Annotated in this window: 59 protein-coding genes and 1 pseudogene (2 of these 60 only partly in view); 24 read left to right on the top strand and 36 right to left on the bottom strand. The window is 71.7% G+C overall.

Going from position 1 to position 53,616, the window contains the following annotated elements; translation table 11 throughout:
- From shc to ACQEUU_RS29445, 6 genes are all read right to left on the bottom strand, one after another.
- Nucleotides 1–144, bottom strand: partial view of a squalene--hopene cyclase gene (gene shc, locus ACQEUU_RS29470; RefSeq protein WP_433072357.1) — the 5' end (the start) only. Its footprint begins 1,746 nt before the window's first position; the window shows 144 of its 1,890 coding nt (coding positions 1–144); its start codon is at nt 142–144; the stop codon falls past the left edge of the window.
- A 2-nt stretch (nt 145–146) separates the two neighbouring features.
- On the bottom strand, nt 147–1,160 hold the full coding sequence (locus ACQEUU_RS29465) for a polyprenyl synthetase family protein (protein ID WP_433072356.1): 1,014 nt from the start codon (nt 1,158–1,160) through the stop codon (nt 147–149).
- On the bottom strand, nt 1,157–2,494 hold the full coding sequence (gene hpnE, locus ACQEUU_RS29460) for a hydroxysqualene dehydroxylase HpnE (RefSeq protein WP_433072355.1): 1,338 nt from the start codon (nt 2,492–2,494) through the stop codon (nt 1,157–1,159). Before hpnE ends, ACQEUU_RS29465 begins: the two co-directional genes overlap by 4 nt.
- A complete protein-coding gene (gene hpnD / locus ACQEUU_RS29455; RefSeq protein ID WP_433072354.1) occupies nt 2,491–3,348 on the bottom strand; it encodes a presqualene diphosphate synthase HpnD in 858 nt (285 codons plus the stop codon). The genes hpnE and hpnD overlap by 4 nt, the downstream gene beginning before the upstream one ends.
- 8 nt (nt 3,349–3,356) lie before the next feature.
- Nucleotides 3,357–4,166, bottom strand: a complete 810-nt coding sequence (gene hpnC / locus ACQEUU_RS29450) for a squalene synthase HpnC (RefSeq protein ID WP_433072352.1) — start codon at nt 4,164–4,166, stop codon at nt 3,357–3,359.
- 262 nt (nt 4,167–4,428) lie between these two features.
- On the bottom strand, nt 4,429–5,169 hold the full coding sequence (locus tag ACQEUU_RS29445; protein ID WP_433072350.1) for a polysaccharide deacetylase family protein: 741 nt from the start codon (nt 5,167–5,169) through the stop codon (nt 4,429–4,431).
- Between the two features lie 23 nt (nt 5,170–5,192).
- Here ACQEUU_RS29445 and ACQEUU_RS29440 point away from each other — a divergent pair, with 23 nt between their 5' ends.
- The gene (locus tag ACQEUU_RS29440; RefSeq protein ID WP_433072348.1) at nt 5,193–6,299 is read left to right on the top strand and encodes an MGDG synthase family glycosyltransferase; all 1,107 of its coding nucleotides are present in this window, start codon (nt 5,193–5,195) and stop codon (nt 6,297–6,299) included.
- Here the strand turns inward: ACQEUU_RS29440 and ACQEUU_RS29435 are convergent.
- From ACQEUU_RS29435 to ACQEUU_RS29410, 6 genes are all read right to left on the bottom strand, one after another.
- A complete protein-coding gene (locus ACQEUU_RS29435) occupies nt 6,288–7,142 on the bottom strand; it encodes a DMT family transporter (RefSeq protein ID WP_433072346.1) in 855 nt (284 codons plus the stop codon). The two genes, ACQEUU_RS29440 and ACQEUU_RS29435, sit on opposite strands and share 12 nt — an antisense overlap.
- A gap of 137 nt (nt 7,143–7,279) precedes the next feature.
- Complete coding sequence (locus tag ACQEUU_RS29430; protein ID WP_433072344.1) at nt 7,280–8,326, bottom strand: vWA domain-containing protein; 1,047 nt, start codon at nt 8,324–8,326, stop codon at nt 7,280–7,282.
- Nucleotides 8,327–9,277: a VWA domain-containing protein gene (locus tag ACQEUU_RS29425; RefSeq protein ID WP_433072342.1), complete on the bottom strand. Its 951-nt coding sequence runs from the start codon at nt 9,275–9,277 to the stop codon at nt 8,327–8,329.
- Between the two features lie 31 nt (nt 9,278–9,308).
- A complete protein-coding gene (locus ACQEUU_RS29420; RefSeq protein WP_433072340.1) occupies nt 9,309–10,193 on the bottom strand; it encodes a DUF58 domain-containing protein in 885 nt (294 codons plus the stop codon).
- Nucleotides 10,194–10,196: 3 nt separating this feature from the next.
- On the bottom strand, nt 10,197–11,186 hold the full coding sequence (locus tag ACQEUU_RS29415; RefSeq protein WP_433072338.1) for an AAA family ATPase: 990 nt from the start codon (nt 11,184–11,186) through the stop codon (nt 10,197–10,199).
- 14 nt (nt 11,187–11,200) lie between these two features.
- Entirely contained in the window at nt 11,201–11,983 is a 783-nt protein-coding gene (locus ACQEUU_RS29410; RefSeq protein WP_433072336.1) for a S1C family serine protease, read from the bottom strand.
- Between the two features lie 169 nt (nt 11,984–12,152).
- Here ACQEUU_RS29410 and ACQEUU_RS29405 point away from each other — a divergent pair, with 169 nt between their 5' ends.
- Both ACQEUU_RS29405 and ACQEUU_RS29400 read left to right on the top strand, forming a co-directional pair.
- Nucleotides 12,153–13,091, top strand: coding sequence for a sigma-70 family RNA polymerase sigma factor (locus ACQEUU_RS29405; protein ID WP_433072334.1), 939 nt, complete (start codon nt 12,153–12,155; stop codon nt 13,089–13,091).
- A gap of 93 nt (nt 13,092–13,184) precedes the next feature.
- A complete protein-coding gene (locus ACQEUU_RS29400) occupies nt 13,185–14,372 on the top strand; it encodes an NAD(P)/FAD-dependent oxidoreductase (protein WP_433072332.1) in 1,188 nt (395 codons plus the stop codon).
- 33 nt (nt 14,373–14,405) lie between these two features.
- Here the strand turns inward: ACQEUU_RS29400 and ACQEUU_RS29395 are convergent, their stop codons facing one another.
- Nucleotides 14,406–15,068 carry a response regulator gene (locus ACQEUU_RS29395; protein WP_433072330.1) on the bottom strand — a complete coding sequence of 221 codons (663 nt, stop codon included), beginning with the start codon at nt 15,066–15,068 and terminating at the stop codon, nt 14,406–14,408.
- The gene (locus tag ACQEUU_RS29390; protein WP_433072328.1) at nt 15,065–16,180 is read right to left on the bottom strand and encodes a sensor histidine kinase; all 1,116 of its coding nucleotides are present in this window, start codon (nt 16,178–16,180) and stop codon (nt 15,065–15,067) included. Before ACQEUU_RS29390 ends, ACQEUU_RS29395 begins: the two co-directional genes overlap by 4 nt.
- 216 nt (nt 16,181–16,396) lie before the next feature.
- Between ACQEUU_RS29390 and ACQEUU_RS29385 the strand changes: the two genes are divergently transcribed.
- Together ACQEUU_RS29385 and ACQEUU_RS29380 are read left to right on the top strand one after the other, a co-directional pair.
- Nucleotides 16,397–16,909, top strand: coding sequence for a DUF6223 family protein (locus ACQEUU_RS29385; protein WP_433072326.1), 513 nt, complete (start codon nt 16,397–16,399; stop codon nt 16,907–16,909).
- A gap of 130 nt (nt 16,910–17,039) precedes the next feature.
- On the top strand, nt 17,040–17,999 hold the full coding sequence (locus tag ACQEUU_RS29380) for a TAXI family TRAP transporter solute-binding subunit (RefSeq protein WP_433072324.1): 960 nt from the start codon (nt 17,040–17,042) through the stop codon (nt 17,997–17,999).
- Between the two features lie 5 nt (nt 18,000–18,004).
- Here ACQEUU_RS29380 and ACQEUU_RS29375 read toward each other — a convergent pair whose 3' ends face one another.
- Both ACQEUU_RS29375 and ACQEUU_RS29370 read right to left on the bottom strand, forming a co-directional pair.
- Nucleotides 18,005–19,414, bottom strand: coding sequence for an ATP-binding protein (locus ACQEUU_RS29375; RefSeq protein ID WP_433072322.1), 1,410 nt, complete (start codon nt 19,412–19,414; stop codon nt 18,005–18,007).
- Nucleotides 19,415–19,420: 6 nt separating this feature from the next.
- Entirely contained in the window at nt 19,421–20,104 is a 684-nt protein-coding gene (locus ACQEUU_RS29370) for a response regulator transcription factor (protein ID WP_433072320.1), read from the bottom strand.
- A gap of 173 nt (nt 20,105–20,277) precedes the next feature.
- Here ACQEUU_RS29370 and ACQEUU_RS29365 point away from each other — a divergent pair, with 173 nt between their 5' ends.
- Genes ACQEUU_RS29365 through ACQEUU_RS29355 form a run of 3 tightly spaced genes read left to right on the top strand, consistent with a single transcriptional unit; the run spans nt 20,278 to nt 23,301 of the window.
- A complete protein-coding gene (locus ACQEUU_RS29365) occupies nt 20,278–21,312 on the top strand; it encodes a tripartite tricarboxylate transporter substrate-binding protein (protein WP_433072318.1) in 1,035 nt (344 codons plus the stop codon).
- Nucleotide 21,313: 1 nt separating this feature from the next.
- A complete protein-coding gene (locus tag ACQEUU_RS29360; RefSeq protein WP_433072316.1) occupies nt 21,314–21,775 on the top strand; it encodes a tripartite tricarboxylate transporter TctB family protein in 462 nt (153 codons plus the stop codon).
- A gap of 20 nt (nt 21,776–21,795) precedes the next feature.
- Nucleotides 21,796–23,301: a tripartite tricarboxylate transporter permease gene (locus tag ACQEUU_RS29355; RefSeq protein WP_433072314.1), complete on the top strand. Its 1,506-nt coding sequence runs from the start codon at nt 21,796–21,798 to the stop codon at nt 23,299–23,301.
- 48 nt (nt 23,302–23,349) lie between these two features.
- Here the strand turns inward: ACQEUU_RS29355 and ACQEUU_RS29350 are convergent, their stop codons facing one another.
- From ACQEUU_RS29350 to ACQEUU_RS29330, 5 genes are all read right to left on the bottom strand, one after another.
- Nucleotides 23,350–24,558 (bottom strand): RNA polymerase sigma factor, encoded by a 1,209-nt coding sequence (locus ACQEUU_RS29350; RefSeq protein ID WP_433072312.1) that lies wholly within the window; start codon nt 24,556–24,558, stop codon nt 23,350–23,352.
- Nucleotides 24,555–24,893, bottom strand: a complete 339-nt coding sequence (locus tag ACQEUU_RS29345) for a YciI family protein (protein WP_433072310.1) — start codon at nt 24,891–24,893, stop codon at nt 24,555–24,557. The genes ACQEUU_RS29350 and ACQEUU_RS29345 overlap by 4 nt, the downstream gene beginning before the upstream one ends.
- Before the next feature lie 123 nt (nt 24,894–25,016).
- The gene (locus tag ACQEUU_RS29340) at nt 25,017–25,436 is read right to left on the bottom strand and encodes a DoxX family protein (protein ID WP_433072308.1); all 420 of its coding nucleotides are present in this window, start codon (nt 25,434–25,436) and stop codon (nt 25,017–25,019) included.
- A gap of 376 nt (nt 25,437–25,812) precedes the next feature.
- Nucleotides 25,813–27,231, bottom strand: coding sequence for an ATP-binding protein (locus ACQEUU_RS29335; RefSeq protein ID WP_433072306.1), 1,419 nt, complete (start codon nt 27,229–27,231; stop codon nt 25,813–25,815).
- A 305-nt stretch (nt 27,232–27,536) separates the two neighbouring features.
- Nucleotides 27,537–30,065, bottom strand: a complete 2,529-nt coding sequence (locus ACQEUU_RS29330; protein ID WP_433072304.1) for a polysaccharide lyase family 8 super-sandwich domain-containing protein — start codon at nt 30,063–30,065, stop codon at nt 27,537–27,539.
- A gap of 216 nt (nt 30,066–30,281) precedes the next feature.
- Between ACQEUU_RS29330 and ACQEUU_RS29325 the strand changes: the two genes are divergently transcribed.
- From ACQEUU_RS29325 to ACQEUU_RS29310, 4 genes are read left to right on the top strand one after another with little or no spacing between them, the layout of a single operon-like run.
- Nucleotides 30,282–31,667 (top strand): AAA family ATPase, encoded by a 1,386-nt coding sequence (locus tag ACQEUU_RS29325; RefSeq protein ID WP_433072302.1) that lies wholly within the window; start codon nt 30,282–30,284, stop codon nt 31,665–31,667.
- Between the two features lie 57 nt (nt 31,668–31,724).
- Nucleotides 31,725–32,606 carry an LLM class flavin-dependent oxidoreductase gene (locus tag ACQEUU_RS29320; RefSeq protein ID WP_433072300.1) on the top strand — a complete coding sequence of 294 codons (882 nt, stop codon included), beginning with the start codon at nt 31,725–31,727 and terminating at the stop codon, nt 32,604–32,606.
- 47 nt (nt 32,607–32,653) lie between these two features.
- The gene (locus tag ACQEUU_RS29315) at nt 32,654–33,940 is read left to right on the top strand and encodes a cytochrome P450 (RefSeq protein WP_433072298.1); all 1,287 of its coding nucleotides are present in this window, start codon (nt 32,654–32,656) and stop codon (nt 33,938–33,940) included.
- A complete protein-coding gene (locus ACQEUU_RS29310; RefSeq protein WP_433072296.1) occupies nt 33,937–34,542 on the top strand; it encodes a TetR/AcrR family transcriptional regulator in 606 nt (201 codons plus the stop codon). The genes ACQEUU_RS29315 and ACQEUU_RS29310 overlap by 4 nt, the downstream gene beginning before the upstream one ends.
- Here ACQEUU_RS29310 and ACQEUU_RS29305 read toward each other — a convergent pair.
- The gene (locus tag ACQEUU_RS29305) at nt 34,491–35,411 is read right to left on the bottom strand and encodes a LysR family transcriptional regulator (protein WP_433072294.1); all 921 of its coding nucleotides are present in this window, start codon (nt 35,409–35,411) and stop codon (nt 34,491–34,493) included. The two genes, ACQEUU_RS29310 and ACQEUU_RS29305, sit on opposite strands and share 52 nt — an antisense overlap.
- Before the next feature lie 71 nt (nt 35,412–35,482).
- On the opposite strand from ACQEUU_RS29305, the gene ACQEUU_RS29300 reads away from it, so the two are divergent.
- Together ACQEUU_RS29300 and ACQEUU_RS29295 are read left to right on the top strand one after the other, a co-directional pair.
- Nucleotides 35,483–35,848: a YybH family protein gene (locus tag ACQEUU_RS29300; protein ID WP_433072292.1), complete on the top strand. Its 366-nt coding sequence runs from the start codon at nt 35,483–35,485 to the stop codon at nt 35,846–35,848.
- Between the two features lie 85 nt (nt 35,849–35,933).
- Nucleotides 35,934–36,551, top strand: coding sequence for a dihydrofolate reductase family protein (locus tag ACQEUU_RS29295; protein ID WP_433072290.1), 618 nt, complete (start codon nt 35,934–35,936; stop codon nt 36,549–36,551).
- A 13-nt stretch (nt 36,552–36,564) separates the two neighbouring features.
- Here the strand turns inward: ACQEUU_RS29295 and ACQEUU_RS29290 are convergent, their stop codons facing one another.
- The 4 genes from ACQEUU_RS29290 to ACQEUU_RS29275 all read right to left on the bottom strand — a co-directional run bounded on the left by ACQEUU_RS29290 (nt 36,565) and on the right by ACQEUU_RS29275 (nt 39,142).
- Complete coding sequence (locus tag ACQEUU_RS29290) at nt 36,565–36,972, bottom strand: cupin domain-containing protein (protein WP_433072288.1); 408 nt, start codon at nt 36,970–36,972, stop codon at nt 36,565–36,567.
- A 5-nt stretch (nt 36,973–36,977) separates the two neighbouring features.
- Nucleotides 36,978–37,712, bottom strand: a complete 735-nt coding sequence (locus tag ACQEUU_RS29285; RefSeq protein ID WP_433072286.1) for an SDR family oxidoreductase — start codon at nt 37,710–37,712, stop codon at nt 36,978–36,980.
- A gap of 186 nt (nt 37,713–37,898) precedes the next feature.
- Nucleotides 37,899–38,120: a hypothetical protein gene (locus ACQEUU_RS29280; protein WP_433072284.1), complete on the bottom strand. Its 222-nt coding sequence runs from the start codon at nt 38,118–38,120 to the stop codon at nt 37,899–37,901.
- Nucleotides 38,121–38,239: 119 nt separating this feature from the next.
- Complete coding sequence (locus ACQEUU_RS29275) at nt 38,240–39,142, bottom strand: hypothetical protein (RefSeq protein WP_433072282.1); 903 nt, start codon at nt 39,140–39,142, stop codon at nt 38,240–38,242.
- 410 nt (nt 39,143–39,552) lie between these two features.
- Here ACQEUU_RS29275 and ACQEUU_RS29270 point away from each other — a divergent pair, with 410 nt between their 5' ends.
- Nucleotides 39,553–39,729, top strand: coding sequence for a hypothetical protein (locus tag ACQEUU_RS29270; RefSeq protein ID WP_433074512.1), 177 nt, complete (start codon nt 39,553–39,555; stop codon nt 39,727–39,729).
- 63 nt (nt 39,730–39,792) lie between these two features.
- Here the strand turns inward: ACQEUU_RS29270 and ACQEUU_RS29265 are convergent.
- Nucleotides 39,793–40,234 (bottom strand): annotated as a pseudogene (locus ACQEUU_RS29265) (transposase); the annotation flags it as partial.
- Nucleotides 40,216–40,563 (bottom strand): hypothetical protein, encoded by a 348-nt coding sequence (locus ACQEUU_RS29260; RefSeq protein ID WP_433074509.1) that lies wholly within the window; start codon nt 40,561–40,563, stop codon nt 40,216–40,218. The gene ACQEUU_RS29260 and the pseudogene ACQEUU_RS29265, both read right to left, overlap by 19 nt.
- Before the next feature lie 135 nt (nt 40,564–40,698).
- Between ACQEUU_RS29260 and ACQEUU_RS29255 the strand changes: the two genes are divergently transcribed.
- The gene (locus ACQEUU_RS29255) at nt 40,699–41,358 is read left to right on the top strand and encodes a hypothetical protein (RefSeq protein ID WP_433072280.1); all 660 of its coding nucleotides are present in this window, start codon (nt 40,699–40,701) and stop codon (nt 41,356–41,358) included.
- 133 nt (nt 41,359–41,491) lie between these two features.
- Here ACQEUU_RS29255 and ACQEUU_RS29250 read toward each other — a convergent pair whose 3' ends face one another.
- Nucleotides 41,492–42,379, bottom strand: coding sequence for a phosphorothioated DNA-binding restriction endonuclease (locus ACQEUU_RS29250; RefSeq protein WP_433072278.1), 888 nt, complete (start codon nt 42,377–42,379; stop codon nt 41,492–41,494).
- A 115-nt stretch (nt 42,380–42,494) separates the two neighbouring features.
- Here ACQEUU_RS29250 and ACQEUU_RS29245 point away from each other — a divergent pair, with 115 nt between their 5' ends.
- From ACQEUU_RS29245 to ACQEUU_RS29225, 5 genes are all read left to right on the top strand, one after another.
- On the top strand, nt 42,495–42,926 hold the full coding sequence (locus tag ACQEUU_RS29245) for a hypothetical protein (protein WP_433072276.1): 432 nt from the start codon (nt 42,495–42,497) through the stop codon (nt 42,924–42,926).
- A gap of 185 nt (nt 42,927–43,111) precedes the next feature.
- The gene (locus ACQEUU_RS29240; protein WP_433072274.1) at nt 43,112–43,921 is read left to right on the top strand and encodes a hypothetical protein; all 810 of its coding nucleotides are present in this window, start codon (nt 43,112–43,114) and stop codon (nt 43,919–43,921) included.
- 140 nt (nt 43,922–44,061) lie between these two features.
- Nucleotides 44,062–44,589, top strand: coding sequence for a hypothetical protein (locus ACQEUU_RS29235; protein WP_433072272.1), 528 nt, complete (start codon nt 44,062–44,064; stop codon nt 44,587–44,589).
- The gene (locus tag ACQEUU_RS29230; RefSeq protein WP_433072270.1) at nt 44,583–44,801 is read left to right on the top strand and encodes a hypothetical protein; all 219 of its coding nucleotides are present in this window, start codon (nt 44,583–44,585) and stop codon (nt 44,799–44,801) included. Before ACQEUU_RS29235 ends, ACQEUU_RS29230 begins: the two co-directional genes overlap by 7 nt.
- 118 nt (nt 44,802–44,919) lie before the next feature.
- The gene (locus tag ACQEUU_RS29225) at nt 44,920–45,207 is read left to right on the top strand and encodes a hypothetical protein (RefSeq protein ID WP_433072268.1); all 288 of its coding nucleotides are present in this window, start codon (nt 44,920–44,922) and stop codon (nt 45,205–45,207) included.
- A 65-nt stretch (nt 45,208–45,272) separates the two neighbouring features.
- Here the strand turns inward: ACQEUU_RS29225 and ACQEUU_RS29220 are convergent, their stop codons facing one another.
- The 3 genes from ACQEUU_RS29220 to ACQEUU_RS29210 form a co-directional block, all read right to left on the bottom strand.
- A complete protein-coding gene (locus ACQEUU_RS29220) occupies nt 45,273–45,686 on the bottom strand; it encodes a hypothetical protein (protein ID WP_433072267.1) in 414 nt (137 codons plus the stop codon).
- 1 nt (nt 45,687) lies between these two features.
- Nucleotides 45,688–48,231 (bottom strand): NucA/NucB deoxyribonuclease domain-containing protein, encoded by a 2,544-nt coding sequence (locus ACQEUU_RS29215; protein WP_433072265.1) that lies wholly within the window; start codon nt 48,229–48,231, stop codon nt 45,688–45,690.
- A 569-nt stretch (nt 48,232–48,800) separates the two neighbouring features.
- Nucleotides 48,801–49,433 carry a TetR/AcrR family transcriptional regulator gene (locus ACQEUU_RS29210; protein ID WP_433072263.1) on the bottom strand — a complete coding sequence of 211 codons (633 nt, stop codon included), beginning with the start codon at nt 49,431–49,433 and terminating at the stop codon, nt 48,801–48,803.
- A gap of 91 nt (nt 49,434–49,524) precedes the next feature.
- Between ACQEUU_RS29210 and ACQEUU_RS29205 the strand changes: the two genes are divergently transcribed.
- Complete coding sequence (locus ACQEUU_RS29205; RefSeq protein ID WP_433072261.1) at nt 49,525–50,217, top strand: NAD(P)-dependent oxidoreductase; 693 nt, start codon at nt 49,525–49,527, stop codon at nt 50,215–50,217.
- A 125-nt stretch (nt 50,218–50,342) separates the two neighbouring features.
- On the opposite strand, the gene ACQEUU_RS29200 is transcribed toward ACQEUU_RS29205, so the two are convergent.
- Nucleotides 50,343–50,522, bottom strand: coding sequence for a hypothetical protein (locus tag ACQEUU_RS29200; RefSeq protein ID WP_433072259.1), 180 nt, complete (start codon nt 50,520–50,522; stop codon nt 50,343–50,345).
- A gap of 57 nt (nt 50,523–50,579) precedes the next feature.
- A complete protein-coding gene (locus tag ACQEUU_RS29195) occupies nt 50,580–51,092 on the bottom strand; it encodes a hypothetical protein (RefSeq protein WP_433072257.1) in 513 nt (170 codons plus the stop codon).
- A 113-nt stretch (nt 51,093–51,205) separates the two neighbouring features.
- Between ACQEUU_RS29195 and ACQEUU_RS29190 the strand changes: the two genes are divergently transcribed.
- Nucleotides 51,206–51,643, top strand: coding sequence for a DUF1772 domain-containing protein (locus ACQEUU_RS29190; protein ID WP_433072255.1), 438 nt, complete (start codon nt 51,206–51,208; stop codon nt 51,641–51,643).
- Here ACQEUU_RS29190 and ACQEUU_RS29185 read toward each other — a convergent pair.
- Together ACQEUU_RS29185 and ACQEUU_RS29180 are read right to left on the bottom strand one after the other, a co-directional pair.
- Nucleotides 51,634–52,344: a ThuA domain-containing protein gene (locus ACQEUU_RS29185; protein WP_433072253.1), complete on the bottom strand. Its 711-nt coding sequence runs from the start codon at nt 52,342–52,344 to the stop codon at nt 51,634–51,636. The genes ACQEUU_RS29190 and ACQEUU_RS29185 overlap by 10 nt on opposite strands.
- Before the next feature lie 59 nt (nt 52,345–52,403).
- On the bottom strand, nt 52,404–52,820 hold the full coding sequence (locus ACQEUU_RS29180) for a hypothetical protein (protein ID WP_433072251.1): 417 nt from the start codon (nt 52,818–52,820) through the stop codon (nt 52,404–52,406).
- A 309-nt stretch (nt 52,821–53,129) separates the two neighbouring features.
- On the opposite strand from ACQEUU_RS29180, the gene ACQEUU_RS29175 reads away from it, so the two are divergent.
- On the top strand, nt 53,130–53,616 hold the start of the coding sequence (locus ACQEUU_RS29175) for a DUF6745 domain-containing protein (protein ID WP_433072249.1). 596 nt of this gene lie beyond the right edge of the window; the window shows 487 of its 1,083 coding nt (coding positions 1–487); the start codon lies at nt 53,130–53,132; its stop codon lies beyond the right edge, outside the window.

Below are 53,616 nucleotides of genomic sequence, written 5' to 3'. Positions count from 1 at the left end.
GGTCACGTTGGTCTGCAGTTCGCCCTTCCACCAGCCCTGCGGCGATCGCAGCCCGATCAGGTGGTCGCGGGCGGCGTCGAGGGCCCGCCGCGCGCCGGACGGCGGGACGCCGGGCGCGGCTCGGAGCGTGTCGGCCGTTTTCATGATCAGTAGTCCCGGGTGGTGATGAAGCGGGCGATGTCCAGCAGCTGCTCCCGCACGTCCGTGGCGACGCGGGCGTCGGCGAGCCGGCGGCCGGCGCTGTCGAGCAGGTGCTTGGCCTGCGTCTCGGCCCAGGACCGGCCTCCGGCCTCCTCCACGAGCCGGGCCGCCGTGCGCAGGTCGTGGTCCGTCAGCGGTCCCGGCTGTGCCAGCAGCCGGGCCAGGCGTTCGCCCGCCGCGGTCCCGCTGGTGAGGGCCGCGACGACGGGCAGGCTCTTCTTGCGGGAGCGCAGGTCGGACCCGACGGGCTTGCCGGTCGTCTCCGGGCGGCCCCAGATGCCGAGCAGGTCGTCGGTCAGCTGGAAGGCGAGCCCCGTCTCGGCGCCGAACGCCGCCAGCCCGGCGACGAGCTCGGCGGGCCCGCCCGCGGCGGCCGCGCCGATCGAGCAGGCGCACGCGAACAGGTCGCCGGTCTTGTGCGCGGACATCTGCCGGCACTCGTCCAGGCTGACGTCCCGGCGGCGCTCGAACTCCAGGTCCAGGCCCTGGCCCCGGATGAGGCCGCGGGTGGCCGCGCTCAGCGAGCGGGCCGCGGCCGACCGGCCGGGGGCGTCGTGTTCCAGGAGCAGTTCGAAGGCCAGCGCCAGCAGGGCGTCTCCGGCCAGGATGGCGGCGGGCTCGCCGAAGACCCGCCACGCGGAGGGGCGGCGCCGGCGCGTCTCGTCGCCGTCCATGATGTCGTCGTGGACGAGCGAGAACGCGTGCACGAGCTCCACCGCGGCGGCGGCCGGCGCGCACTCCCCGACGTCGCCTCCCGCCGCCCGCGCCGAGAGCAGGACCAGCGCCGGCCGCAACGCCTTGCCCGGGGCGGCCGAGGGCAGGCCGGAGGCGTCGGTCCAGCCGAGGTGGTAGGCGCTCACCCGGGCCGTGAGCGGGTCCAGCCGGTCGACCGCCGCGCGCAGGACGGGCTCGACCAGCTCCCGCGCCTGCGCCACCACGGGCGGGAGGAGCGCGGTCATGACGCCGCTCCGCTGATCAGGTGCCGCCGGACCAGACCGGCCGCGTGCAGTCCGCTGCGCACCGCGCCCTCCATCGTGTCGGGCCAGCCCGTGTCCGTCCACGCGCCGGCGAGATACAGCCCCGGCCACCGGGTCCGCGCGCCGGGCCGGCGCGCGCCGCTGCCCGGCCCCTGGAAGAAGGTGGCCCGGCGTTCCCTGGTGACGAAGAAGTCGGTGACCCGCGCCCGCCGCGCGGCGGGGAAGAGGCGTTCGAGTGCGGGCACGAACTCGGCCCGGATCGCCGCTGTCGGCAGGTCGATCCACGGCTGCGCGGCCGACACCGAGACCGCGAGGTACTGTCCCCCGCTCAGCCCCGCCACGCCGGTCTTGTCGAAGACCCACTGGACCGGCGAGCCCACCGCCGCCGCGGCCGGCAGCCCGGTCACCCGGCGGTCGTAGACGACGTGCACGTTGACGATCGGGCTCGCGCCCAGGTCGTGCCAGCCGTCCCGGCCGGGCGCCGCCGCCACGGGCACGAGCCTGGCCGCCTGCTCGTGCGGCACGGCCACGATCACCGCGCTCGCGCGGGCCGGGACGCCGTCCACGACGACCGCCGGGCCTTCGGCGATCCCCGTGACCTTGGCCGACAGCCGCACCTCGCCGCCGTGCCGCTTGACGGCGTCGTGGGCGGCGGTGCCGTGCAGTTCGCCGAGCGGCGCGTCCGGGACGCCGATGTCGGCGGCGCCGGACCGGCCGAGCAGGGCGGTCCTGAACACCTTCACCGCGGGCCCGAGCGCCGCCTGGCCGGCGCCGGCGTTCAGCGCCGCCTTCGCGAACAGGTCCCAGAGCGCCTCGCGGGCGGGTCCGGTCTGGCCGTGCGCCGCCAGCCAGCTCTCCAGGGTGAGCCGGTCGAGCGCGGGGTCGGCTGGGTCCAGCCGGGCCAGCTCCAGCGCGGCCCGTACGGCGCGCAGCCGGTCCGGCGGGCTCAGGAGGGAGTACGTCGCCAGCGCGGGCAGCAGGTGCAGCGGGCCGGGCAGCGCGGTGCGGCGCAGCCGCCCGCGGCGGCCCCCGGGCGTGAGGACGTGGACGTCGAACCGGTCCTGCAGCCGGACCCGGTCCGCGACGCCCATCCGGTCGAGCAGGCCCAGGTAGGCGGTGCAGCAGCGGAGGAAGACGTGCTGGCCGTTGTCCACGGCCAGCCCGTCCCGGTCGAACGAGTGCGTGGCGCCGCCCAGTCTGGGGCGGGCCTCGTACAGCGTCACCGCGTGGCCCGCCTCACCCAGGGCGACGGCGGCGGCGATGCCGGCCAGCCCGCCGCCCACGATCGCGACCGGCGCCGCCGGTGGGCCGCTCATCGGCGTGCCCCGGCGACCGCGCGGGCCGCTATGGCCGTCTTGCGCCAGGTGGGCAGCGATGACCGGGCCGCCAGCGCGCTCGCCGGGTCGGCGGCGATCCGATCGAGCAGGGACCGGTAGATGCCGGCCATCGCCATCGTGCACGCCGCGCTGCGGCGGTCGAGCAGCCGCACCAGGCGGGTCCCTTCCTCGTACCAGTCGCGGGCGCGGGCCGCCTCGTGCCGGACGAGCGCGGCGAGCCGCTCCGGCGGGTCGGTGAAGTCGCCCCCGGCGTCGACGGCCAGGGTGCAGCCGAAGCGTTCGAGATCTTCGGCGGGCAGGTAGACGCGTCCGGCGAGCCGGTCCTCGCGCACGTCGCGCAGGATGTTCGTGAGCTGCAGGGCGACCCCCAGGGCGTCGGCCAGGGGCTCGGCCTCGCGGTGGTCCTCGGCGCCGAAGACGCCCAGGGACAACCGCCCGATGGACCCGGCGACGCACCGGCAGTAGCCGAGCAGTTCGTCGAAGCTCTGGTACATGGTGCCGCGCACGTCGGCCGCGCACCCGTCGATCAGTTCTTCGAAGGCCCGCAGCGGGATGGGATAGCGGCGGGCCGCGTCGTCCAGGGCGAGCAGGACGAGGTTCGTCTGGCCGGGGCCGATGCGGCGGAGATCTTCACGGATGTCCGACAGCTCGTCGAGCCGCCGCTCGGCGGGGCCGTCCGTGTCGCCGATGTCGTCGATCCTGCGGGCGAGCGCGTAGACCGCGCTGAGCGCCTGGCGCTTCGGCACGGGGAGCAGCCGGATGCCGTAGGAGAAGTTCCTCGCCCGGGTGCGGACGATCTGTTCGCAGAGCCGGTACGCGTGGGACGGGGTCATCCGGTTCCTCACCTCCAGGTGGCCAGGACGCGCAGCCAGGCGGCCAGCCGGTGGTCACGACGGGGGCGGACGGGGCGGCCCAGGACGTCATGGGCCGCCCGTTCGAGCGCGGTGACGGTGGCCAGCCCGCCGGCGACGTATCCGGCGACCGCCAGCCGGGCGTGCCCGGACAGGGAGGCGACGAGCGGGCGGCCCTCGCGCAGCATCTCCGCGGCCCGCGCGGTCTGCAGGGCCACGACGCGGCGCAGCCTCTCCGGGGTCGACGGCGCGGCCAGGTCGCTCTCGGCGCAGCCGAACCGCCGCAGGTCCTGCTCCGGCAGGTAGATCCGGCCGCGCGCGTGGTCCTCGCCGACGTCCTGGCAGTGTTCGAGGATCTGCAACGCCGAACAGATCTGGTCGGACCAGGTCAGCCGCGCCGGCTCGGCGGCGCCGAACACGCGCAGGACGATGTGCCCGACGGGGTTCGCCGAGAGCGCGCAGTAGTCGAGGAGGTCGTCGAACGTGCGGTAGCGGGTGACCGTCTGGTCACGCCGGTTGGCCTCCAGCAGGCGGCGGAAAGGCTCGGCCGGGATAGAGCATTCCCGCACCGTACGGGCGAGCGCGCGCACCACCGGCAGGCGCGGGACCGATCCGTCGTAGAGGCGGTCCAGGTCGGTCTCGACGTCGTCGAGCAGCCGCGACCGGTCGCCCGGCTCCGCCTCGTCGCCCAGGTCGTCGACGTGACGGGCGAACGCGTACACGGCCATCAGGTGGTTCCGGTAACCGGCCGGCAGCATTCTCAGAGCTACCGGAAAATTCTCCTGGCCGGCTTTCGACATGAATGCCTGAGTACCGGTCCCGTACGACGCCATTGCCGACGAATGCCCGCCGTGCGACGCCCAAAACAGGCTGCGGTCAGGTACGGGGCACTTATGGGATCACCAGGGCCTCCCTTTTGCCTCGCCGTTCTTTTCTTTCGTGTCGAACCAGGAAGAAGCGCTCTTTTTGTAAAGTATGTGAAATTACAGTTTTGCGGGTCCGAGTAGCGGAAAACGGTATTTATCCGCACTTATAGCGAGGAGATACGCCGTGTACGACCCGTCACGACATCCACAGCTCGCCGCTTCCGCTCCCCACCTCGTGCTCCCGCAGCGGTCCCACCAGCAGGCCCGCCTCACGGCAACGGCCGACCACCTCTGGCAGCGCGCCGAGCGCCGACCGCCAGCACCCGGCGGCGGAGGTGTGGTCGGAGTCGTGCAGCACCACGGTCGCACCGCCCTGCAGCCCAGGCAGCAGTCTCGCCATGACCGACTCCGGCGTGGCCGAAGCGGTCCAGTCCTTGCCCCACACGGTGCACAGCACCGGACGCAGCCGGTGCGCTCGGGCCGCGACCAGCGCCTCGGCGCTCAGCACCCCGTACGGGGGCCGGTACCAGACGGGCCGCTCCCCGGTGACCGACCCGACGAGCGCGGCCGCGCGGCCCATCTCCGCGGTGACCGCCCCCGGACGGGCGAGGAGGGCGTTGGTGTGCCGCCAGCCGTGCACCGCCAGCTCGTGCCCCTCGGCCGCGATCCGTCGCCCCACCTCGGGATGGCGTTCGAGCATCTCACCGAGGACGAAGAACGTGGCCCGGCAGTCGAGGCGGCCGAGCTCGTCCAGGAACCTCGGCGTGGAGCGCGGGTCGGGACCGTCGTCGAAGGTCAGCGCGACATGGTCGTCGCGGCCCGCCCCCGCCAGCCGGGGCAGCCGGCGTCGCACCGCGGCCAGCCAGGTGGCGCCCGGGCCCGCGTGGACGAGCGCCAGGCCCGCCAGCGCCGCCGCCACCGCGGCCCGACGGGTCATCCCGCCCTCCGGCCGGTCGGCCGATGAACGCCGAGGGCCGACGGCTGCTGATCATCAGCGCCGGCATGGGCGCCGGTCACGACGCCGTGGCCGCGGAACTGGCCCGCCGCCTCGCCCGCCTGGGCGCCGACGTGCAGGTGGTCGACGTGCTTCATCTGCTCCCCCTCCGCCTGGGCCGTCTGCTGCGCGGGTCGTACCACTGGATGATCAGACGCGCCCCCTGGCTGTACGAGGTCATCTACCGGGTCTTCTTCGTGGCCAAACGCGCCCCTACGGTCTCCCCGCTGACGGCTCTGGCCGGGAGCCGGCTGCTGCGGCTGGTCGCGCGCCGCCCGCCGGACGAGGTGATCTCGACCTTCCACGTCGCGGCCCAGGTGGCCGGGGCGCTGCGGCGGCGTGGCCGGCTGGCGGCGACGAGCACGGTGCTCGTGACCGACTTCGCCGTGCACCGGCTGTGGCTGCATCCGGGCAACGACCGGTACCTGTGCCCGAACCCGGCGACGGTGCCGCGCATCGCCGCGCTGACAGGCCGGCCCGTGTCGGCGCACGCCCCGGTGGTCCGGCCGGCGTTCCTCGGCCACGGCGGGCGGACGGGCGGGCGGACGGGCGCCGAGGTACGGGCCCGGATCGGCGCGGCGCCGGAGGATCGGCTGGTGCTGATCTCCTCCGGATCGTGGGGCGTGGGGGACATCGCGGAAACCGCGAGGATCGTCGCGCGTTCCGGGCGGTACGTGCCGGTCGTCCTGTGCGGGCGCAACGCCGGCCTGCGCCGCCGTCTCACCGGCGTCCCGGCGGGGCTGGTGCTCGGCTGGCAGGAGGACATGCCCGCGCTCATGGCGCAGGCCCACGCCCTGGTCGACAACGGTGCGGGGCTGACCTGCGAGGAGGCCTTCGCCGCGGGCCTGCCCGTCGTCTCCTACCGGCCCATCCCGGGACACGGCCGTGACGGGGCGCTGGCCATGGCCCGCGCGGAGGTGACCGTGCACGCGCCCGACGCCGCGGCGCTCGTGCGCGCGCTCGACCAGCTGGGGGACGTGCGCCGCCGCGAGCGCCTGGTCGGCCGGGCCTCGGCCCTCTTCCACGCCGAGCCCGCCGAGGCGGTGCTGCTGTCAGCGCCCCTACCGCGGTGACGTGAGCTCCTTGAGCAGGGGCGCCCTGGCGAGCATCACGCTGCCCAGGAAGATCGCGCCCATCCCGGCCACCTCGAGAACGATCCACGCCCCCGCGCGGACGTCCTCCCCGAACATCAGGGTGCCGTACAGGATGCTGGCGACCGGATCGCTGGTGGTCAGCGCCGGCTGCGCGACCACCAGCGGTCCGCTCTTGAACGTGATCTGCAGGAGGAACAGGCTGCACAGCCCCGCGACCACCATCGCGTACGGCTGCCACGAGGTCGCCAGGGACCCCGGGTCGCTCTCCAGGGTGGCGAGGGTCTCCTTCATGAGCGCGGCGGTGAAGGCGAACCCGAAGCCCGTCGCCACCCCGAACAGCGCGGGCCGGCCACGGCCGCCGAAGAGGCGCGCCACCGCGCAGAGCCCGAGGATCGTCCCGATCGTCGCGGTCGCCGCCAGGGCCCACACCTCCATGCTCGGCCGGTCGTGGCCGACGCCGGGCCGCGCGCTCAGCAGGAAGACCACCAGCCCGCCGGTCATCGTCGCGACCGCCAGCCACAGCCTCCGCCCCACGTGCCCGCCCAGCACGATCGGGATCAGGAGCAGGGTGAAGGGCAGCTCCGTGACCAGGACCGGCTGGACGAGCGCCAGCGGGCCCGTCGCCAGCGCCGAGGCCTGGAAGACGAAGCCGCCGATGAGCGCGGCGATCCCGGCCAGCCAGACCGGCCGCCGGATCAGCGTCAGGAGCTCCCCGAGCCCGAACCCCTCGTCCGTGGGCAGGGACCGCGCCGCCTGACGCTGGAGGTTGGAGGCCGCGGCGTTGCAGGCCGCGGCCAGCAGCGCCAGAACTACCGAGATCAACACCCCTCGCCTTCGATGCCGTACAGCCGTCCAGGGAGGGGGACACCCGGCTCTGACCGGGACTCTTACCACGTGCCACGCGGCGGAAACGGCGCTTTACGAACTCCGCGCCCCGGCCTGGGACTCCACGACCGCCGTCAGCGGGCCGGGACCCGGGGGCGGTTCCACCAGAGGGAGAGGCCCAGGGCGGCGGCGACGAGGACGGCCCCGCCGACGGCGAAGGCGGCCGCCGTGTCGACCTTCTGGCGGATGACGGTGAAGCTGCCCGGCAGGGAGTCGAGCGCGCTCTGGAGCTGGTCGGCGTTCTCGGCGCGGTGGTAGGAGCCGCCGGTGGTCTGGGCGATCCGCTTGAGCGCGGGCTCGTCGACGATGCGCGGGTTGCGGCCGCCCCGGTCGAACCCGCCCCGGCCGCCGCCCCAGCCGAAGCCGCGGCCGTCGAACTGGGAGCCGGCGCAGACCATCGGGGCCGGGTTCGTGGTGCCGAAGCCGATGGTGAAGACGCGGACGCGGCGCAGGGCGGCCTCCTGGGCGGCGGTCTGCGGGTCGACGCCCTGGGTGTTCGCGCCGTCGGTCAGCACGACGATCGCGGCCCCGGCGTGCCCCTCCCCTGCGCCGGGGTCCGCGCCGGTGGGGGCGACCGCCGGGTCGACCTCGGCGATCGCGTCGATCGAGGTGAGCATGGCCTGGCCGATCGCGGTGCCGCGGGCCACGCCGAGCCCGTCCAGCGCCTCGATCAGCGCGTCGGTGTCGTCGGTGGGGGGCACCAGCAGGCCGGCCGTTCCCGCGAAGGTGACCAGGCCGATGCGCGGCCCGCCGCGCTGCGACTCGATGAACTCGGCGGCGGCCTCCCTCGCGGCGGTCAGCCGGTTGGGCTCGACGTCCGTGGAGCACATGGAGCCGGAGGTGTCGAGCGCGAGCAGGATCGTCGCCGACGTCTGCGGCACCGGCACCGACGCCTGCGGCCGCGCGGCCCCGGCCGCCAGCAGCGCGAGCCCGGCCACGAGCAGCACCGGAGGGATCTTGCGTGTCCAGCGGGTGCGGCCGGGCAGGGCGTCGCGTACCAGCGCGAGAGAGGTGACGCGCACGGCGGCGCGCCGGCGGCGGCGCAGCGCCCACCAGCGGATGGCGAAGATCAGCGGGATGACCAGGACTGACAGCAGCGCCCACGGCCACGACAACGACATTCAGATCACCCGTCCAGACCGGAGCACGGTGAGCGCCGCTCCCCCGGTGAGCAGCGCGAGGGCCAGCCCGATCAACGCGCCGGCGAGGGGCAGCGGCTCGTCGGAGACGGTGAGCCGCAGGTCGATCGTGTCGGCGATCGAGTCGAGCCGCGCGGCGTCGGAGGCGGGGTGGTAGTCGCCGCCGGTGGTCCGCGCGATGAGGGTGAGGGTCTCCTCGTCGAGCGAGGTCTGCAGGTGGAAGCCGTCCACCCGCACCGCCGCCCCGGCCGTGGTGCCGACCCCGACCGTGTGGATGTGGACGCCCGCCCGCTGCGCGACCGCCGCGGCCTGTTCCACGTCCCCGCCCTGATTCTGGCCGTCGGTGAACATCACGATCGTCGCGGACGGCCAGTAGCCGATGTCGGGGGCCTCGCCGTCGCGGCCGAGCGCCACCTGCTTGCCGGTGATCGCCGACAGTGACCCGGTGATGGCCGTGCCGAGCGAGGTGCCGCCGGTGAGCTTCAGCCGGTCGATGGCCTTGAGCGCGACGGAATGGTCGGCGTCGGGCCGTGCCGTGGTGAGGGCGCCGCGCTCGAACGCGACGACCCCGATGTCGACGCTGTCGGGCTGCGCCTCGACGAACGCGCGGGCGGCCCGCTGCGCCGCCGCCAGCCGGGTGGGCGCGACGTCGTCGGCGCCCATGCTGTTGGAGACGTCGACCGCGAGGACGACGGTCCCCGCGGTGCGCGGGACCGGCACCATGGCCGCCGGTCCCGCGCCGGCGAACGCCAGCACGCCGACGCCGGCGATCGTCAGACCGGCTCCGAGGTACGTCCCGCGCCCGCCCCGCACGACGACCCCGGCCGCGGCGAGCGCGGCCGCCCGCCGGCGCGCCGAGACGACGACCGCCCAGGCGAGCGCCGCCGTGACGAGCAGTCCGACGGCCAGCAGCAGCGGGGAGGACAGCGTCATGAGTCCTCCCGCGCCGGCCTCGCGGACCCGGTCATGGCGTCCGGTTCCTGGTCCTGGCGACGACCTCGACGAGCGACTCGGCCAGGTCGCGGCCGGTGTCGACGCGGTGGACGGGCACCCCGGCGCGGCGCATGCCCGCCGCCAGCCGGGCGTCGCGGGCGTCGACGGCCTCGCGGAACCGTACCCGCAGCAGCGGGTCGGCGGAGTCGACGACGAGCTGCTCGCCGGTCTCGGCGTCCTCGACGACGATCAGCCCGGCCTCGGGCAGCACGTCGTCGGCGGTGTCCACGATCCGCAGCGCGGCCACCTCGTGCCGCCGGGCCAGCCGCTGGAGCGAGCGTTCCCAGTCGCCGTCGCCGATGAAGTCGGACAGCACGAGGACGAGGGCGCGGCGGCGGGCGAGCCGTCCGGCCGCGTCGAGCATCTCCGCCAGGTCGGTGGTGGCGCCGCCGCGCCCCGCGGCGGTGCGCTCCAGTTCGGCGGCGATCCGCAGCGCGTGCCGCCGGGAGGTGCCTGGCGGCACGACGCGCAGCATCCCGGTGTCGAAGAGCAGCGCGCCGACGCGGTTGCCGCCCCTGCCGAACAGCCGGGCCAGGACGAGCGCGAGCTCGGCCAGCACGTCGTGCTTGCCGCGCCCCGGCCGGCCTGCCGCCATCGACGCCGACCGGTCGAGCACCAGCCACACCGTCAGCTCGCGGTCCTCGGTGAACACCCGCAGGTGCGGCTCGTCCAGCCGCGCGGTCACGTTCCAGTCGATGTGCCGGGCGTCGTCGCCGTCCCCGTACGGGCGCAGCCCGGTGAAGTCGATCCCGGAGCCGCGGTACGCGGTGCGGTGGTCGCCCTGGAGCCGGCCGTCGAGCCTGCGGACGACCTTCCACTCCAGGCGGAGCAGGAGCTTCTCGGGGGCGGTGGCCATGGCTCAGCGGCTCTGCAGGACGACGTCGGGCGCCCGGACTGCCCCGAGCACCCTGGTGACGATCGTGTCGGCGTCGACCTCGTCCGCGAGCGCCTCGTACGACAGGACGAGGCGGTGGCGCAGCACGTCGAGCGCGAGCTCCGCCAGATCGTGCGGCAGCACGTAGTCCCGGCCGCGCAGGAACGCCAGCGCGCGGGCGCCGGTGACCAGGGCGATGGACGCCCGCGGGCTCGCCCCGTGCGTGACGTACCGTTCCAGCTCGCCGAGCCCGGCCGTCGCGGGGGACCGCGTGACGGCGACGAGCCGTACCGCGTAGTCGACGATCGCCGGATCGACGTACACCTGCCGGGCGCGGACCCGCATCGCCATCAGGTCGTCGGCCGTCACCATCGGCTGCGGCGGCTCGGGCGGGCGCAGCGCCCGGCTGACGATCGCCTGCTCCTCGGCCTGCGTCGGATAGTCGACGACCACCTTCATCATGAACCGGTCGACCTGGGCCTCGGGCAACGGGTAGGTGCCCTCCGACTCGATCGGGTTCTCGGTCGCCATGACCAGGAACGGCTCCGGCACCCGGAACGTCTCCCTGCCGATCGTCACCTGGTGCTCCTGCATCACCTCCAGCAGGGCGCTCTGCACCTTGGCGGGGGCGCGGTTGATCTCGTCGGCCAGCAGCAGGTTCGTGAAGACGGGGCCGAGCTCGGTGCGGAACTCGCCGGAGTGCTGGTGGTAGACCCGGGTGCCCACGAGGTCGGCGGGCACCAGGTCGGGGGTGAACTGGACGCGCTGGAAGCTCCCGGCGATCGCGGCGGCCAGCGACCGCACCGCGAGCGTCTTGGCCAGGCCCGGCACGCCCTCCACCAGCAGGTGCCCGTCGGCGACGAGCGCGACGGCCATCCGCTCCAGCAGCACGTCCTGGCCCACGATCGTGCGCTTGACCTCGAACAGCACGTGTTCGAGCGGATGCGCGGACTCCGGGGGCTTGGTCGAGGTCATCGTGTCCCTTCTCGTCAGATCTGGGGTCCGTCGCCGGGCGGGCCGTCGCCTTCGACGCCCAGGGCCGCCCCGATCGGCACCGCGAACGCGATGCCGGCGAACGCCTCGTCGCCTCCCGGGTCGGCGATCGAGACGACGATCCCGACGACCAGGCCGCGGGCGTCCAGGAGGGGACCGCCGGAGCTGCCCGGGTTGGCGGCGGCGTCGAACTGGATGAGTCCGCTCAGGCCCTTCTGGGTGGTCCGGTCCAGGCCGGACACGACGCCGGTCGAGACGCTGTGGGTGAGGCCGAGCGGGTTGCCGATGGCCACGACGGGCGCGCCGACGGTGACGCCGCCGCCGAGCGTCGCCGGGACGACGATCTCCGGCAGCTCCGCCGGCCTGAGCATCGCGATGTCGCGCCCGGGGTCGGCCGACGCGACGGCGGCCTTGGCCCTGGTGCCGTCGGCGTAGGTCAGGGTGACCTCGCCGGCGCCCTTGACGACGTGGTGGGCCGTCAGGATCGTGCCGTCCTCGGCCGCGATCACCCCGGTGCCGAGAGACCGCCCGGCCCGGATGACCACCACCGACGGCCCGGCCCGCTGGAAGACCTCGGCCGTGGTGAGCGTCGCGGTCGGGGTCGGGGTCGGGCTGGGCGCGGGCGCCGCCTCCTCGCCGCTCCCGCTGCCGGTCCCGAGCCAGTACGCCAGCACGGCGACGAGGACGAGCACGGCACCGCCGCCGGCGACGAGCCGGGTCCTCCCGGCCACGGCCGGCCGAGCCTCGGCCGCACCGTTGTCCTGCGGCACGCGCTCCATCGCCCCATATTCGTAAATCTCAGACAAAAGCGCCATAAACTCCGCCTGAGAACTCCATGAGAACCGCCATTGTCACCGACGCGATCGAACGAGCTCCCCCGCCGCGGTGCTTCTCGGCGTACGAGCGGTAGGGAGGCTCGGGGCGGCGAGGCGTGATTAGGATCGGGCCATGGCCCTGTCCGTCAGCGACGTCGACCGGTTCGAGGCCGCCAGGCCCCGGCTGGAGGCCATCGCCTACCGCTTGCTCGGCTCCGCCGGGGAGGCCGAGGACGCCGTGCAGGAGACGTTCCTGCGCTGGCAGGCCGCCGACGCCGAGCGCATCGAGGTGCTCGAAGCCTGGCTGACGAAGGTCCTCACCAACCTGTGCCTCAACCAGCTCGCCTCCGCGCGGGCGCGCCGCGAGACCTACGTGGGCCGCTGGCTGCCGGAGCCGCTGCTCGCCGGTGACCCGATGCTCGGCCCCGCCGACACCGCCGAGCAGCGCGAGTCGCTCTCGTACGCGGTGCTCACCCTGATGGAGCGGCTCACCCCCAACGAGCGGGCGGTGTACGTGCTGCGGGCGGCCTTCGACTACCCGCACCGCGAGATCGCCGCGATCCTCGGCCTCACCGAGGCCGCCAGCCAGCAGATCTTCCACCGCGCCAAGAAGCACGTCGCCGACGGCAGGACCCGCGCCGAGGTCGACGGGGCCGCGGCCCGGCGAATCGTCGAGGAGTTCCTGACGGCGGCCGGGAACGGCGAGACCGAGGCCCTCGTGCGCCTGCTCACCGAGGACGCCTTCGGGATCGGTGACGGCGGCGGGAAGATCCCGACCCGGGAGTTCGTGGGCGCCATCGCGGTCGCGACGTTCCTGCGGGGGCTGTTCAGTCCGGGCAAGGCCAAGCGCGACCTCGTCGGCGGCAGGCCGGGGATCCACCTGTCCACCGCCAACGGCGGCCCCGCCGTCGTCGCCGTCGTCGACGGCCGGGTCATCGGCGTCATGTGCCTGGAGGTCACCGCCGAGGGCATCGCCGCGTTCCGCAACCAGGTCAACCCGAGCAAGCTCGAACGCGCGACCGCGCGGTGGGCGGCCGGCGACCACGGGGAGCCGCTGTTCACCGCCTTCTGATCACGCTGTGAGGTGATTCACACCGCGTTCCTGTCAGCAAACGGCGGGCCGCCCGGTTCAAGGGGCAAACCCGTGGAAGGCAGGAGCCAGGAAATGCAGCACCGCATCATCGTCCTCGGAGCCGGGTACGCCGGAGCGATCGCGGCCGGCCGCCTCGCCAAGCGGCTGCGCCGCGAGGACGTCGCCATCACCTTGGTCAACGCCGAGCCCGACTTCGTGGAGCGCGTCCGCATGCACCAGCTGGCCGTCGGCCAGGACCTCAGGCCGCGGCCGTTCCGCGAGATGTTCGCGGGCACCGGCGTACGGCTGGAGCAGGGCCGGGTCACCGGCGTGGACGTCGTCCGCAGGACCGTCACCCTCGCCGACGCCGCCGAACTCGGCTACGACACGCTGGTCTACGCCCTCGGCAGCGGCTGGAGCACCCAGGGCGTGCCCGGGGTCGCCGAGCACGCCCACGAGATCGCCAGTCGTCCCGGAGCCCTCCGGCTGCGCGAGCGCCTGGCCGGCCTCGACGCGGGGCGGCGCGTGGTCGTCGTCGGCGGCGGCCTCACCGGGCTGGAGGCGGCGACCGAGATCGCCGAGGCCCGTCCCGACCTCGGCGTCGCCCTCGTCGCCCGCGACGGCCTCGGCGGCTGGCTCTCCCCCGGGGGCCGCGCCCACCTGCGGCGGGTCTTCGGCAGGCTCGGCATCACCGTGTACGAGCACGCCGAGGTGACCGGCGTGGAGCCCGACCGCGTCGTCACCGCGGCCGGTGACGGCATCCCGGCCGCGGTCACCGTGTGGACCACCGGCTTCGCCGTCCACCCGATCGCGCGGGCGACCGCGCTGGAGGTCAGCGAAACCGGCCGGATCGTGGTGGACCGGACCATGCGCTCGGTCTCGCACCCGGACGTGTACGCCGTCGGCGACGCCGCCCTGGCCATGGGCCCCGGCGGCAAGCCGCTGCGGATGTCGTGCGCCTCGGGAGGCCCGACCGCGTGGCAGGCCGCCGACGCGATCGCGGCGCGCCTGACCGGCGGGAAGCCGCCGAAGGTCCTGATCCGCTACTTCAACCAGTGCGTCTCGCTGGGCCGCAAGGAAGGCCTGATCCAGTTCGTGACGGCCGACGACCGCGCCGTGCGGCCGATCCTGACCGGCCGGGTCGCCGCCGTCTACAAGGAACTGGTCTGCAGGGGCGCCGCCTGGGCCGTCGCCAGACCGACCCTGGGCCTCCCGGCCCGCCGCCGCCCGCTGACACGGCGGCCCGCCACGACCGGCTCTCCCGTCGAGACGCCGGCCTAGCACGGGGACGGCGGGTGAGGACGGCGCGGCCGGTCAGGGGCCGCCGGGGACGACCAGGCCGGATTCGTAGGCGAGGACCACGAGCTGGGCGCGGTCGCGGGCGCGGAGCTTGGCCATGGCGCGGTTGACGTGGGTCTTCGCCGTCATCGGGCTGATCACCAGGCGGGCCGCGATCTCGTCGTTGGACAGGCCGCGGGCGACCAGGGCGACGGTCTCGCGTTCGCGGTTGGTCAGTTCGCTCAGCGCCGCGCCGGCGCCGGGGGGGAGCGGCTGGGTGACGTACCGGTGGATGAGCTGGCGGGTGATCGACGGGGCGAGCAGCGCGTCACCCCGTGCGGCCACCCGCACGGCGTGCAGGAAATCCTCGGGCACGATGTCCTTGACCAGGAAGCCGGCCGCGCCGGCCCGCAGCGCGTCGAAGACGTGCTCCTCCAGGCCGTAGTTGGTCAGGATGACGACGTGCACCCCGGCCAGGGCGGGGTCCGCGGCGATGCGCCGGGTCGCCTCGATGCCGTCGACGACCGGCATCTGGATGTCGACGAGGGCGATGTCCGGCAGGTGCTGCCTGGCCAGGGCGACGCCCGCCGCCCCGTCGCCGGCCTCGGCCACCACCTCGATGTCGTCCTCGAGGTCGAGCAGCGCGCGGAATCCGCTGCGGATGAGCGGCTGGTCGTCGACCAGCAGGACGCGGATCATGACGCCGGGTCCACGGGAAGCTCGGCCCGCACGGTGAAGCCGCCCTCGCCGCGCGGGCCCGCGCTCAGCCGGCCGCCGAGCGCGGTGACGCGCTCGCGCATGCCGAGCAGCCCGACGCCGGGCGCCGGCGCGGCGTCCGGGGTGGCCTGGCCGTCGTCGTCGACGCGGACCGCGAGGAGGTCAGGGCGGCAGTCGATCCGGACCGACGCGGTGGCGGAGGCGGCGTGCCGGGAGACGTTGGTGAGGGACTCCTGGACGATCCGGTAGGCGGTCCGGCTCACCGCGGCCGGCACGTCGTGGCGCTGTCCCTCGATCGTCAGCGTCGTGTCCAGGCCCATCGCCCGGGCCCGTTCCACCAGCTCGGGGACGTGGTCGAGGTCGCGCGGCGGGGTGGTGGCGTCGTCGCGCAGCGCCCGCAGGGTCGCGCGCAGCTCGCGGGCCGCCTCCCGGCCGGCTTCCTGGATCGCCAGCAGCGCCTCCGGCACCGGCTCGCCGCGTCTGCGGGCCACGTGGACGGCGACCTCGGCCTGCAGCTTGATGATGGAGATCTGGTGGGTGAGCGAGTCGTGCAGCTCCCGCGCGAGGTGCAGCCGCTCCTCGTCGGCGCGGCGGCGCGCGGTCTCCTCCCGGGTGCGCTCGGCCTCCTCGGCCCGCCGCTCGGCCTGCCGCAGCGCCTCGCCCGCCGCCCCGGCCGCGACCAGCCAGGCGATCTCCAGCACGCCGCGGGCCTGCGCGAACGCCTCGCCCGTGTCGTACGGGCCGGACATCAGCGCCGCGACGGGAAGCGCTACCAGCAGCGCCACGCTCGCCGCCACGGTGACGACGCGGTGCCCGGCCCGTACGGCGGCGTAGACGGCGAACAGGAAGGCGACGGCGGGCACGTCGAAACCGGCCGCCTGATAGCCGGCCGCGCACACCCCGGTGACGACCAGGACGGCGACGGGGGCCCGGCGGCGCGCGGCCAGCGCCAGCCCGCCGGCCGCGAGCAGGGCGCCGCCGAGCAGGCCGGCGGCCGTGGCCGGGCGCGTCCCGGACAGCCCCGTGACCAGCAGCGCCGCCGTCACGCTGACGGCGATCGCCCAGTCGGCGGCGACGGACCGGCTCACCCTCATGCGCGCACCTTAGCCCGATGTCCGCGCGGGCGACTCCTGCGCGCGGATGAGGGCGCCCCTACCGCGCCCGCGGTACCCGCGCGCGGACCACACCGCGGCGGCGGTACCCGGCTGCGGCGCGGGCGGCAGTGCGAAGTGCCCGCGTGGGCGGGACGACCGCGGCCGGGTCCGGCGGTCACCATCGGTGAACACGTCCCGTCGTCGGAGGAGAGACTCATGCCAGCCAGATTCACGCTCGTGGCGGGGGCCGCGCTGCTCACGGTCCTGGGACTCGCCGCACCGGCGGTCGCGCACGCCATGCTCCCGGAGCCGCCCGGCGCGTACGCGCTCGCCGCGCCGGTGATCCAGCACGCTGTGGACGCCGCGCCGCCCGGCGCGTACGCACTCGCCGCCCCGGCGGAGCCGACCGGGGCGTACGAGCTGACCCCCGGGCGGTTCTGGTCCCTGGTGGGGCTGGGGCTGGGGCTGGCCGGCGGGGTCTCCGGCGCGCTCGCCCTGGCCCGTTCGGCCCGCCGCGCCGGCGCCGGGAGAAAGGGAGCCGTGACGGCCCTGGCGACGGGGCTGGCGGGCGCCGCCGCCGGCGGTCTGGTCGTGGCCGCCGCCGAGGGCGGTCCCGGCACCGGCTACGGCATCGTGGGCGGTTACCTCTCCGTGGTGGTGGGGCTGGTCGCGACGGCACTCGGCGGGCTGGCACTCACCCGCGCCCGCCGCGTCCACCGCGCCGGCTGATCCACCGGCCGTGCAGCCTGCGGGCTCGCCCACACCCGGCCGTACGAGCCGGCTCGCCCACACCCGCCGCCCCGCGCCGGTCGTTCGGCCGGGCCGGTGAGCCGGGCGGGGTCGTCCGTATCATCGCGGCATGGTGCTGAACCGGAAGCCGCCGCTCAGCCGCCGGGCGGTGCTCCTGGCCGCCGGGGGGCTGCTGGCCGGCTGTTCCCGGGAGCGCGAGGCCGGCCGGGTCCATCTGCGGCTGGCCACCGGTCCGGCCGGGGCGGTGTACCGGCGCATCGGCGGCTCGGTGGCCGAGCACATAGCCGAGCAGGTCCCCGGCGTCACGGTGAGCACGGTGCCGAGCGGGGCGTCCACCGACAACATCCGGATGCTGACGGCCGGGGAGGTGCAGCTCGGGCTCACGAGCCTGGACGCGCTGATCCTGACCGACGGCAGCGCGCCCGAGGGTCTCTCGGCGGTGTGCCGGCTGTACGACAGTCATCTGCATCTGGTGGTCATGGCCGGGTCGCCGGTCGAGGAGTTCGGCGACCTGCGGGGCAGGCGCGTCTCCCTGGGGGCCCGCGACTCGGGCACGGAGTTCACCGCGCTGCGGATGCTGGAGCTGGCGAAGATGGACGTCGACGGCCGCTACCTGAGCCAGGCCGCGTCGGCGGCGGCGCTGCGCGACGGGGAGATCGACGCGATGTTCTCGCTGACCGGCGTCCCGACCCCGGCGATCACGGAGCTGGCGATGGCGCGCCCGGTCCGGCTGATCCCGCTGGACACGCAGGCGGGCGAGCTCTTCACCGCGTACCCGGGCCCCTACGCCCCGGCCACGATCCCGGCGACCGCCTACGCGGGCGTCCTGGCCACCCGCACCGTCGCGGTGCCGAACGTGCTCCTGGTCAGGGCCGACCTGCCCGCCGACCTCGTGTACGCCATCACCGACACGATCTTCACGCACACCGGGACGATCACCTCCGCCGGCCGGGACGACGCCGAGGCCGTGCCCGAGGCGTGGCACATCAACGTGCGCACCGGGATCTCGACGGCGTCGGTCCCGCTCCACCCGGGAGCGGCCGCCTGGTTCCGCGATCACAAGCGCTGAGGTCGTCAGCCCGGCGGGACCAGCGGCAGCGTGACCACCGCGGCGAACCCGTGGCCGGACCCGCTGGGACGCGGCAGGCCGTCCTCCAGCCGCAGTTCGCCTCCGGCCGCGCCGACCAGGTCGGCACAGATGGCCAGCCCCAGGCCGGTCCCGGTGACGTTCTGGTGCCGGGGCGCGCGCCAGAACCGGCGCAGCGCCTGGTCGCGCTCGGCCGCGTCGATGCCCTGGCCGTCGTCCCGCACGGCGATCACGACCGCGTCGCCGGCGTCCGTCACCCGGGCGGTCACCTCCACCAGCCGCGCGCCCGACAGCCGCAACGCGTTGCTGATCAGCTCGTCCAGGATGCTGCCCAGCCCGCCCGTCGGCTCCAGCAGCCGCAGTCCGGGCGGCACGTCCACCGCCAGCGTCTGTCCCGCGGTCGCCGTCAGCGCCCGCCATCGCTCCACCCGGGTCGCCAGCACCGCGTCCAGCTCCACCGGCGACGCGGTCCTGATGCTCTCCATCCGGGCGCTGGCCTGCAGCGAGTTCAGCAGCCGCTGCATCGCCTTCAGCTCGTCCACGGCGATGTCGTACACCTGCCGTCCGCTGTCGGCCGCGCGCAGGTGGGGCTCCAGGCTCTCCACGGCGAGCCGGAGGCTGGTGAGGGGGTTGCGTAACTGGTGCGAGGCGTCGGACACGAACGCCCGCTGCCGCTGCACGGCGTTCTCCACCGCGTCCATCATGGTGTTGAACGACTCGGCCAGCCGCCGCAGCTCCGCCGGACCCGCCTCGGCGTCGGCCCTGATGGTGAGGTCTCCCTGGGAGATGCGCGAGCTCGCCGCGTCGAGTTCGCGCACCGGCCGCAGCACCCACGCCGACACCGGCCAGGCGACGGCCACGAGGGCGACCAGGGGCAGCAGCCCGAGCCCGGCGAGCTGGACCCAGCGGACGAGGATGCGGTGGCGGGTCTTCGACAGGTCGGAGATCGTCACGACGGCGCCGACGACCTCGCTGTCGCGGCCCACCGGCTCGGCGACCACGAGCGCGGAGTCGTCCCACGGCGCCCACTCCCCCGAGGGCTCGGGCCTCGCGCCTGCCAGCGCCGCGGTCATGATCCGGGGCAGCGCGGGCTCGTCCCGCGCGGCCTCCTGGTAGGCGTCCGCCGGCCCGAGCAGCACCGTGCCCGAGGAGTCGATCACCGCGACCGGAATGCCGTAGAGGTCGTGGTAGCGCGCCAGCTCCCGCTGCAGCGCCTCGCTGCGGCCGCTCGACAGCGCGGTCTCGGCCAGGGAGGCGAACCGGCCGACGTCGTTGAGCCGGTCGACGTACGTCTCCTGCATCTCCCGTTCGGCCACGGTGACGCTGAGCGGCACCCCGAGCGCCGTGACGAGCAGGACCGCGAGGGGGACGAGGACGATCAGCAGTCGGCGGTGCACGGCACGTCAGCCGATCGGCTCCGGCCGGTCGGCCAGCAGGCGGTAGCCGACCCCGTGGACGGTGCGGATGACCGCGGCCGGCCCGATCTTCTGCCGCAACGCGGCGATGTGGGTGTCGAGGGTGCGGCTCGACGACTCCCAGGTGGCGCCCCAGATCTGGTCGAGGATGACGTCGCGGCTCACCACGTCCGGCGCCCGCCGGGCCAGCAGCAGGAGCAGCTCGTACTCCTTGCGGGTGAGGGTCACGGGCGTGTCGTCGACGGTGACCTCGCGGGTGCCCGCGCAGATCCGGATCGGGCCCGCGAGCACGGGCTCGTCGCGGAGGGTCAGCGCGCGGGCCACACGGGTGCGCCGCAGCACGGCGTCGATCCGGGCCAGCAGCTCGGGGATGCCGAACGGTTTGACGATGTAGTCGTCGGCCCCGGCGCGCAGGCCGCGGACCCGCTCGTGCTCCTCCGAACGGGCCGTCACGGCGATGACGGCGGTCTCCGGGCGGTCGCGCAGCTTGCGGATCACGTCGAGCCCGTCGCCGTCGGGCAGGCCGAGGTCGACCAGGACGACGTCGGACGGCGCCGCGCGCACGGCCTCGGCGGCGGTGGCCAGCCGGTGGACCTCGAAGCCCGCCTGCGCCAGCACGGTGACCAGCCCGCGGGCCACGCGGTCGTCATCTTCGATGATGGTGATCCGCATACCGGATTGTACGACCCGGCCTGACTTCTGTGTTGGCCCAGTTTCTTGGGATTTCTCTGACATCTGACGCATTCCTTGGGATTCCTCTGACACCATCCGCGCCTCCGCCGCCCCAAACTGAGGCCGCGCACTCGCCGCAGAACGCGAATGTGATGAACGAGGAGGCCCCCCACATGAGAACGTCCCCCAGATACCGGGCCGCCGCGCGGATGATCGCGGCCATCGGCGTCGTCTCGCTGGCGGCCGCCTGTGCCGGCGCCGGCACAGGCGGCACCGGCGGCACCGCCGGCGGCGAGACCGGAGGCTACCCCGGCCAGAACATCACGTTCGTCGTGCCGTTCAGCGCGGGCGGCCCGACGGACACCGTCACCCGCATGATCGCCGAGCCGATGGCGGCCAAGCTCGGCGGCAAGGTCGTCGTGCAGAACGTCGAGGGCGCGGGCGGCACGGTCGGCGCCGGCGAGGTCGCGCGGGCCGAGCCCGACGGCTACACCGTGCTCATGCACCACATCGGCATGTCGACGGCCCCCGCCCTCTACCAGAACCTCGGCTACCAGCCGCTGGAGAGCTTCGAGATGGTCGGCCTCGTCACCGAGGTGCCGATGACGATCATCGCCCGCAAGGACTTCGCCCCCGCCACGCTGCAGGACCTCGTGACCCACGTCAAGGCGAACGCCGACAAGGTCACGCTGGCCAACGCCGGCATCGGCGCCGCGTCCCACCTGTGCGGCCTGCTGTTCCAGACCGCCACGGGCGTCAAGGTGCAGGAGGTGCCGTACGAGGGCACCGGTCCCGCGCTGACGGACCTCGTCGGCGGCCAGGTCGACTTCATGTGCGACCAGACGACCAACACCAGCGGCCAGATCTCCGCGGGTGAGGTGAAGGCGTACGCGGTCACCACGCCGGAGCGGGTCAAGAGCCTGCCCGACCTGCCCACCACGGCCGAGGCCGGGCTGCCCGCGCTCGAGGTCAGCGTCTGGCACGGCCTCTACGTGCCGAAGGGCACGCCGCAGGACGTCGTGCAGAAGCTGTCCGAGGCGCTGAAGACGGCGCTGGCCGACCAGAAGGTCGTCGACCAGATGGCCAAGCTCGGCACCGCGCCGGTCCCGGCCGAGGACGCGACCCCGCAGGCGCACCGGACCAAGCTCGAAGAGCAGCTCGGCACCTGGGCGAAGGTCATCGCCGACGCCGGGATCAAGGCTTCCTGAGGTGGAGCGCCACCGTTCCTTCCCCGACGTCCTCGCCGGGGGAGTCTTCATCCTGCTCGGTGGCGCGTTCGTGGTGGGGTCGCTCGGCTACGAGCTGGGCACCCCGCTGCGGATGGGTCCTGGCGCCTTCCCGCTGCTGGTCGGCGCGCTCGTGACGGCTCTGGGCCTGGGGATCGTGGTCAAGGGTCTCGTCGCCGGCGAGCTGATCGAGTTCGGCAGGATCCCGTGGCGCGCGGTCGGCATGATCGTGGCCGCGCTGCTGTTCTTCGGGTTCTCCGTACGGGGTCTCGGGTTCGTCCCGACGTCGGCGGTGACCGCCCTGCTCACCACGCTGGCCGGCGAGCGGGTGCGGCCGCTGATGGCCCTGGCCGTGGCCGCCGGGCTGACCGTGGCCGCCACGCTCATCTTCGTCGTCGGACTTCAGCTGCGGATCCCGTTGTGGGGCCCATGGCTGGGTTTCTGACGCGGCATCCGGACTGAGACATGGAACTCCTCGACAACATCGCACTGGGCCTCTCCACCGCCCTCCTGATCACGAACGTCCTCTACTGCTTCCTGGGAGTGCTGCTCGGAACGGCCATCGGCGTGCTGCCCGGCATCGGGCCGACCGCGACGGTGGCGATGCTGCTGCCGATCACGTTCAGCTTCGAGCCGGTGACGGCGCTGATCATGCTGGCCGGCATCTACTACGGCGCCCAGTACGGCGGTTCCACGACCGCCATCCTGATCAACCTGCCCGGCGAGTCGTCGGCGGCGGTCACCGCGCTCGACGGCCACGCCATGGCCCGGCAGGGCAGGGCCGGCGCGGCGCTGGCCGCCGCCGCCATCGGGTCCTTCGTCGCGGGCACGCTGGCCACCGTCGCACTGGCCGTCGCGGCCCCGCCGCTGGCCAGGGTCGCGCTGCGGTTCGGCCCCGCCGAGTACTTCTCGCTGGTGCTGTTCGGCCTGATCGTGTCGATCGCGCTGGCGCGCGGCACGGCGCTCAAGGCCCTGGCGATGATCTTCCTCGGGGTCCTGCTCGGCACCGTCGGCCAGGACATCTACACCGGCACCCCCCGGTTCACCTTCGAACAGCGCGAACTGTACGGGGGCATCGACTTCGTGTCGGTCGCCGTCGGCATGTTCGGTGTGGCCGAGATCCTGCGCAACCTGGAGAACCAGCAGACCCGCACGGCCATCGTCAGCAAGGTCAAGAACCTCTGGCCGACGCGGGAGGACCGGCGCCGGATGGCCGGCCCGATCCTGCGGGGCACCGGTCTGGGCGCCGCGCTCGGCGTCCTGCCCGGCGGCGGCCACGTGCTGGCCTCGTTCACCTCGTACGCCGTCGAGAAGCGCATCTCCAAGCGGCAGCAGGAGTTCGGGCACGGCGCGATCGAGGGCGTCGCCGGCCCCGAGTCGGCCAACAACGCGGCCGCGCAGACCTCGTTCATCCCGCTGCTCACCCTGGGCCTGCCCGCCCACCCGGTGATGGCGCTGATGGTCGGCGCGTTCATCGTGCACGGCATCACCCCCGGCCCGAACGTCATCACCGAGGAGCCCGCGCTGTTCTGGGGGCTGATCGCGTCGATGTGGATCGGGAACGTGCTCCTGGTGCTGCTGAACCTGCCGTTGATCGGCATGTGGGTGCGCATGCTCCGCATCCCGTACCAGGTGCTGTTCCCGATGATCATCCTGTTCGCCTCGATCGGCACGTACTCTCTGGGGTTCAACGCCTACGACGTCTACGCGATCGTGCTCTTCGGGCTCCTGGGCTACATCCTGATCAAGTGCGGCTGCGAGCCGGCCCCGCTGCTGCTCGGCTTCGTCCTCGGCCCGCTGCTGGAGGAGAACCTGCGGCGGGCTCTGATCATCTCCCGCGGTGACGCGTCGGTCTTCTTCACCCGGCCGATCTCCGCGGCGCTCCTGGTCCTCACCGTGGCGGCCCTGGTGATCACGGTGCTGCCGGCCATCCGCAGGCGCCGCGAGATGGTGTTCACCGAGGACGAGTAGAGGCTCTCCGCGCGCCGGGGCGGACCCGGCGCGCGATCCCGGTCGCGATCAGGAGGGCCAGTCGAGGCGCTCGGCCAGGAGCGCCTGCTGGGCGGGGTTGGCGGTCAGCGCCAGCGCCCGCTCGTCGGCCCGGCGGGCCTCGTCGCGGCGGCCCAGAGCGCGCAGCAGCTCGGCCCGGGTGGCGTGGAACAAGGGGTAGCGCTCCAGCGCCAGTCCGTCCAGCTCGGCCAGCGCCGCCTCCGGCCCCCGGACGTGCCGCAGCGCCACGGCCCGGTGCAGCCGGGTCACCGGCGAGGGCGCCAGCCGCAGCAGCAGGTCGTACAGGACCAGGATCTGCGCCCAGTCGGTCGCCTCGAAGCTCCCGGCCTCCGCGTGGCAGGCCACGATCGCCGCCTGCACCTGGTACGGCCCCGGCCGGTGATGGGCGCGGGCGGCACGCATCAGCAGGGCGGTGGCCGCGGCGATCGCGGGACGGTCCCAGAGCGAGCGGTCCTGGTCGGCCAGCAACACCAGGCGCCCGGAGTGGTCGAACCGGGCCGCGGCGCGCGCCCGGTGCAGCCGGATCAGGGCCAGCAGCCCCGCCACCTCCGGCTCCTCGGGCATCAGGTTCGTCAACAGCGCGGCCAGCCACTCGGCGTCGTCCACCAGGTCACGCGCCTGGGTCCGCTCCGGCGTGCTCGACAGGTAGCCCTCGTTGAACAGCAGGTAGACGACGGCCAGCACGCCGTCCAGCCGCTCGCCCAGCTCGTCCCCCGCGGGCATCCGGTACGGGATCCCGGCCTCACCGATCTTCCGTTTGGCCCGGGTGATGCGCTGGGCCACGGTCGCCTCGGGCGCCACGAAGGCCGCGGCGATCTGGGCCGTGCTCAGCCCGCACACCACCCGCAGGGTCAGCGCGATCCGCGCCTCGGGGGACAGCGCCGGGTGGCAGCAGGTGAAGATCAGCCGTAGCCGGTCGTCCCGCGGTCCCGGCTCCGGCGGGCGCAGCCGGGACAGCTTGGCCCGGTGGTTCGACTCGCGGCGCAGCACGTCCAGGCCCCGCCGCCGGGCCACGGTGAACAGCCAGGCGTCCGGCCGGTCCGGGATCCCGTCGACCGGCCAGCGCCGCAGCGCGGTCTCGACCGCGTCCTGCACCAGGTCCTCGGCCGCGGCGAAGTCGCCGAGAAGCGGGACCAGGGACGCCGCCAGCCTGCCGGCGTGCTCGCGCACCACGCGCGCCAGCACGTCCCCGCTCGCTCCCCCGGGACCGCCGCTCACCGGACCGGGCGGATCTCCACGATCGGGCAGGCCGGCCAGTCGCGGGCCATCCTCAGCGCCTCGTCCAGGTCGTCCACCTCGACCTCGGCGAACCCGCTGACCACCTCCTTGCCCTCCACGAACGGCCCGTCGGTGACCACCGGGTCCCCCCGGTCCAGGCGCACCGTGGTGGCGGTGTGGACCGGGGCCAGATGCGCCTGATGAGTGATCTTGTCGGCGTGGTCGGCGAACCACTTCCCGACCGCCGCGTAGGCCGCCTCGCGTTCCAGCTCGCCCATGGCCTCCAGCTTCTGGGCGAACTCCGCGGTCTCGACGAACATCAGCACGTACTTCACGGCGTCCTCCTGGGTTCTGTTCCGGGGCGGGGCTCACCGCCCCCTTACCCATCTGACGATCGGCGCCGGCCCGGATACGACAGATCCGGCGCCGATCATCGGGACGTCGCCGTTGACGAGCGGCTACCCCCTCTCGTGCGCGAGAGGCCGTGAAGGAGTGAGCAACGCCGACAGCGCCCAGCGGCCCGGCCCGAGCGCGGCGATGAGCAGGAAGCCCCAGCAGAACAGCGCGGCCTTCTCCCCGCCGTTCTCGATCGGGAACAGCGCCTGCGGCTGGTGGACGACGAAGTAGGCGTAAGCCATCGTCCCCGAGCAGACGACGGCGGCGGCGCGGGTGGCCAGGCCGAGCATGACCAGGACGCCGCCGACCAGCTGGATGACGGCGGCCCACCAGTCGGGCCACTGCGCGAAGCCGGGCACCTCGCCGAGGGGGCCGCCCAGCACGTCGAAGAGCGTCGCCACGCCGTGACAGGCGAAGAGCAGCCCGATCACGATCCGGTACAGAGCCAGGAACAGCCCTTGATCCTTGACCAGCGATTCCACTGAGGTGTCCTTCCGACGGGGGGTGGCTGGTTCTCTTGCTCCGGGACGCTCATGGGAGCGCTCCCAAGAGCGTCTCCGCTGCCGCGCCGGAGCGTCAACACAGCGCCTCCCGAGGCGGAGCCCGCCGCCGCCCGGCGAACGCCTGGCATGCCCGGACACCTCGGCCCCGCCCGGGAGATACTTGAAATTTTCATCATCTCGCGGCTCGTGCGTGTCCCGAGCCGCTCCCTCGCACGCGCCGGACGCCCCTTCGTGCCGCGTACGGATACGCATTGTTCTAGGCGCAGATGCCGGAGTCGCCCTAAAGGACGATGAGCGACCACACTCGCGCGGCGGAGAGTAGCGGTGAAGGTGGGACCGTCCACCTAGCAGGTCGTCAGGCGGACCACGCCGCGAGGAGTTCCGCCGGGCCGTACGCGGCGTCGAGTCCCGCACAGTCGGTCCCGCTGCGCGAGGCGGCGACCACCGGGACGGGATCAGACGTGAGAGCGGCGCGGTGTCGGTGCAGCGCCGCGAGGTCGTGCCGGTCGAACGGGGAGTTCTCCAGCCACTTCACCGAGCCGACGAACAGCAGCTCCTTGGCGATCGGCGCACGGTCCGCTCCCACGATGTCGATCTCCACGTCGTTGCTACGGGTCCAGTAACCGCCGACGACGGGGGCGGCGGGCAGGTTCGCGTCGGGCAGCAGCCGTGCCAACGCCTCGCGCACCAGAGGTTCGACGGCCCTGCCGCGCCAGCTGGTCCAGTTCTCCCGGATACGCCGCAGCGTCAGGTCACCTCGGCCCCGCTCGATCTCCTCCATCGCCGGGCCCAGGAGCTTCAGCCAGAAGCGGAGGTAGGAATCCTTGACCCGGTAACGACGATCCTTCGAGGGCCGGGTGGAAACAGGAAGCTCTGCCGCGATGACCCGCTTGTTCGTGAGAAGCTCCAGCGCCCGATGGAGCGGAGCCGCCCCGATCCCTCCGGCGGCGCGGGCGATGTTGGTGAAGTTCCGCTCGCCGCTGCCGATCGCTGAGAGGACAGTGCGGGCCTGCACCTGCTGGGGGAACTCCGCAGCGAGCGAGCGCTCCGCCGACACCAGCAGGGCCGAGACCGGATCGCTGAGCGAGGCATGCAGGAACTCCCACATTCCCGCACCATGCGGCCACTCTGCGCAGATCAAGGGCAGCCCACCGGTGATCAATGCCGCGTCGAAGGCCGAGGCCGGCTCGAGGCCGAGCATCTCGCCCACCTCCGCCGGGTTGAGCGGGCCGAGCACCATCTCCCGTCCGCGCTGATGGAACGGACGTCCGTAGCTGTTCAGCGCTTCCATCATCGACAGGTCGGAGCCGATGAGAACCAGCAGAACCGGTTTCGTCTCCAGCGCTCGGTCCCAGGCTCGCTGAAGCATGCCTTCGAAGGCGCCATCCACGTCCATCAGATAGGGCACCTCGTCCAGGACCACCACACTCGCCCGGTCCTGTGGCAGTGCCGCCGCCAGTACGTCGAAGGCGGCATCCCAGCTCGCCGGACGGGCGGCGGACAGGAGATTCGCGAGCGGAAGGGTGGACGCCTGCGCGTCCCGGCCGAGTCTCTCCAGGTCCGCCTCTGGCGAGGCACCTGTCGCGGCGTAGAAGAGGAAGGGCGCACCAGACCTCTCGGCGAACCGCTCCACCAACCGTGACTTACCTACCCGGCGCCGGCCTCGTAGCATCAAGCACCGACCGGGCCGCTCCCCACCGATCCCGGCCGTCACCTTGCTCAACTCGCGATCCAGCGCCTCGAGCTCGCGCCGCCTCCCCACGAAGGCTGTCATCTCGCCCCCAGGCCGCCTACTAACAAGAAGGTTAGTAACATCAATGTTAGTAACATCAATCTTAGCAATATGCCAGGGCGGACGTGACCAGGACACCGGTGTGACCCGCGAAGGTGTCGGCCAGCGCGCCGAGAAGTCGCGTACGTCGGATGCGCCGACCGGCTTGCCGTAGCGCTTGCATTGGATGGCGTGGCGGCCATGGCCCGGAACGAGGGCACGCGCAGCCTCTCTGCCCGGATCATGCGCTGCCGGAGAATGAGTCCGCCGACGAGTAACACGACGAGCAGCCAGGTGAGGCACCCGGCTCAGCGCAACGTCGCCGTGAAACTGCGGCCGTAGGCGTGGCGGGTCGTCGCCTCGATCAGGGTCCCGCCCGGCACCCGCCGCACCCGTACCCCCTCGTCCGCCGCGTCGAGCCGCAGCCGCGGCCCGTGGAGCACCACGCCGACCCGGTCGCGCTTCATCGTCGGGTCCGACAGCGCGACCATCGTGCGGTCACCGGTCCGCAGCATCACCGAGGCGGGCCCGTCGACCAGCATCCGCCCGGCGCGCCGCGGCCCTTCCGCGAACACGTTGGCCGCCACGATCCCCAGCGTCTCGTGCTCGACCGCCTGGACGTGCCGGTTGTTGACCAGCACCTTCAGCGGCCCGCCCCGGTAGGCGCGCAGCCCGGCCTCGGCGGCGTTCGGCACCAGCGCGTACGCCAGCCCGGCCGCCCGCTCCCCCGCCGGATGGGTGACCGAGGCGGTGAAGACGTTCCTGGTCACGCTCGTGTCGGGGTTGCCGGTCCGTACGACCCTGCGGCTGCGGGTCACCGTCTCCACCCCGGCGGTGACCGGCTGCCGGGTGAGGAAGGCGTACCCGACGGCGGTGCCGCGGGTGGCGTTGGCGTAGCGCAGCCAGCGGGGCGCGTCCGTGTCGCCCGGCTGCCGGGCGCGCCCGTCCCAGCGCTCCCCGGTGACGGCGACTGCCTCACCCGGAGCGGCGACGCGGCTGTCCACCGTGGTCACCGCCGCCCGCCCGTCCTGCCCCGAGACCCCCGCCACGAGCACCACGATCTCGTCGTCCAGCATGAACCACGACTTGGTGGCCAGGGCGTTCCGGTACGCCACGAAGTCCTCCGGCAGCAGCCCTTCCCGCTTGGCGGCGTAGGCCACGTCGTCGGACTGGACGAACCCGGCCACCCCGTACGCGCCCAGCGTCGCCCCGCCGGAGAACGCGTTCCGCCCGCGCGGGAAGTACACGTACGTGTTCTGCGACTCCGACGAGGAGGTGAAGGTCAGCGGATGGCCGGGGTTCTCGTACCAGAACCGCCCGTACAGCTCGGGCACCGTGCGCCGCTCCTCCACGGGCGCGGTGACCCCCGCCAGCCGGTACGGCGACACGACGGTGAAGTAGTCGACCCCGAACGCCTCCCGCTGGTCCTCGCCCGCCAGGTAGAGGTAGGAGGCCCCGTCGCCCTGGAACCAGGGCATGAGGTTCTCCCCGTTCATGTACTCGTACTTGCTGATCCGCTCCGAGCTGCGGGCCAGCGCGAACGCGTACCCGGGCCGCCAGTGCACCGTCCGGTCCATGGCGTTGAAGGCGACGGACCGCGCGGGCGGGTTCAGGTCCGCTGCGGGGATGGAGGTGTCGGCGCGGATCTCCTCGTAGCGGGCGATGCTGACCGGGGAGACGAACACGCCGGTGTCGACGGCGGGCAGGTGCTTGACGTACTTGCGCAGCGCGAGGGCGCTGTCGCCGCCCACGTGGTCGGTCAGATCGGCGACGGCCTCCACGATCACCCCGACGTCGGCGTACCCGGTGGTGGTGCGGGAGACCGCGCGGCCCTTGACGATCTCCATCATCCAGCCCTCGAAGATGAGCGGGGCGAAGCCGTCGGTGATCCACCGGTAGACCACCTCCCCCAGCCCCGACCCGGTGGTCGCGCCGTCGAGCGTCTTGAGGGTCTGGACGACGCGGGTGAGCAGGATGCGCCCGTAGGAGCCGGTGTAGGCGACCGAATGGTGCTGGATGAACGAGCCGTCCTCGTAGTAGCCGTCGGTGACGCCGTGCTTGAGACGGTACGGGTCGATGGTGGCGAAGACGGTGGCCTGGTCGGCGATGGCCTTGGCGACGCGGGCGTCGTCGGCGGTGAGCGCGCCCTGGAGGATGCGGTTGGCGGTGATGTCGGCGAGGTTGGCGCCGGTGTGGAAGCGGGAGCCGAGGTCGACGTCGCCGTTCTCGCCGTTGCGCAGGTAGCCGTCCATGGTGGCGACGTACGTCGGGATCAGGTCGGGGTGTTCCAGGCGTAACCGGTCGGCGAGCAGCACGAGGGTGCGGCCGGCGTGGGTGGGGATGCCGATCTCCCAGGTGTGCCAGTTGCCGTAGTAGCCCGTCGTCTGGTCGCCGAAGTGGCGCTCGTGCAGCCACCGCAGGCCCTCGACGACCCGGCGCTGGACGGTGGCGTCGCCGTCCAGTTCGCCGCCGGGGGTGCGGGTGGCGAGCGCGATCTCGTACAGGTACTGGAAGGCCTGCCGGAGGGCGACGTCGTCGGCGCCCAGGGTCAGGCCGGCGAACAGCTCGCCGTCGCCCGCCCGGTCCATGGCGGTCAGGCGCTGCCTGGCGGTGGCCAGGATGGCGGCGAGCTTGGCGGCGACCTCGGGGCGGGTGTTGCTGTCGAGGGTGCCGGCGAGCATGGCCACGGTGTTGGCGATCAGCCGGGCGTGGTCGGCCCCCGAGGCGGCGGCGCGCGCGGGCGGTGCCGCGGCGAGCAGGCCCGCGGCGGGAATCAGGGAGAGAACCTGGCGACGGGACAGCTGCGGCACGGCGGGCTCCAGGCGATCGGGCGGCACCTCACATGATCCTCACTTGCCGTCCTGAAATCCACAGTCAGAGCCTGTCGCGCATGAGAAGGAATCTTTCATAAGTACACTTATCATAAGTGCACTTATGAGGGAGCCTTGATGACCTTGCTTCCCCGCCCTCCGGAAATGTTCGACCGAAGGCGCGAGTGGGCCGCTCTTACCTCCTTCGCGACCGACCAATCGCCTGGCGCCTCTCTCGGCGTGGTGTCAGGACGACGACGCCAGGGAAAGACCTTCCTGCTCCGCGCCCTGTGCCAGGCCGCCGGCGGCTTCTACCACGCGGCCGAAGAGGCCACCGACGGTGAGTCGCTCCACCGCATCGGGGCGTCGCTCTCCCAGCATCTCGGGACGCCGGCGTCCTTGGCCTTCCGGGAGTGGGGCGAGGTCGTCGACGCGCTCCTCGCGCTGGGACGGCACCAGGCCGTTCCCGTCGTCATCGACGAGTTTCCCTACCTCGCCAGAGCCAATCCCCGGCTGCCCTCCATCATCCAGAACGCCCTCGCCCCGCTCCGGGCCGAGAGAGACGAGAGCCGTACACGACTGCTGCTGTGCGGCTCCGCCATGTCATTCATGGGACGGCTGCTCAGCGGCAGCGCTCCGCTGCGCGGGCGAGCCGCGCTGGAGTTGGTCGTCCCGCCCCTCGACCATCGGCTCGCGGCCGAGTTCTGGGGAGCGACCGATGCGATCACCGCCGTCAAGGTGAACGCCATAGTCGGCGGCACCCCCGCCTACCGACGTGAGTTCGCCCGCGACGACGCGCCGGACGGACCGGACGACTTCGACGCCTGGGTGGTGCGTACCGTTCTGTCACCCACCAGCCCCCTCTTCCGCGAGGCCCGCTACCTCCTGGCCGACGAACCCGACCTGCGCGACACCGCGCTCTACCACTCCGTACTGGCCGCGATCGCGTCGGGGAACACCGGCCGCGGCGGCATCGCGTCGTTCATGGGCCGTAAGTCGGGCGACCTCGCGCACCCCCTGACCGTCCTGGAGGACTGCGGCCTGATCAGCCGCGAACCCGACGTCTTCAAGGACAACCGCTCCAGCTACCGCATCACCGAGCCCTTGATCACCTTCTACCACGCGGTGATGCGCCCCATCTGGTCCGACCTGGAACACACGCGCGACGCCTCCCGGCTGTGGCAGCGCTCGCAGAAGCGCTTCACCGCGAATGTGCTGGGCCCGCACTTCGAGCACCTGTGCCGCCTCTGGACCCGCCACTACGCTCCGGAAAGCCTGCTGGGCGACTTTCCGCACCGGGTCGGATCCGGCACCGTCAACGACCCCGCCGCCCGCACCGGTCACGAGCTCGACGTGGTCGTCCACGGCCTCGACGACGACCACCGGCAACCGCTGCTCGGCATCGGCGAGGTGAAATGGGGCGACATCATGGGCCTCGGCCACCTTGACCGCCTCACCCGCATCCGCGCCCTGCTCACCGCCCAGAACCGGCACGGCGCGGCCACGGCCCGCCTCCTGCTCTACAGCGCCGCGGGCTTCACGGCCGACCTTCGCGCCCGCGCGGCCGCCGACCCGAACATCGTCCTGGTGGGAGCCGAGGCCCTGTACGCACCGCCCGCCGAAGGCTGAGGCGCACGGGGCGACGATACTTGACGTCAACCGAACTTCAGGTTGCACCGTACGAGCATGAACAGCTTCGAGATCGGCGTCATCCTGCCCGGGGTCGGCGTGCAGCGCCGGGACGGCATCGACCTGCGGGAGGCGGCGCGGCACGTGGAGGACGCGGGCCTGGACGGGGTGTGGCACGGCGACCATCTCGCCGCCGGAGGTCCCACCCTGGACGCCCCGATCGCCCTGGCCACCGCCGCCGCGGCCACGGCCCGGGTCAGGATCGGCGCGAGCGTCCTCGTCCCGGCGATCCGCCCGGTCGTGTGGGCCGCCAAGCAGGTCGCGACCCTTCAGTACGTGTCCGGCGGGCGGCTGGTGCTCGGGGTCGGCTCGGGAGGCGGTCCGGGTCAGTGGGCCGCCGCCGGGGTGCCGTACGCGGAGCGCGGGCCCCGTACCGACACGGCGCTGGAGCTCCTCCCCCGCCTGGTAGCGGGCGAGCGGACCGAGCTGATGGACGCGCCGCCGGTGCCGATGCCGCCGGTCTGGGTGGGGAACGCGTCCATGGCGGCGATCCGGCGGGCCGCCCGGCTGGGGGACGGCTGGTTCCCGTCCCTGATCTCCCCGCGCGAGCTGGCCGAAGGCCGCGCGCGGCTCGCCGAGCTGGCCGCCGAGCACGGCAGGCCCGCCCCGGTCATCGCCATCGGGGCCACCGGCGCTCTGGGCACCGGAGTCCCTTCCCGCGAGGAGATCGCGTCAGGCATCAGCGGCGCCTACGGGCGTCCTGTGGGGGAGGTGATCGACATCCCGCTGACCGGCCGTCCGGAGGAGGCCGCCGAGAAGCTGGCCGCCTACCGCGAGGCGGGGGCGCGGCACGCGGTGGTCGGGATAGCGGGCGGGGATTGGCGGGCGCAGGTCGAGCTGCTGGCAGAGGTCCGCGAAATCTTGCACGACACGCATTGATGCGCGTTGTGTATGTTTGACCTGTCCCCTCTAGACAGGATGCGTACATGAGCGCCGACACCGCACAGACCGCGACGCCCGAAGAGTCGCCGAGTTCCAGCCCCACGGCGATGCGCCAGATCATCCCCGCGGAGATGCTGGAACGCGACCAGTGCCCGTTCGATCCCCCGCCCGGACTGCGGGCGCGGCGCGGCCAGGGGGCGGTGCAGCCACTGCCGCTGAACAACGGGGCGCAGGCGTGGCTGGTGACCGGCTTCGAGGAGGCGCGCACCGTACTGTCCGATCCGCGGTTCAGCGCCGACAAGATGCGCCACCGCGACGCCACGTCGATGCAGCCGCACGAGGTGGCCGAGCCCGTGAAGCCGGAGCCGCCCGCGGCCCGCGAGGACGGGTTCTTCGTCTTCATGGACCCGCCCGAGCACACCCGCCTGCGGCGGCTGCTGACGGGTCAGTTCACCGTGCGGCGGATGAAGGCGCTGGAGTCGCGGGTCACCGAGATCGCCGTGGAGCACATCGAGGCGATGAAGGCGGCCGGCGACGAGGCCGACCTGGTGCCGGCCTTCGCGCTACCGCTGCCGTCGCTGGTCATCTGCGAGCTGCTCGGCGTCGACTACGCCGACCGGGCCGAGTTCCAGGAGCACACCTCCGTCGCGCTCGACAGCAGCGCCGATCCCGAGCGGCGGGCGCTGTCCGGGGCCGAGCTGTACGGGTTCATGCAGCGCCTGGTCGCCCACAAGCGCACCCATCCGGCCGACGACCTGCTGTCCGGGCTCGTCCACGACGCCGACCCGCCGCTCACCGACGCCCAGCTCGTCGACGTCGCGCTCGTCCTGCTCGGCGCGGGCCACGAGACGACCGCCAACCAGCTGAGCCTGAGCACGTTCGCGCTGCTGGAGAACCCCGACCAGCTCGCCGCGCTGCGCGCCGACCCCTCCCTGATCGACAACGCGGTCGAGGAGCTGCTCCGCCACCTGTCGATCATCCAGCTCGGCGTCAACCGGGTCACGACCGAGCCCGTCACGCTGGGCGGCGTCGACATCCCGGCCGGCGCCACGGTCGTGATCGCCACCCCGGAGGTCAACCGCGACGCCCAGCACTGGCCCGACCCCGACCGGCTCGACGTGCGCCGCCCCCGCACCCCGCACCTGGCCTTCGGCCACGGCGTCCACCAGTGCCTCGGCCAGCAGCTCGCCCGCGTCGAGATGCAGATCGGCCTGCGCGAGCTGATCACCCGCCTGCCGGGCCTGCGCCTGGCCGTGCCGGCCGAGAAGATCCCGGTACGGAACGAGATGCTGATCTTCGGCGTCCACTCGCTGCCGGTGACCTGGTCATGACGACGCTGCTGGGACGGCGTGAGCGCAAGAAGCAGGCCACCCGCGCCGCTCTGAAGGAGGCCGCGCTGCGGCTGGCGATCCGCGACGGGGTCGAGAACGTCACCGTGGAGCAGATCGCCGACGAGGCCGACATCGCGCTACGCACCTTCTTCAACTACTTCTCCAGCAAGGAGGAGGCGGTGGTGGCCACCGTCTCGTCCGCCGCGGAGGCGCTCATCGCCGAGTTCCGGGCGCGGCCCCGTACGGAATCCGTTCTGCGGGCCTTCCGTGAGGCGGTGCTGGTCATCCTGAACGAGAGCGACGCCGCCAACCGCGACTACCTGGCGGTGGTCAGGCTGATCCACCGGACGCCGTCGCTCGTACCGCAGCAGCTCGCCGTGCTCGCCGCCCAGGAGAAGGCGCTGGCTTCAGCGATCGCCGAACGGGTCGATGTCCCTGAGGACTCCGCTTATCCGGCGGTGTGCGCGGCGGCGGTGCTGGCGGCGCTGCGGATCGTGGTGAACCAGTGGCTGGAGCCGGGGCGGGAGCCGTCCGCCGAGGTGCTGGGGCGTCAGGTCGACCTGGTCATCGCCGAACTCGCCGCGGGGCTGGACCGGCCGTAGAAGGCTTTCCGGCTGTGGACCAGCGCCTCCCGTACGGCTGGATTGTGGGTGTTCTTCCAGACCAGGGCGAGCATGGCGGGGTGTTCGGCGTCGTCGATGACGCGGGCGGTGAGACGGTCGCGGTGGTGGGCGGCCATCGACTCGCTGAGGATGCCGACGCCGAGCCCGCGGGCGGCCAGGTCGGCGATGGCGTCCCCGGCGCCGGCCTGGAAGGCGATGACCGGGTGGCGGTTCCGCGCTGCGCAGGCCCGGTCGAACACCTGGCGCAGGCCGGTGCCGGGGGGCATGCACACGATCGGGTGCTCGGCCAGCGCCTCCAGGGTCACCCGCTCCTGGTCCGCGAGGGGGTGGCCGGGCGGGACGGCCGCAACCAGGCGTTCGCTGACGATGGTCATGGTGTCCAGGCCGTCGTGCTCGGAGGTGGCGGTGCCGACGAGGGCCAGGTCGAGCGTGCCGGCTCGTACGTTCTGCGTTAGCTGGTCGGAGTTGTCCTCCAGCAGGGAGATCTCCACGTTCGGGTGGGCCTGGTGGAAGGCCGCGAGGGCGTCGAAGAGCGGGGTGACGGTGCAGCCGACGACCATGCCGACCGTGAGGCTCCCCCGGATCAGGCCGGTCACCTCGCCCGCCGCCCGCTTGACGGCCGCGGCGGCGGCGAGCGTGGCGCGGGCGTGTTCGAGCGCGGCCTTGCCTGCGACGGTGAGGGTGACCGTGCGGGACTGGCGGTCGAACAGGTCGGCGCCGAGCTCGCGTTCGAGCTGCCGGATCTGGGCGCTGACGCCGGACTGGCTGATGTGAACCCGCTCGGCGGCGCGGGTGAAGTTCCGCTCCTCGGCGACGGCGACGAAGTACTCCAGCTGCCGCAGTTCCATAACTGGCGATTCTAGTTCGGATGAGAACAAGCTGTTGGACTTCTGGTGGAAGGGGTGGGGACGCTGGAGGCATGACCGAACACGAGAAGGCCATGCGGCCTGAAGACATCACGCGGCTGTTCGTCGAGCGGTCCAACGCCGGGGACGCGGCCGGGGTTGCCGAGTTGTACGAGGAGGACGCGGTGCTGGCTTACCCGCCGGGAAGCCAGACGGTGGGGCGGGAGGCGATTCGCGCCCTGTGGGAGAAGGTGCTGGCCGCGCGGCCGCACTTCTCGCCCGAGGAGCCGCTGCCTACGTTGGTGTGCGGGGACATCGCTCTCACGTCGACTCCGCCCAAGGACGGTTCCGGGGCCCGGGCGCAGGTGGTCCGGCGTCAGGCGGACGGGAGCTGGCTGCGGGTGCTCGACCAGCCCGAATTCGTCCCGCCCGGACGCTGAACCCCGTCGCGCTGGGCACGATGAGTTCGCCGGCATCCGCAGGTCTACCTCCCGGCTGAGACCACCAACGGATCGGGAGCAAGGCATGGGCCTCATCCATATCGAGCTGTTCGCCACCCTCGACCTCGTCGGGCAGGCGCCCGGCGGCCCCGACGAGGACCCGGTGGGGTTCCCGTTCGGCGGCTGGCAGGCGCCCCTGATGGACGAGGCCTCAGGCGCGCAGGTCCTCGCCGCGTACGAGGGCACGGACGCCCTCCTGCTCGGCCGTCGGACCTATGACATCTTCGCCGCCTACTGGCCGCACCAGGAGGGCCAGATCGCCACGCTGTTCAACAGCGTCCCGAAGTACGTGGCCTCCCGCGGCACGCCCGGCCTCTCGTGGGCCGGGTCCACGCAGCTCGGCCGGGACCTGGCCGGCGCGGTGCGCGAGATCCGTGACCGGCACGAGCACGTGAAGGTCGTCGGGAGCCTGAACCTGGTGCAGACCCTCCTGCGCGAGAAGCTCTTCGACCGTCTCGACCTCTGGGTGCATCCCATCATGCTCGGCGTCGGCAAGAAGGTGTTCGACGGTGGCGCGGTGCCCACGAACGTCACACTCCTCGAACCGCCGGCAGCCGGCCCGAAGGGGACCGTGTACCTGCGCTACGGGCTGGCCGATGGCGTGCCCGGGACAGGGGACATGAGCGCCCCCGATCGCAGCTGAGACCGCCTCGCGCTCAGGACGGGCGGGGGGCGCGGCGGTCCTGGCGCTGGGCGAGCTCTTCGTCGTCCACCAGGGTGAGCATCGGCTTGCCGGGCTCGCACAGCATGGTGACGGTGAAGCGGAGCGGGAGGTCGTCGCGGTGGTTGCCGTCCTGGTAGTGGATGACGTCGCCGCCCGGCTCCCAGAACACCTCGCCGGCCCGTACCACCCGCTCGGGCTCGCCTTCCAGCTCGAACAGCATCTCGCCTTCCAGCACGTAACCGAACGCCGGGCCGGTGTGCCGGTGCGGCGGGGTGCCGGGGTCACCCGGCGGGAACTCGATGACCACGGTCATCACGTGCGCACCCTCCGGGATGAAGGGCGGCTCGACCTCCTGCAGTGTGGTGAGCGCCGTCTGCCAGGCGGCCTTGGCCTCGGACATGGGCCCTAACTCCAGTCTCGGTAGCGGATCTCGCCGAGGACGGCGCCGTCGTCCGGCACCAGCGACCGCTCGCGCAGCTCGGCCCCGAAGTAGTGAGCGTGCGGGTCGGTGACCACCTCACGCGGATCACCCCTGGAGGCGAGCGTCTCCCGGAAGAACTCGTCCATCCGGACCTGCTCGGGCCCCGCCACATCGACCCTGCCGTTCGTCGGCTCCCCCACCGCGACCCGGCCGACCGCCCGCGCTACGTCGTCGCCCGCGATGGGCTGGAAGAGCACCGGTGCCATCCGCACTTTGTCGTCGTCCGTCGCCTCGTCGGCGATGCTCGGTACGAACTCGAAGAACTGGGTGGCGCGTACGAGCGAGAACGGGATCGACGCCTCTTCGATCAGCTTCTCCTGGGCGGCCTTCGCCTGGAAGTACGGGCGCGCCGGCGGGCGGTCCGCGCCCACGATCGACAGGACGACGTGGTGGCCGACGCCGGCCTCCGCCTCGGCGGCGAGCAGGTTGCGGGTGGAGGTCTCGAAGAACTCCCGTACGGCGGACTCCTCGAAGGAGGAGGACTTAGACACGTCGACCACCACGGACGCGCCCTCCAGCGCCTCGGCCAGGCCTTCGCCGGTGACGGCGTTCACGCCTGTGCTCGGGGATGCCGCCACCGCCTCGTGGCCGCGTTCTTCAAGCTTGGCCACGAGCTTCGAGCCGATCAGACCGGTTCCGCCTACTACGACGATCTTCATTCCTGACCTTTCCCTGTGCCCTTGGCCTCGCGGCTGCCGGTTAGGACAGGACGGCTTCCTGGCCTGAGTTGCTTCTGGACCTCGTCTTTGAGCGTCCCTCGTGCTGTCTCTGCTGCCACGTACAGGGCGGCAAACTTTCAGCAACCGTCGCCGGGGTTCCTGGTTGTGGGGGTTCGTCGGCCTGCGTCACCGAGCGCGGCCGGTCACGATCCGCAGCCACAGCTCCTCGGCCGCACGGGCGGACGTCCAGGCGCTTTCCATCATGTCCCCGAGGCCCTTGGCGGGGAGGCGCCGGATGAACCACAGGCCGGCGGCTGTGCAGAGCTCGAACGCCGGGTAGGTGCAGGCACAGGTGTGGCCGCGGACTCGCAGCCGGTCCGCCCGGGGAAGGCTCTTCGCCCAGTCCACCCGTATGGCGTCGGCGCGGGGTCGGCGGGGCGCCTCCCGCACGTCGACTCCCACGGTGAAGCGGCCACGGCGTAGGCCCCGGAAAGACCCGCGCTGACTCGTCCCACCACAACGGGTGATCACTTCGCCTGCGACGCGCTTCGGAGTGTTACGGACGTCTCGACCACCTTCGATTCCTCCGCAGCGGAAAGGGGCATCGGAAGGATTTCGCAATCTCCCTGAGGCTCCGGTGTCCAGTCATAAACCTCGTGATAGGCAATGTCGATCTGAAGGACCTCGTTCGGGTCCAGCGGAGCGTGCCGTACAGGTTCGAGAATATCTGTAAGGACCGCGTGCCGACCTGGCGGTGACAGGATCCCGATCATCGGTATACCGTTGAGCGACCTCGCATAGCTGTGCCATTGCTGCGCGACTTCCGTCCGCCCTTCAAGGGCATAACCAGTGCCCACACGGTGGCAGATGTCCGAGGGAATGCGTCCATATAGCTTATCTGCGGGATTCAACATGAGCTGCAACGCCAGCCGCGGATCCAAAGACGCGGCCTTCTTCAGAAATACCGCTCCATCTGCCAGCAGCCCCCGAAGAGTCAGCAGAATGCCCAACTCGAAATTTGCGAGAGGCTGCCCCCGCTCCACCCAATCAAGCAGTTCCGTTCCTCGGCACCCGAACCAGCGCCTGAAGCGGATCTCATCGAGCGTGGAGCAGAGCCTTCCATCAGAGGCATGCCTCGGCACGTGACCGATGGGTTGGCCATGAGTGCTTGAGCCAACGAAGCCATCGACCGACTGCGGACCCTCCTCGTCGAGGACAGTCGGATACTCGTCGGTGTTGCCCAAATGAAGATCGTTTAGATGCTTCCATCGGGTGTGCCATGACTCAATACTGCCGATCTCAACGTCAGGGTTCACACCCGTCCCCGCCAGGGCGTGCCTGCATACATGGATGAGGCCAGCGACCGTCTTCCAACGAGGAAACTTGACACCTTGACCATTCAACAGTCGGGTGAGGGAAGCGACGCTCATCTCTCCAGGAGGCGGCCAGTCGTGGACCATGTCCCTGTATGACGGCTTACCAGCCTTCTGGTGGATTTTGCGGAGTTCTGTGCTCAGCCGACTGAGAGCAGCGCTGGGAGAAGGAGCATCCACCTGGCGATTCACCACCCGTAGTCCGTCGCCATCGACGAAGCACCAATTGTCTCGTACATCGCGAGTGTTCGAGCACATTCCATGCCCCACCTGCATCAGGAGCTGACAGCGTCTCACTCATTTCGCTCAGCACCGTTTCATGTCGTTCCAGGTCGATCCGTCGAGATCCACCTTGCCCCAAAAGGATCATCTCCGGGGCCTCCATGCGGCGACGCTGGTAGTAAATCCGCAGGAAGTACACCTACGGGCCATTTCGGGTGGCCCTTTTGGATCTTGGAGAGGTAGATATGTCGACCATGGTGATCATCAAAACGATCATCGCCATCGCCGTAGCTGTTGTGACGGGGGCAGCCGCGGTTGTCATCGCGCGGCGTTCAGGCAAGAACACACCGGCGGCCCTGCTCGTGGGACTCACCGTTGGAACCGCTGCGCTTGGCGGAGTAAGCCCAATCCTCTTCGGCTAGGGCCTGTTTGGAGTTCGGATCTTCACGCGGGGCGCAGGCTCCGAATCCACAAGATGGCCCCGCTAGATAAAGGCCGGCAAGGTAACTTTCGGGTGTTTTGCCGAACCGGAAGGCCACCCCGCGCCACTCCTTGATCCGATTGATGCACCGCTCCGCCGTGTTGCGCTGCATGTACAGACCCCCGATCATGGCTGACCGGACGCCCACCGCCAGAGCCCCGCTTCTTGCGGTGGGCCGCCTGATCGGCCTTCTCCGGGATGACGGCCTTGATACCGCGCCGACGCAGGTAGGCGCGGTTACCGCGGGACGAGTACAGTTTGTCTGCCGCCACCGCGCCCGGCCGGGTGCGCGGGCGCCCCACCGGCAGCCGGATCTTGATGCGCTCCAGCACCGGGCGAAACTGTGGACTGTGTCCGGCCTGCCCCGGAGTGAGTACGAAGGACAGCTGACGGCACCGCCGCTCGGCCGACAGATGCACCTTGCTGGTCAGGCCATCCCGTGAGCGGCACGATCGGCGGCCATCCTCCCCGGCTGGTTCCCGAGGTTGCCCTGCAGGTATTCGATGAAGCCGCCGCGCTCGGCCTTGGTGAACAGCGGCACGCCCTCGACGGCGGCTCCCATGGCGAGGTCCTTGACGCTGGAGTGCGTGGCGTTGTGGAGATAGACGGCCGCCTTGACGGCCTCCAGACGCCCGTCGACGGCTCCGATGTGGTTGGCGATCTGGTTGCGGTAGCCCCCAGCCTGCTGGCAGGGATGGCTCTGCGGGCGCAATCCGGGCACCTCGAACAGCAAGGACCGCCCCCAACTGGCGGTCGAGATCTTGCGTGATCTCAAGGGGGTCGACCTGTCGGCCACTCCGCTGGTCCGGCTGGAGGAGCGCACGTTCAACACCCGTCCTTCGGACGACATCGAGGCTGACGTGGTCGTCGTCCTGGGACCACCCCATGACCCCGCACACGCGCCATCATCGTGGAGATCCAGCAGGACAAGTCGAAGAGACCCCGTCAGCTCGCCCGCTATGCCGCCGCGCTGTGGCTGCTCCTGGGCTGTGACGTGACCGTTCTGGTCATCTGCCCCGACCAAGGCGTCGCCGACCACTATGCGAAGCCCATCGACTCCGGGCTGACCGGCTACCGCCTGCACGCCCAGGTGCTGGGTCCGGACGACATCCCGGTGATCACCGACCCTCACGAGGCCTCAGCCCACCCCGCGCTCTCGGCCATGGCGGTCATGGCTCACGGCCGTATCCGCAAGGTGATCGAGGCCTTCGCGATGGCGCTGGCCGAACTGCGCGATGAACACGCTCCGAAGTACTATGAATACGCTTACAGCATGGCCGCGCCCGACATCCGGCGTCTCCTGGAGGAGATCATGAAATCCACCGCCTGGCCGGTCTACAGCCCTTTCGCTCGCGAACACTACGGCCGTGGCCTCGAAGAGGGGCAAGCCCGAGGCAAGGCGGAAGAGGCCTCCCGTCTGGTGCTGCTCCTGCTGGAAACACGCGGTTTCGCACTGCCGGACGACATCCGGGCCCGCATCAATGCCTGCACCGACCTGGGCCGGCTCGAAACCTGGGCCACCCGCGCCATCTCCGCCCAGACCGTTGACGACCTGTTCGATGAGCTGTGAAGCCACCGCGGCTGATGGCCGCGACCTGAAGGTTCTCGACGGGGACTCCCGCCTACCGACGGGCCGTCCGGCTCACCAAGATGCGGCAAGGCATCGTACGGAAGAAGGTCTCGCCGAAGGATCAGCAGCTTGGTCAACCACGGGCGGGCGTGCGGAAGACCTGGCGGACGTGCCAGCCGATGTGGTCCGGCTTGACCGCGTCCAGGCCCGGCTGGGGTTCCCGGGCCGGGCGGCCGGCCAGGGAGAGGACCATGTCGCGGGACGCCTGCGACCGGCCCACGTACCTGGCCGAGACGGTGATGGTTCGGTCCTGCGTCAGCCCGAGGACGCCCTTGTCGAACAGCTTGTGGTGGATCGCGCACAGGCACAGCCCGTTGGCCAGGTCGTCCGGGCCGTCGAAGGCCCACCAGCGGACGTGCGCCGCGTCGAGGCCCACCGCCGTGCCGTCCAGCCAGCCGTCGTACGCGCAGAACGCGCAGCAGTACTCGTACGCCATCAGCACCTGATCGCGGAACCCGGGGCCGCGGCGCACGGGCGGCGGCTTCCTGAGCTCGCCGGTGGTCTCCGCCGTCTCCAGGTCCAGGCCGGCCAGCATGCAGAGGTCGGTGTGCAGGGACGGAGCGAAGTTGGCGTCGAGGAGGTAGCGGGCGATCCGTGCCAGCAGTCCGGGTTCCTCCGACAGGGCGCGGGCCAGGTCGGGGTGGAGGCGGCCGCTGGCCTGGCTGTCGCGCAACCTGCCCAGCTCGGGGCCGGGGCTGCCCGGGCCGTGCAGGGTCTCGACCAGCCAGAGACCGTCGCTGGTCAGGTGGTGGAACGGGTAGCCGGGGCTGGTGTCGCGGGGCGGGCCGTACTCCTTGAGGAGGGTCTTGAGCTCGGCCTCCGCGGCGCTGAACGGGATCGGCCGGTTGCCGTGGCGCTGGAACCGGCCCAGCGCGTACAAGAGGAGGAGCGGCTTGTGCGGCGCGCGTTCGCCGCCCCGCGTCCAGCGCCGGATCTCGGCGACCCGCTCGATCCAGTCCACGATCGTCAGTGTAGGGCGATCTTCCGGTCATCAGTGGGCTTGCTCGCCGGTCCGGTTCGCTGATCACAGTCGGCCTCAAGCGGATCGCAAGGCGCACGGCCTATCTCTAGGAGTGATGACGTCACGTGCCACCCCGGAGTTCCTCATGCGCCTGCTCGCCTTCCTCGCCGCCCTGGTCCTCCCCCTCACCCTGGCCTCCCCGGCCGCCGCCGACCGCACGTCCTGGAAGTGGGGAACCGTGTACTCCGCTGATGCCAAGGCCGGCGCCTGGGGCAGGGTGACGGTCGGCCAGTCCGGGTTCGTCGTCTCCGGCAACGTGCGGGACGTCCCCGGCAAGGCCTGTTCCTGGGTGATCATCCGCGCCCAGAGTGCGAAGAACGGCCGCTGGAAGACCCACGGCTTCTACTACTGCGAGCCCGGCGTCGGCACCTTCCGCAAGAGCTACGGGTACGTGCTGCAGATCAAGGTCCAGGTCTGCCGGGGCACCGCCCACAAGCCCACCGGCAAGTGCTCGAAGCAGCGGACCATCTTCACCCAGGGCAGCTGAGGCACAGGTAACGGGGCAGCCCCACGCACCTGATCACGTGGCTCGCAGCCTTTGTGTCACTCAAAGTAATTGACATGTCACAATGAGCGTCATGCCGTCCCCCCCGACATGACGCACTCATACAGCTCTTCAAAGACCGTCCCGAACTGGCAGTAGAGATCTTGCGCGACCTCATGGGAGTGGAGATGCCCACCACTCCACTGATCCGGGTGGAGGACAGCACGTTCAACACCCGCCCCTCGGGAGATCTCGAAGCTGACGTGGTCGTCGTTCTGGGACCACCCAACGAGCCCGCGCACGCCATCGTCGTGGAGATCCAGCACGACAAGTCCAAGGACCCGAAACAGCTCGCCCGCTATGCCGCCGCCCTGTGGCTGCTACTGCGCTGCGACGTCACCGTCCTGGTCGTCTGCCCCGACCGAGGGGTCGCCGCCCACTACGCTGCACCTGTCGATTCCGGGCTGATCGGCTACCGCCTGCACCCCCACGTGCTTGGACCGGACGACATCCCGGTCATCACCGACCCCCACGAAGCATCGGCTCAGCCCGCCCTGTCGGCCCTGGCGGTCATGGCCCACGGCCGTATCCGCAAGGTGATCGAGGCGTTCGCCATGGCGCTGGCAGAACTGCACGACGAACACGCTCCGAAGTACTATGAATACGCTTACAGCATGGCCGCGCCCGACATCCGGCGCCTCCTGGAGGAGATCATGAAATCCACCGCCTGGCCGGTCTACAGTCCCTTCGCGCGCGAACACTACGGCCGCGGCCTCGAAGACGGCCAAACCCAAGGAAAAGCGGAGGGCAGGGCTGAGGAAGCCGCTCGAGTGGTGCTGCTCCTGTTGGAAACCCGCGGCTTCGCCCTCCCGGACGACATCCGGGCCCGCATCACCGCCTGCACCGACCTGGACCGACTCGAAACCTGGGCCACCCGTGCGGTCACCGCCCAGACCCTCGACGACGTCCTCGCCGATTCAGAAGATCAGCGCCGCTGACACAGATGCCGTAAGACGGTCGCCCAGCCCATACACGGACATGACGTTCAGGCGGTACGCTCTGGCGTGCCCGAATCTTCGACCGCGAGGCCACCGTTACCGGCGCTCACCCGTGCCTTGATCGGCCCGCCGGGCAGGTGTTGCTCCCCCTCGTCGCCCTGACGGGGCTGATCACCCTCGACTACACGAGCATGCCGGGTGGCGGCTCCTTGGAGCTCCTGGTGCTGGGTCTCGCGCTGGCGATGAGCACGGTGATCGTCTTCTTGGCTCGTTTCGCGGTGGCCCTGGTGCGCTCGGACGGCCGTCCGGGGCTGCGCGCGCACTGGATCCGGTGGGTGGCCGCGCCGGTCATGGGGGTGACGGTGATCGGACTGGTATACGCCGATGTGCCGTTCACCGCCCGGTTCGCACTCTCGCAGCCGAGTCTGGAGAGCTTCGCACGGCAGGTGGCCGGCGGAGACGCTGAGCACGATGACCAATGGGTGGGGCTCTTTCCCGTGGAATCGGTCCAGCGGGTCGACGGCGGGGCGCGGTTTCTGGTGAGGGGCACCGGGTTCCTGGATCGCTACGGCTTCGCCTGGATTCCGGACGGTGTGCCGGAGGAGGAGCACCACATGGACTACACGCCTGTCGAAGGCCCCTGGTATGTGTGGGAGATGCGGTGGTGAGGGTTCCCGGCAAGCCCGGCCTCTGGGTCATCGTCGCCGTCGCGCAACTGCCCGTCGCCTACTACCTGCCGGGCCGCGTCTCCTGGCCGATGGTGCCGTTGATCGCTCTGGCCGCCATGATCGCCGCTGTGACCAGGGCTTACCAGGACGCGGCACAGTACCGTGCCGAGGAACCCGTCGTGGACGCGGATGACGGGCCGCGAGCGGTCTGACGCATTGATCGCAGCCGCCTTCAAGCGGGTCCGTCCAGGACTCTGCGAGCTGGCGTAGAGATCTTGCGCGACCTCAAGGGAGCCACTCCACTACATCCGGCGTCTCCTGGAGAAGATCATGAAATCCACTGCTTGGCCGGTCTACAGTCCCTTCGCGCGTGAACACTACGGCCGCGGCCTCGAAGAAGGCCAGACGATAGGGAAAGCCCAAGGTAAGGCCGAGGGCAGGGCGGAAGAAGCTGCCCGGTTGGTGGTGCTCCTGCTGGAAGCCCGGAGCTTCGCTGTCTCGGACGACATCCGGGCCCGCGTCACCTCCTGCACCGACCTAGGCCGGCTCGAATCATGGGCCACCCGCGCGGCGACCGCCCGGTCCCTCGACGACCTGTTCGGCGAATCGCAGGAGTAGTTCTTGGGCGGCCCGCTCACCTCTGGCGGATTCCGCCGGTTTCCGGCCAGTCCACGGCGGCCGATCTAGGACGGCGTCCTGCCCGTTGAGGGCCACAGCTGGAACAGGTAATCCTCGCCCGTGGCCGACACGCGCAGGTGGTAGGTGCCGGGGCCGCCGACGTCCAGCCAGTCGGCGTCGTCCTCCACCAGGGGGTTGACCTCCAGTTGCCCACTGTCGAGGTGGACGGTCGCCTGGGCGGTGCGTTCGGCCGGTCCGTGGGCGGGGGGTTCGCCGTCCCAAGCTTCGATGGTGAGCGTCGAGTCGTGCGGGTCGCCGTCGAGGGTGACGACGATGACGGAGTTCCGCCCGGTGAACAGCCACCGGGCGGGGTCGCCGAACTCCCTGACCGCGTCCTGAGGGCCGCCGTCGTCCAGCAGGTCGAAGCTGCGGTGGTCGACGTGGGTGGTGGTCCTCAGGACGGCGGTCAGGTGAGCCATGTCAGCGGTGGGCCTGGATGGACCCGTGGTCGATGGTCTGCGGTTGGGCCATGTCCAGGTCGTACCCCGCTCCGCGGACGTTGTCGTAGGTGAGTGTGGTGGTCGGGTAGTCGCCGGCCGACGTGGGCCAGACGACCAGGCGGAACCGGTCGGGGTTGGAGTCGTAGGCGTACAGGACGAACCCCTGGTCACCGCTGACGCCCTTGACCGCGATCTTGTCGTCCGGGGTGACGACCAGCCATTCCAGCGTCGACGAGGTCAGGTCCAGGGGCAGGCCCTTGACCTCGTACGACACCTTGCCATTGCGCGGCGCCGGTCCCTCGTCGTGCGGGTGGTACTTGGGGTTGAACTGGAAGTGGCCGCGCCCGGTCGCCGACGGGTCGCCGGTCAGCGCGCCCGCGGGAGACGTCAGGTGGCCGCCGGCGGTGGCGAAGCCGGCGTCCGGGTCGTAGACGATGATCAGGACGTCGGCCGTGTCGGAGCCGGTGTCGTCGTCGGTGACCTTCGTCTTGATCGTGTACATGCCGGGATGGGTGAAGGTGTGCGTGGCCCGGCAGGTGAGCTCGTCGCCCGCGTAGGTCGAGGACGTGCCGTCGTCCCAGTCGGTGACGCAGGTGTGGGTGTCGTTGGCGCCCGGCTCGGTGTAGGCGGCCACGTGTGTGACCTCGGTGCCCGCGCGGAAGACCTGCCAGGGTCTCGGCTCGTGCACGCCCGGCGTGTCCGGCGGGGTGGCCGGATCGTCGGCGGTCGACGCGCGTGCCACCGGCAGGGGTCCGAGCCCCGGCGCGACGTTGCCGAGCGTGAGCGTGGCGCTGTCGCTCGCCGGGCCGTTGACCGCGTCGCGGGCGGTCAGCGTGAGTGTGAACGTGCCGTCGTCGGTGCAGCTCACGGTCGTGGCGGCGGACGACGAACTGCTGAAGGAGCAGAAGGCTCCGGGGTCGACGCCGGGGCCTGGGGTGACGCTCCAGGTGAGGGTGAGGGGGTCGTTCTCCGGGTCGCTCGCGGAGCCGCGCAGGGTCACCGCCGCGCCTTCGTCGCCGCTGACGTCCGGTCCGGCGTTCGCGGTGGGCGCCAGGTTCGCCGGTGGTGTGCCGCCGCCGTCCTCCGGTTCGTCCTCTTCCGGGGGGATCGCTTCGCAGGAGTCCGAGCCCGCTGGGGGGTCGTCCTTGATGTGGACGAAGAACCCGTCCTGCTCGTAGAGGATGCGGTCGTCCCGATAGTACTTCTTCAGCGCCCGGCCGGCGCACTCGTTGTCGTCCTTGAAGGCGCCCATCACGGAGAAGTCCCAGTCGAACTTGGGCGCTTCGCAGCACGCGGCGCCCTCAGCCGTCGAGGCGAACGGGTACTCGTCGCACTGCTGGCCCTTGGACGTGTCGTAGATGTCCGTCGGCAGGGTGGCGCAGGTGCTGCGTACCACGTTGCGATTCTTCGTGTAACGCGGGTCGGGCGTCTTGCTCGCGTTGATCCGGTGCAGGGCCAGGTCGTCGTTCCGCTCGCCCGGATGGAACTTGCCCGGGATGAGCTTGGCCGCTTCCTTGCGCGGATAGGTCTGGAACGGCGCTCCGTCGCGCTCGCACCACGGCTCCGCCTGCGCGCACCGGATGTGCTTGGCCACCTCGTCGACCCGGTCGTCGTTCACCGAGTACTGGAGGTGGGGGATGACGTCGTCGAAGACGCAGGCCCCGCGACGCTTGAGGCCGAAGTTCGTGGCCGAGTCGCAGCGGATCGTCCGCTGGTCCGACTGTCCGTCCGCGAGCCGGAAGTTCCAGCTGTCGATGACGTATCCGTGGAAGAACCAGAGATGGCGGGAGACCTTGTCCGGCATCGAGCTGACGGACCCGTCGGAGGTGAGCTCGAAGGACGTCCACCGGCCGATCCAGTCCTTGATCTGCATGCCGGTGTGGGAGAAGTCCTCGCCGCAACCGCTCTCTCCGAAGCAGCCCACCCGCTGGTACAGCATGGACTCCGGACGGATGTAACCCTTGGTCGTCGGCCAGTAGTCGGCGTCGTCGCCGCGGAAGAAGACGGTGATGCCGCGCTTGCCGTCGTCACGCCCGTACGCGACGGCGGAGAACTCCATCGTCATGCTGGCCGTCAGCCGGGTGCCCGTCTGGCCGGTGGTGAACTTCTTGGCTTCGAGCTGGTACCGCTGGCACCACATGAACCTGTTGTAGACGCGGCCGAACCGGTTGTGCGCGCCCTCGCTGTTGAGGCAGTCGTCCACCTCGGTGCCGCCGGGCTCGCCCGGCGGGCGACGCGGGTCGGTGGCGGCCTTGGTGGCGAGAGGATCGAGCGAGGACGTCTGCCCGAGTTGGCGGGCGGTACGCCGGGCGGCCTCGCCCAGGTCGCCGGAGCGCTCCGCGAGCCTCGGCGCCGCCGCCTTGCCCGCCTCGTCGATGCCGGTGTACGAGACGACGCCGAAGTCGCGCGGCGCCTCCCGCGCCTGGGCGGCGCCGCCGAACACCGGAGTGCACAGAGCCGCGACCAGAATCGGGACGAGCAGCCGGAGCAGGGTTAATCGCCCCGTGCGCCATAACATGCGCATGATTTCTCCCCGTGAGCGAATGGTGACAGCATGATCTGTCACGTTGCCACGCGCATGATATGTCCGCTTCCACGGTCTGACAGGGCCCAATCACGCCGGCCGGCCGCAGCCGCTTCCAAGCGGATCGGAAGCAGCGAGGCCTATTCCTGGACGGGTCCACGTCCCCACGTCTCCCGGAGTCGCGCCCATGCGATCGCTGGTCTTCCTCGCCGCCCTGGTCCTGCCCTGACGATGGCCGCTCCCACCTCGGCCGATCCGACCTCGTGGAAGTGGCGGGCCGTGCACTCCGCCGACGGCATGGACCGGCGAGTGCTCGAAGCAACGGACCATCCTCACCCAGGGCGGCTGAGGCACTGACGCGCGTGGAGTACGGGTCGGCGGTAGGTAAACGACCAGCCCGCACAGGGATAACCCTCCGGCATGGTAGGGAATAACCTCATCTCCTTCAAGCACCTGGCCTTCGCTCCTCCCGCCCGGCGGGCCACGTGACGGAGGCGCCCGACTCCGGCAGCGGCGTCATCCGGAACGCGGATCATCGCGGCGGGCCGCATCGGCTGGTCACGCCTCACTTACCGTGCGTTGAGGAGTTCACGGGTCAGGACGTCGCCCCACCAGGTCTCGACGCGGTCGGGGGACCAGCCGCGTTCGCCGGTGAGCACGACGTAGACGTCGATGTTGCAGATGGCGGCGTAGACGTCGACGGCCGTCGCCACGTCCAGGCCGGTCCGCAGGACGCCGTCCGGCCAGGAGGAGAACGCCTGGACGCGGGTCTCGTCGGCGCGGCGGCGGCCGTCGCTGTAGAGGGTGGCCAGGTCCGGCTCCGTGCGGGCCGCTTCCCGTACGAGCATGATGATGTCGCCCGAGCGTTCGTAGAGCCGGCGGTCGAAGCCGGCCATGGCGGCGAGTTGCCGCGCCGGGTCCGCGGCGGGGTCCTCGAGTTGGGCCAGCAGGTGCGGCACGTCTCCGCTCAGGTCGGCGGCGTCGGCCAGGGCGCGGGCGAGGCCGGTCTTGTTGCCGTACGTGGAGTAGACGGTCGGCACGGAGACTCCGGCTTCGCGTGCCACGTCGCGCACCGTGGTCTGGGCCCATCCCCGGGTGAGGAAGAGGGTACGGGCGGCTCGGGCGATCTCGGCCCGGGTTTCCAGCGCCTGGGTGGTGCGGCGCAACGACTCGTAGCGGCGCCGCCCCTGCTCCTCACTCATGATCCTCCACTTCGCTTTACGGTGCTTATAATCAATACGCGTGGCGTCATAACACAGGTGCCACGACGGCCAAGCTAGCGGAGGAGCGTACGTGAGACTTGTGATCTTCGGGGCCAACGGCCGGACGGGCCGAATCGCCACCGCCCAGGCGCTCACCGAGGGGCATGCCGTCACCGCGGTGACCCGGCGTCCGGAGGAGTTCCCCCTGGAGGATCCCGGGCTGGCCGTGGTGAAGGCGGACGCGCGGGACGGCGCGGCCGTGGACCGGGTCGTGGCCGGGCACGACGCGGTGATCTCGACACTCGGAGTCCCGTACGGCTCGGCGGACACCACGATGGCCACCGAGGCCGTCGCGGCCATCGTCGGAGCCATGACCGCCCACGGGGTCCGGCGGCTGGTCATGGTCACCTCGACCGGGGTGCCGATGAAACCCCCGCCCGGTGAGACGCTCTTCTACCGCAAGGTGATCGCGCCGTGGCTGGTCAGGCTGGGGCGTCCGCTGTACGAGGACGCGGCGCGCGCGGAGGAGATCGTGGCGCGCAGCGACCTCGACTGGACCGTCGTCCGTCCCTCGGGACTGTTCGACCGCGCCGGCGTCACCGGCTACACCGTCGGTCCCCCGCAGATGGTCGGCCGGTTCACCTCTCGCCGCGACCTGGCGGACGCGCTCATCCGGGAGGCCGTCGAGGACCGCAACCCGCGGGCCGTCGTCGAGGTCATCACCACCGAAGGCACCCCGAACCTCTACCGCATGCTCGCGAAGGAGGCGCTGCACATCGGATGACCCCGCAAACGCGACAGGCACGAACCTCGCCGGCGAGGTTCGTGCCTGTTCGTCATCCCCGCGCCGGAGACGTCACACTCCCCCCATGGAAACGACGGTTCCGGACGCGGTGCCGCGTGGACGTTCTACACGTCCTTGCACCACATCCAGCCGTGGTCGGAGACCCAGCACTGGTACCAGCCGTCATTCGGGCGGGCCTGGGCGGCGCCGGCGACGAGGGACAGGGAGGCCGCGGCGATCACCGTCACGGCGGCGATGCGGCGGCCGGCGCGCGCGAAGGCGCCGGACTTCTTCTCGATGCTCATGGGAAGGATTCCACCGCACCCCACTTGTAACGATCTTGGATCCGACTGCAACGGCGATCAGATCCAGTAGATCATGAGCAGGGCGACGCAGAGGGCCAGCGCCATGAGGCCGAGCGTCCGCGGCCGTCGGGCGGCCTCCCACAGGGATGCCTTGACCAGGACGGCGATCATGGCCAGAGCCAGCACCAGGTGCAGCGCGTACCACCAGATCGTGCCCGCGACGTAGGCGCTGAGCACGTCGTCGGTGCTGGCGTAGCCGGCGATCCCGCCGGTCACGCACAGCGCCACCGCCGCGATCGCGTACCGGTGCCGTGCGAGCACGACCCAGACGCAGACCCCCAGAATGAGGACGAACAGCGACTTGTGGTGCAGCTGGCGCATGCTCAGGCCGCCGTCCACGTCGAAGCTGATCCGCAGAGTGGAGGCGTAGGCGTCGCTCATGGGGGTGCCCCGCAGCGGCTCGTAGGCGCCGTCGTAAACGGTGAGGCCGTCGCCGGGGGTGAAGTGGAAGGCGAGGAAGCCGCCGGTGATCAGGGCGAAGAGAAAACAGAAAAGCAGCGTCTCGCCCACTAATTGTCCTGCTCGATCCATTCGACATATCCCACCACAGGAAAGACGCTCGCATATGCGATTGAGAGGGCCGTGCATGGACCGGTTTCCCCGGCCCGGCCACGATGGAGCACATGCTGGTACTCCCTCTCATCGCCCTGGTGCTGCACGGCGCGCTCGCCGGCCTCTTCTACGCCTTCTCCATGTCCGTCATGCCGGCGCTCGACGCCGTCGAGCCCGCCCAGGCCGAGACGGTGATGCGCAGCGTCAACAGGAAGATCCTCAACCCCTGGCTCTTCGTCGCGTTCCTCGGGGCGCCGATCGCGGCGCTGGTCGCCGGGCTGTTCGCCGACGGCCCGGCCGCGATCTGGTTCTTCGCCGCCGCCGGGGTGAACTTCGTCGGCTCCTTCCTGGTCACCGTGGTGATCAACGTGCCGATGAACAATGCCGTCGACACGGGCACGATGCCGTGGAAGGACTACTCGCCGCGGTGGACCGCCTGGAACACGGTCCGGGCCGCGGTGTGCCTGGCGAGCCTCGCCCTGGTGGGCGTCGGCCTCGCTCAGCTGTAGCGCTGACGGGCCGCCCACAGCATGCCGCGTTCGATGATCGTGCGTACGGTGTCGTCCCGCAGCACGTCGAGGCTGTGGCCGGGGGTCGTGACGAAGATGCGGCCGGTCCCCCAGCGCCGGGTCCAGATGGCCGGTGAGGTGACCTCGCGGTGCCAGGGGTCCCACGGGCGGACCTTCTGCGTGGTCGTGGCCAGCACGTCGACGTAGTCGTCGGTCAGCACCCAGTACTGCTCGGTCACGAGGTCGAAGTCCGTCAGGCCCTCGGTGATGGGGTGGGCGCCCGCCTCGGGGAGCAGGTTCACGGTGTACGGGACGAAGTTGTGCGCCTCGGCGCTCTCGTGCGGCTCGGCGGGGTCCTTGCCGGGATGGCAGGCGAACTGCCCGCCGATCAGGTGGAGGTAGTCGGAGGAGTTGCGGAAGGAGTCGGCGATGCCGCCGTGCCAGCCCGCCATGCCGGTGCCCGCCTCGATCGCGGCGCGCAGGCCGGCCAGTTCGTCCGGCTCGATCGTGCCCATCGTGTAGCACTGCACGACCAGGTCGACGCCGGACATGAAGGCGGCGTCCGCGTACGGCGCCGGGGAGCCGGCCCGGTGCACCTCGAAGCCGTGCCGTTCGAGGAAGGGGATGAAGAGTTCGGTGGCGGCGACCGGGACATGCCCCTCCCAGCCGCCGCGCACCACCAGTGCCTTACGGATCGCCATGCTCGCGCCTATCGCTCGGGGGTCCGACGCCTCCGATCGTCGCAGCTGTGGCGGGCGTACTAGAAGATGCGGTACTTGCGGCCGCAGTTGTCGAACTTCCCGGCCCAGCAGGTGAAGGTGTAGACCTTCGTGATGCCCCGGCCGCTCCAGGCGCCGACGACCTTACCGTCCCACGCCTTGGTGAAGCGGTGCCGGTTGCCGTTCTTGTAGTACTCGAACCACACCCAGCCCTTCTTGCCGCCGCGCTTGTCCACCCCGTACCACTTCGTGAACACCTTGCCGTGGCGCTTCCAGGTCTTGCCGAACGTGTAGGCCTTGCGGTCACTGGAGAAGACCTTGCCCCAGTCTCCGCTGCTCGTCACGGTCGCCGTGGTCGCCGTGGTCGCCGTGGTCGTGGCCTGGGCCGCCGGGCTGAGCGCGACGCCCGTGACGGCCATCGAGCCGGCCAGGGCCGCGATCGCGAAGGTCTTGCGCATGAGGGTTCCTCCCCGTTTCGGTGCTGCCGGTTTCGTCCGGCAGCACGGACATTACGGAGACTTCCGGTGGCTATCTGTGGAGGAATCCACAGATACGACGTGATGGGCGCCACACGGGTGTCCCGGCCGGAGGCGGACTGCCGGCGGACCGGAACAGACAGCGCTTGACCGCCGCCGCCTTCGCGCTGAAGGACCGTTCGGGGCACGACTACGCGGCCGGGTACGACGAACGGCCGGTGGACAGCTGACGCGGAGCCATGTCACCATCGCTGACATGATCGTGAGAAAGGACCGCGCCACCCCGAGCCGGTGAGCGCACCCGCGCGGCGGGAAGCCGCGACCATCCGCGAAGAATGGCTGGGCCTGGCGTTGTCGACCCGGCCCTGCGACCGTCAGGCGGCCGAGGCCGCCATCCGCGAGCTCTACCTCCTGGCCGGGTTCGGCCCGCCACGCTTCCACTGGGCGTCCTCGCCCGTCACCGCCCTCGCCACGCTGCCGCCGGGCTTCCGGCCTCGCCCCGACGAGCATCCTGACCGGCTGCGGCACTGGCCGGTGGTCGAGAGCCTGTCCCGTCTGGCGGCCGAGCTGCGCGGACAGGTCGACGCCGCGGTCCGGGGCGTCCACCGGGAGCTCGACGTGCTGATCCGCGCCGGGGTGCACGACCCGCTCGCCTGGTCGGCGCTCCAGCTCGTCACGGTGCCGGAGGCGGCGCACGACCGCCCGTCGCGGCGCACGAGCTGGTACGAGAACGTCACGGCCGTCGCCTGGCAGGCGCGGCACGACGCGCTGCGCCGGC

This window comes from Nonomuraea sp. CA-218870 (genome assembly GCF_050936535.1).
In the GTDB taxonomy this organism is placed as follows: domain Bacteria; phylum Actinomycetota; class Actinomycetes; order Streptosporangiales; family Streptosporangiaceae; genus Nonomuraea; species Nonomuraea corallina.
This window is presented reverse-complemented; position numbering and strand designations above follow the sequence as displayed.

What these genes read in the sequence shown, in the direction of transcription:
- ACQEUU_RS29465 (WP_433072356.1), bottom strand. Translation starts at nt 1,160, where the DNA reads ATGACCGCGCTCCTCCCGCCCGTGGTGGCGCAGGCGCGGGAGCTGGTC.
- hpnE (WP_433072355.1), bottom strand. Translation starts at nt 2,494, where the DNA reads ATGAGCGGCCCACCGGCGGCGCCGGTCGCGATCGTGGGCGGCGGGCTG.
- hpnD (WP_433072354.1), bottom strand. Translation starts at nt 3,348, where the DNA reads ATGACCCCGTCCCACGCGTACCGGCTCTGCGAACAGATCGTCCGCACC.
- hpnC (WP_433072352.1), bottom strand. Translation starts at nt 4,166, where the DNA reads ATGTCGAAAGCCGGCCAGGAGAATTTTCCGGTAGCTCTGAGAATGCTG.
- ACQEUU_RS29445 (WP_433072350.1), bottom strand. Translation starts at nt 5,169, where the DNA reads ATGACCCGTCGGGCCGCGGTGGCGGCGGCGCTGGCGGGCCTGGCGCTC.
- ACQEUU_RS29440 (WP_433072348.1), top strand. Translation starts at nt 5,193, where the DNA reads ATGAACGCCGAGGGCCGACGGCTGCTGATCATCAGCGCCGGCATGGGC.
- ACQEUU_RS29430 (WP_433072344.1), bottom strand. Translation starts at nt 8,326, where the DNA reads ATGTCGTTGTCGTGGCCGTGGGCGCTGCTGTCAGTCCTGGTCATCCCG.
- ACQEUU_RS29425 (WP_433072342.1), bottom strand. Translation starts at nt 9,277, where the DNA reads ATGACGCTGTCCTCCCCGCTGCTGCTGGCCGTCGGACTGCTCGTCACG.
- ACQEUU_RS29420 (WP_433072340.1), bottom strand. Translation starts at nt 10,193, where the DNA reads ATGGCCACCGCCCCCGAGAAGCTCCTGCTCCGCCTGGAGTGGAAGGTC.
- ACQEUU_RS29415 (WP_433072338.1), bottom strand. Translation starts at nt 11,186, where the DNA reads ATGACCTCGACCAAGCCCCCGGAGTCCGCGCATCCGCTCGAACACGTG.
- ACQEUU_RS29410 (WP_433072336.1), bottom strand. Translation starts at nt 11,983, where the DNA reads ATGGAGCGCGTGCCGCAGGACAACGGTGCGGCCGAGGCTCGGCCGGCC.
- ACQEUU_RS29405 (WP_433072334.1), top strand. Translation starts at nt 12,153, where the DNA reads ATGGCCCTGTCCGTCAGCGACGTCGACCGGTTCGAGGCCGCCAGGCCC.
- ACQEUU_RS29400 (WP_433072332.1), top strand. Translation starts at nt 13,185, where the DNA reads ATGCAGCACCGCATCATCGTCCTCGGAGCCGGGTACGCCGGAGCGATC.
- ACQEUU_RS29395 (WP_433072330.1), bottom strand. Translation starts at nt 15,068, where the DNA reads ATGATCCGCGTCCTGCTGGTCGACGACCAGCCGCTCATCCGCAGCGGA.
- ACQEUU_RS29390 (WP_433072328.1), bottom strand. Translation starts at nt 16,180, where the DNA reads ATGAGGGTGAGCCGGTCCGTCGCCGCCGACTGGGCGATCGCCGTCAGC.
- ACQEUU_RS29385 (WP_433072326.1), top strand. Translation starts at nt 16,397, where the DNA reads ATGCCAGCCAGATTCACGCTCGTGGCGGGGGCCGCGCTGCTCACGGTC.
- ACQEUU_RS29380 (WP_433072324.1), top strand. Translation starts at nt 17,040, where the DNA reads ATGGTGCTGAACCGGAAGCCGCCGCTCAGCCGCCGGGCGGTGCTCCTG.
- ACQEUU_RS29370 (WP_433072320.1), bottom strand. Translation starts at nt 20,104, where the DNA reads ATGCGGATCACCATCATCGAAGATGACGACCGCGTGGCCCGCGGGCTG.
- ACQEUU_RS29365 (WP_433072318.1), top strand. Translation starts at nt 20,278, where the DNA reads ATGAGAACGTCCCCCAGATACCGGGCCGCCGCGCGGATGATCGCGGCC.
- ACQEUU_RS29355 (WP_433072314.1), top strand. Translation starts at nt 21,796, where the DNA reads ATGGAACTCCTCGACAACATCGCACTGGGCCTCTCCACCGCCCTCCTG.
- ACQEUU_RS29335 (WP_433072306.1), bottom strand. Translation starts at nt 27,231, where the DNA reads ATGACAGCCTTCGTGGGGAGGCGGCGCGAGCTCGAGGCGCTGGATCGC.
- ACQEUU_RS29320 (WP_433072300.1), top strand. Translation starts at nt 31,725, where the DNA reads ATGAACAGCTTCGAGATCGGCGTCATCCTGCCCGGGGTCGGCGTGCAG.
- ACQEUU_RS29315 (WP_433072298.1), top strand. Translation starts at nt 32,654, where the DNA reads ATGAGCGCCGACACCGCACAGACCGCGACGCCCGAAGAGTCGCCGAGT.
- ACQEUU_RS29310 (WP_433072296.1), top strand. Translation starts at nt 33,937, where the DNA reads ATGACGACGCTGCTGGGACGGCGTGAGCGCAAGAAGCAGGCCACCCGC.
- ACQEUU_RS29305 (WP_433072294.1), bottom strand. Translation starts at nt 35,411, where the DNA reads ATGGAACTGCGGCAGCTGGAGTACTTCGTCGCCGTCGCCGAGGAGCGG.
- ACQEUU_RS29300 (WP_433072292.1), top strand. Translation starts at nt 35,483, where the DNA reads ATGACCGAACACGAGAAGGCCATGCGGCCTGAAGACATCACGCGGCTG.
- ACQEUU_RS29295 (WP_433072290.1), top strand. Translation starts at nt 35,934, where the DNA reads ATGGGCCTCATCCATATCGAGCTGTTCGCCACCCTCGACCTCGTCGGG.
- ACQEUU_RS29290 (WP_433072288.1), bottom strand. Translation starts at nt 36,972, where the DNA reads ATGTCCGAGGCCAAGGCCGCCTGGCAGACGGCGCTCACCACACTGCAG.
- ACQEUU_RS29285 (WP_433072286.1), bottom strand. Translation starts at nt 37,712, where the DNA reads ATGAAGATCGTCGTAGTAGGCGGAACCGGTCTGATCGGCTCGAAGCTC.
- ACQEUU_RS29275 (WP_433072282.1), bottom strand. Translation starts at nt 39,142, where the DNA reads ATGAGCGTCGCTTCCCTCACCCGACTGTTGAATGGTCAAGGTGTCAAG.
- ACQEUU_RS29270 (WP_433074512.1), top strand. Translation starts at nt 39,553, where the DNA reads ATGTCGACCATGGTGATCATCAAAACGATCATCGCCATCGCCGTAGCT.
- ACQEUU_RS29245 (WP_433072276.1), top strand. Translation starts at nt 42,495, where the DNA reads ATGACGTCACGTGCCACCCCGGAGTTCCTCATGCGCCTGCTCGCCTTC.
- ACQEUU_RS29240 (WP_433072274.1), top strand. Translation starts at nt 43,112, where the DNA reads ATGCCCACCACTCCACTGATCCGGGTGGAGGACAGCACGTTCAACACC.
- ACQEUU_RS29225 (WP_433072268.1), top strand. Translation starts at nt 44,920, where the DNA reads ATGAAATCCACTGCTTGGCCGGTCTACAGTCCCTTCGCGCGTGAACAC.
- ACQEUU_RS29220 (WP_433072267.1), bottom strand. Translation starts at nt 45,686, where the DNA reads ATGGCTCACCTGACCGCCGTCCTGAGGACCACCACCCACGTCGACCAC.
- ACQEUU_RS29215 (WP_433072265.1), bottom strand. Translation starts at nt 48,231, where the DNA reads ATGCGCATGTTATGGCGCACGGGGCGATTAACCCTGCTCCGGCTGCTC.
- ACQEUU_RS29210 (WP_433072263.1), bottom strand. Translation starts at nt 49,433, where the DNA reads ATGAGTGAGGAGCAGGGGCGGCGCCGCTACGAGTCGTTGCGCCGCACC.
- ACQEUU_RS29200 (WP_433072259.1), bottom strand. Translation starts at nt 50,522, where the DNA reads ATGAGCATCGAGAAGAAGTCCGGCGCCTTCGCGCGCGCCGGCCGCCGC.
- ACQEUU_RS29190 (WP_433072255.1), top strand. Translation starts at nt 51,206, where the DNA reads ATGCTGGTACTCCCTCTCATCGCCCTGGTGCTGCACGGCGCGCTCGCC.
- ACQEUU_RS29185 (WP_433072253.1), bottom strand. Translation starts at nt 52,344, where the DNA reads ATGGCGATCCGTAAGGCACTGGTGGTGCGCGGCGGCTGGGAGGGGCAT.
- ACQEUU_RS29180 (WP_433072251.1), bottom strand. Translation starts at nt 52,820, where the DNA reads ATGCGCAAGACCTTCGCGATCGCGGCCCTGGCCGGCTCGATGGCCGTC.